Source organism: Lewinella sp. IMCC34183 (assembly GCF_003390915.1).
In the GTDB taxonomy this organism is placed as follows: Bacteria; Bacteroidota; Bacteroidia; order Chitinophagales; family Saprospiraceae; genus Neolewinella.
The window spans coordinates 287,681-344,807 of the sequence record NZ_QMEM01000001.1 but is presented as its reverse complement, the minus strand read 5'-3'; the positions used below and the strand labels follow the sequence as shown (position 1 = coordinate 344,807).

Here is a 57,127-nt window from a genome sequence, read left to right as displayed (position 1 = left end):
CCGCAACACGGTGTACAAGCAATTCGTCGGCGGCACCCACTTCGAGGATGCTAAGGAATCCATCGCCCAGCTCGCCAAGCGGGGGGTGCACAGCATTCTGGATTTTGGAGCGGAAGGCAAGGAAACCCAGGCCGGTATGGATGCCTCCCTCGACGAGGCCCTGCGCGCCACCGAATTCGGTGGGGAAACGGAAGCGGTCATCGGCTCCGTGGTCAAGCTGACCAGTCTGTTTCCCTTCGAAATACTTGAAAAGTACAACGATACGGTCATTGATTTCGAGAACCTTGCGGGGACCGACCTCGAGCGGGGCATGAAGCGACTCGATCGCGTCTGCCGGCTGGGGCGCGACCGCCGGTGCGAAGTCTATTTGGACGCCGAGGAGAGCTGGATTCAGTCGGCCATCGACCAGATTGCCGAAGTCATGATGGAACGCTACAACGGCGACGCCGCCATCGTATTCACGACGTGTCAATTTTACCGCCACGACCGCCTGGAGTACCTTAAATCACTGCACCAGCGGGCCCGCCGGAAGGGATACGTGCTGGCCCTCAAGCTCGTCCGGGGCGCCTACATGAACAAGGAGGCCAAGTACGCCGACAAGCGTGGGCTACCTACCCCCATCCAGCCGGACCTGGCCAGTACCCACCGCGACTTCAACGCGGCCGCCGCCTACTGCCTCGCCCACCGCGAGGAGATCGCCTACTGCGTAGCCAGCCACAACGAGGAAAGCATCACGCGCCAACTGACCACCATGCAGCAGGAGGGCGTGGCGCGGAATCACCCTAACATTCGCTTCTCCCAGCTGCTGGGCATGAGCGATAACCTCACCTTCAACCTGGCGGAAGGCGGCTACAACGTAAGTAAGTACATGGTCTACGGGCCGGTAAAGGAAGTACTGCCCTACCTCGTGCGACGCGCCCAGGAGAATACCTCGGTGACCGGGGAGGCGGGCCGCGAACTGCGAATGCTCGACGAGGAAGTCAGCCGGCGCGGGCTCTAGCGGGCCTGTCCGCCGTAATCGCGGCCCATCATTTCCCAGACGGTGATGAACAGGGCGGCCACGGTGGGGCCGATCACGAAACCACTGAGGCCGAAGAGGGCGATGCCCCCCAGGGTGGAAATGAGTACCAGGTAGTCCGGCATCTGCGTATCCCGGCCGACCAGCAGCGGGCGTAGCAGGTTGTCCACCAGGCCGATGATCAGGGAGCCCACCACTACGATGATGATGCCCGAGGCCACGTCGCCCTGGATGAACATGATGATGGCCGCCGGTACCCAGACGATGGCGCTGCCGCCCACGGGCAACAGGGCCAGTAACATCATGGCCACGCCCCAAAGGAGGGCCGCAGGGATACCGAGGATGGCAAAGAGGACCCCACCGATGGCCCCCTGTACGAAGGCCACGATCAGCGTACCCTTCAGGGTAGCGCGGGCCACCTGCGCGAAGCGCCGGAAGAGTACCCGCTCGCGCACGTTCCCCATGGGAATGGTCTGTACCAGCTTCCGCTCGATGGCCCAGCCATCGACCAGAAAGAAGTAGAGCAGGTAGATCACCAGGGTGAACTGAATGATGGTATTGAGAATACTGCTGCCGAAACCGATGGCCCAGTTGGCCAGGAACTGCCCGGCCTGGCCGATGGCCGTGGTGAGGCGGGTCTTGATATCGTCGAGGCTGACGCCGAAGTCTTCCAGCCCGGACGCCACCCGCGGGAGGCGCTCGTCGACCCAGTCGAGCACGATATTGGGGTTGAGGGTGCCATTTTCTATGCTACCGTAGAGGCTGATGGCCTGGTTGACCAGCGCCAGCCCCAGCAGCGCGAAGGGGACGATGACGAAGAGGACCACCAGCAGCGTGGTGATGCCCGCGGCCACCGAGTCGTGCCCCCGAAACTGGATCCGCAGGCGGCGGTACACGCCGAAGAAGATGATCGCCAGCACGGCTCCCCAGAAGCAGGTAAGCAGGAAGGGGGCGATGAGTCCGAAAAAAGCGATGGTCGTGAGCGCCACGACGATAAAGAACAAGTTGCGCTTGACCCGCCGTACAGTGGTACGGTCCCTTTCGATTGGCATATTTTGCAGTGGATTAGCGCGCGGCGACCTCGCCGCGTCTTCCGGCTCATAGTACCTGTTCGCCGGTCAGGTGTTCGGTCGGAGGGTGTGCCCCGGGGAATTATTCGCACGCTGGCGGGTACGGTCCGGGCCGCAAATTCGTTAGTCCCAGTATCACCCCCTTATTATGACCCTACGCCAACCCCGTTTTCTTCTGCTTAGTGGATTAGTGCTTGCCTGCCTGACGGCCGGTGCCCAGAAATATAGCAACGAATTTCTCAGTATTGGTGTCGGCGCCCGCGCCCACGGTATGGGGACGGCCGTAGTCGCTACCCAGCGCGACGTCTACGCCGCGGCCTGGAATCCGGCCGGCCTGGCGGCCCTGCCGCCCGACGCCGGCCTGGAGCTGGGTGCCATGCACGCGGAATGGTTCGGGGGGGTTGGCAACTTCGATTACCTGGGAGTTACCCTGCCGTTGTCCAGCAATAACCAGCGCCTGGGGCTAAGTATCATCCGCTTCGGCATCGACCAGATTCCTAATACTCTGTCGCTGTACGAGGCCGACGGGACCATCAATTTTGACAACGTCACCGAGTTTTCGGCGGCCGACTATGCCTTCCTCGGTTCCTACGCGCGGGCCTTTCCGCGTCCGAAGGGGATCCTTCGGGTGGGCGGCAACGTCAAGGTGGTACACCGGAGCATCGGCACTTTCGCCAGCAGCTGGGGTTTCGGGCTTGACCTGGGCGCCCAACTGGAGCGCAATGCCTGGACGTTCGCGCTGCTCGCCCGCGACGTTACCACCACCTTCAATGCCTGGTCCTTCTCGTTTACCGAAGCCGAGCGGGAGCAACTTGAGTTGACCAACAACGTGGTGCCCATCAACAGCGTGGAAACCACCAACCCCACGGTTATTCTGGCCGTTGCCCGGGACTTTCAGTTGACCTCGCAAATCGGCCTGACGGCTGAAGTCGACCTCATCGCCACCACGGATGGTAAGCGTAATACCCTCATCAGTGCCGATCCCGTAAGTCTCGATCCGGCCATTGGCCTGGAGGCCGACTACGGCGATTTCGTTTTTCTGCGCGCGGGCGTCAGCCAGCTGCAGCGCATCCGCGACTTTGGCGATACCGAGGCGATCAATTCCAGGCCCTCCCTGGGTCTGGGGCTCAAGGTGGGCCAGCTGCACGTTGACTATGCCTACACCGACCTGGGCGACGATTCCGGCCGCTCGACCTACAGCCACGTGGTGAGCCTTCGGCTGGGTATAAAGCCGCGGCAGGAATAAGAGCCTGCTTGGGGGGGAGCCTTAGTAGGAGGGCCGGACTGCAATTCTACTCGTAGGTGGGAGAAGCCACCGGGTAGCTGCTAGTCCCGGTTTCACGGGGTTGAGCGGAATCCTGCGCCCTTGCTCTGCCTTCGGTGGGCCTAGCGTTCAGTACCGCAGGGAGTAACAATCCGCAGCTGCCAGCCGAAATTCAGCCAGACGGGGAAGCTCTCGATGGCGGTCCGTAATCCACGTTCCAATTCCTCTTGCGAGGCAATCGGTTGGGCTGTGGGGTCCTGGCAAATGGATAGGTGCAGCGTATCGCACTGAAAACCTGTCACCTCCAGGATGATACCGAGCTGCTGGTAGGCGACCTGAAGGTGCAACAACTCTTGATAGAAGTCAGGGGGTAAGCTAAACACCATCAGGCCTGTTTTCATGACGAGCGGTACCACGAGCAATTCACGGTGCCGGTTACCGAACGTCCGCCAATGACGGATCGTGCCCATTATCGGTCCAGCATTTATGATATAGGGTTAAAGGGGGCGAAAGGGTTCAGAATGTCGCCATCACGGCAGTTCATTCCTTCCTGCATCAGGTCTGCCGCGTCACCCTGACTACTCGTACGTCGGTTTTCGACGATCGCAGCCCGCACTACCGACAGCGCCCGCTGGCGGGTAGGATACGGCCATAAGGTCGGGGCGGCAGGATAACTACCGGCCAAAAAAAACCGCACGTCCATCCGATGAGGATAAAAGTGCGGTCGGGGGGTGGAAGACCGGGTTCGAACCGGCGACCTCTGGAATCACAATCCAGCGCTCTAACCAACTGAGCTACAACCACCAGGTGGGCTCGCTTCTGCTAAAAGCCCCGCAAAGGTAAAAAGTTCCTCGCTATTCGGAAAGCTCCGGGCTAAATTTCTTGAGGGCTTTGGCCATTTGCTTTTGCAGGTCGCGGGCGGCGGCCCCCGGATCATCGGCGTACAGGATGCCCCGGCTGCTGTTGACCAGCAGTCCGCACTCCCGGGTCATACCGTGCCGGCAGACCCCTTCCAGGTCGCCTCCCTGCGCCCCGATGCCCGGTACCAGGAAGAAGTGCTGCGGTGCCACCTTGCGGAGTTCGGCGAAGCGGTCGGCCTGCGTTGCGCCACAGACGAACATCAACTGGTCCGGAAGCCCCCAGTGACTGGCGCGACGCATCACCTTGGCGAAGAGGGGGGCGCCGTTTTCCTGGGGGGTGTGTTGGAAGTCCTCGCTACCGGAATTGCTAGTCAGGGCCAGCAAAATGGTCCATTTGTCCGTCCGCTCCAGGAAGGGACCGACCGAGTCCTTGCCCATATAGGGGGCGACGGTGATCGCATCCGCCCCCAGCGTATCGAAGGCAAAAGAGGCGTAGTAACGACTGGTGTTTCCGATGTCGCCGCGCTTGGCGTCCGCGATGATGAAGTGCTCGTCTCCGATGTACGCGATGGTATCCCGCAGTATTTCCATCCCGTTGAGCCCTAGGGCCTCGTAGAAGGCGGTATTTGGCTTGTAGGCAACGCAGAATTCCCGGGTAGCATCGATGATGTCGCGGTTAAATTGCACCACGTCCCCCGCGTAACGGTCGGGAATGCGGTCGGGATCAGGATCCAGTCCGACGCAGAGAAAGGATTCTTTGGCGAAAATGGTACGTACCAGCACGTCCCGGGTCATAAGCGAGGGGTTGGGTCCGGCGAAGGTAATAAGATCACTTTATGAATGTATAGTCGAGTGGTTCGAAGGAAGGCTCCACCCGTCGGAAAACGTGTTGCGCCTGTACGCGAAAGCGTATGCAGACATCCGGATACGGCGACTGCGTCAACTGCGTAAACAATTCCTCGGGCACGGTATGGTAGGCGACGGTCGTGGGACCGCTGTGGTACGTAAGAAATAGTACCTGTGTATCCCGGTCGTAGCCGGCGTGCGATACCATCTCGCTGGTACCGCGAAAATTGTGTTGTTGCATGATCGAAGGGTTAGGCGTTACCTCTAACAGAATCTTAGTCAATGCCGTTCACAAAATCCGGCACTTCCAAAATAGTATTCTTAATTAATGATATTTCGTATTTATAAATTTGACAAATGCCCTTGTAGCAACAATTATTTTGCCAATGATCAAAATCGAGGGCAAAACACCCGATTTCGCCCGGGAAGATCGCCGGTGTAGATTACGCTCAGCTCGAAGCCACTGCGGGCGTTGGCGGGGCGGGCCAGGGGCCCGGCCTGCAGATCGTAACTCACCGCGGCCCTGACCTGCGGCCACTCCAGGCCGACACCGACCGTGACGGTACTCAGGAGCACCCCCGACCCATCGGCCTGATTGAGGTGAGCGAAACTGAGCAGACGAAGGGCTATTTCCCGCCACTCCCGTTGGGTATAGCGCAGGCTGCCCCCAAGCTGCGCGACCCGGCTCGGACCCTGGAACATCACGCGCGCCGCCGGCAGGAGGCTGAGGTAGCCCGTTCCGAGGGGAAGCTCCCCGCCGCCGTGCAGCACGTAGCGTCGGGCCAGCCGGTCGGTGGCTCCCGGCCGGGGGGAGATATTCGGTGCGTTAAGGTGGTAGGCCGCTAAACCGGCGTACGCTCCGCTGCGGTCGCCGAAGGTACCGAACCACGTTACGCCGGCGCCCACGTCCAGATACGTCCGCGCCCCGGCCGGATTTCCGGGTTCACCGGTGGGGGCTCCGCGGTCGAGGTAGGCCGCCTTGCTGGCCGGGTCGAAAAAGTACTGTTCCGAAAACCACAGCTTGTTGAAGTCAAACCCGCGCTGACCGAGCCCCACCTGTGTCCCGGCGCTGAGGAAGTGAGCCCCGCGCCCCGCCGGCCCGCGCAGGCTTCCCAACCGCTGCTGGTAGCTGCCGCTCACCAGCCCCTGACTGCGTACGTAATCGCTGCTTCCGCCCCGGTCGTGTTGCACCTGTACTCCGAAGCCGTAATAGTGATTGCGGCCGACGGGCCGCCGCCAGTCCGCACCCGCCAGCAGGCTGGTGAAGGATGCGTCGGGTCCCAAACCGGAGTAGCGTTCCTGGTAGTCCGCCGTTACCCGCACGCCCCCGTCTATCACCCCCGTCAGCGCCGGATTGGTCAACATTGGGGTGGCGGACAAGTGGTGAAACCCGGCATCCTGCGCCCGCGCCGTGGCGCTCAGGACAAGCAGGCAGCCGATCAGTACGTGAGTGATGCGAATGCAGTACATATCAGCGGATGAGGGTGGTTTGTCCGGCGGTGGTGGTCCGCAGTCCGTCTTCGAATTCCACGGTCAGCTTGTAGAGGTACACGCCTCCGTCCAGTTCCCGGCCCGCGGCGTCATTGCCATCCCAGCCGGCGTTCGCGTCGTTCACCGGAAAGTCTTCCGCCTCATACACCTGTCCGCCCCAGCGATCGAACACCGTAAAGCGGACTACCCGGGTACCCGGTCTTCCGTGTACGCGCAGCAGGTCATTGTGGCCGTCCCCGTCCGGCGTGAATCCGGTTGGCACGGCTAAGGCGCGGATCTTGCGAATGTTAATCCGCCGCTGGTCCTCGGCCGAGCACCCGAGTGAATCGATCACCGTCAGCGAATAGGTACCCTCGTATTCGGGACGTACCAGCGGATCGGGGCAGTCGATACAACTGAGTACGCCCGACTCGGGTGCCATCCACTGGTAGCGAAGCGGTGGGGCGCCCCCCACGATTTCAGGAGCGAAGCGCAGACTGTCTCCGTAGACCAGCTCGGTATCCGGTCCCAGGTCGACGGAAAAGGGGGGTGCACCCGGCAATACTACCTCGGCTTGCTGACTGCAGCCCAGGGCGTCACGGAGGTAAATCGTGTACGTGCCGCCGGTCAGGTTATCGAAGCGGTTGGCGTTCACGAAGGCTACCCCGTCGATGCTGTACAGCAGGGGAGGGACGCCACCGCCCGCCGTTACCACGATGCGGCCCGTCGACTCGCCGGGGCAGACAGGAGCGGTGACATCCACCGTGAAGGAGAGCTCGCCGGAACTGCGTAGTTCGAAGCTGCTGGTATCGCGGCATCCGCCGGCATCGGTGACGGTGAGGGTGTAGGTGCCGGTCGATAACGACTCGCGGGAGGCACCGGCCGCCCCGTCGCCCCAGCTGAAGGTATACGGCTCCCGACCCCCGGTAGCGATCACGGCGATCGCGCCCCCTTCACTGCCAAAACAGCCAATTTCGCTCACGATTCCCGTCACTTCCAGGGGTTTCGGTGCCTGCAGGGTCACGGTATCCATCAGGCGGCAACCGTTGGCGTCGGTCACGTCCAGCACGTAGGTGCCCTCCACCAGGCCGGTGATCACCGGACCCGGGACGAAGCCCTCCCACTGGCTGCTGTACGGAGGGCTGCCCCCGCTGATGACGGCACGCAATTCCCCGGTAGCGCTGCCGCCGCAGCCCGGGTCCTGGGTGACCAGCGCTACGGCGAGCGGTTCCAGTTCCTGGACCGTGAATACGCGCCGGCTACTACAGCCATTGGCGTCGGTTATGGTGACCGCGTGTTGCCCCGCCGGCACGGCGCCCGCGAACGCGCCATTGCTCTGGGCTACTCCGGGCGACCACTCGTAGGTGTACGGGGGAGCCCCGTTGCCGATGGATGTGTATACCTGTCCCGTAGCCGTACCAAAGCAAGCGGGGGGGACGATGCTGTCCACGGCAAAGGCCAGGGTGTCGGGCGCGGGCAGCACGTAATCGTAGATCCGGCTACAGCCACCCGCTTCGCTTACGGTGAGGGAGTATGTCCCCGGAGCTAAATTCGTGATATTCAGCGTGGTATCACCCGTATTCCAGTTGTAGCTTAAATTGTTGATGGCCGTATCCGGAGCCAGCGTGATGCTACCGTTGTCCGCGCCGGCGCATCCGCCCACCAGGTTATCGGCAAAGCCGAGTACCAACGAATCAAGCCCGAAACGCAACTGCGAGCTAGCCGTGCATCCGTCGGAGGAGGTGGCGGTAAGGGTGTAGGTCCCGGGTCGACCGGGACGGATCACCGGATTGCGGCAATCGGTACAGCTGAAGTCCGGACTCGCGGGGCTCCAGCGGTAGGTTATGCGGGGGCGGCGTACGAGCACCAGCGACCATTCCGTAAGCATCCCCCCGGCCGCATTGGTCGCGGCGTCGTCGATCTCCAACACCCAGTCCCCGTTCGTGTCGCTGCCGGTAAGCGCGTTCCAGCTGTCTCCTTCCGGGGTGAAGCACCGCTGTAAGCTACTCCCGGTAAGGGTGCCGCGGGCGGCGAGCACTACCCGGGTACCGTCCGGCGACCGGAGCCGAATCTCGGTCTGCCGCAAGTCGCCCACGGCGGTGTAGTCCACACACAAGTTGCCGAGGTCGTAGGTGATGTCGGAGATCACGGCCGGCACCTGATCGGTGATGGTCAGCGTGGAGGTATCGCTACCCGTCAGCATGCGGTCCTCGAAGGCCCGCCACCGCACCTGCGTGGCCGTATCGATGGACAGCGGAAGGTCGGGCACGAAGTCATTGCCGATGCACAGGGTAGTGTCCAGCAAGGGCACGGAGTCGGGTGCGGGGCACACAAAACAGTCCGCCGCGAACGGGGAGGCGATATCGATCCGCATCAGGGTATCGTAGGTACAGCCCAGGCTGTCCGTCACGCTCAGCCGTTGCTGGTGAAACCCGGGGTCACCGGCGCGGTACACGACGCTGTCGGCGCTGTGGTACGCCAGCTCGCCGTTGTCCGACCATTCGGCCGGGCCGATGGGTATGGTGAAGTTCTGTTGGGCGGGCAGGACGCCGGGACCGAAATTGATTGTCCAGCCGTAGATCGTCCCGTCATCGTCGGCGTAATTGTCGCGGGCGTTGAGTGTCCACCGTCCGTTGAGGTTGCACCCTACGAGGGACGCAAAATCCCCGTCCATGGGCAGGTAAGTCGTATCGAAGGGGAGTACGGGCCTTCCCTGGGGCGTCTGCCGGAGGGTACGGCCGACCTCGTAGACGTTTTGGGTAGCGTCGGCCGTCCAGCAGTAGGTTTCGGCGGGCTCGGGTGTGGTCACCTCCTTGGTACCGTAACCGAAGCGTACGTTGAGGGGAGCTACCGTGGTTTCCTCGTCGCTGAGCAGGGTGAGTCGGTTGCCGTCCGGGCAGGCTACCCACATGTCCAGGTCACCGAGGTAGCTGTGCTCGATGGTGACGCAGATCGACTCGATGCCGCTGCCGTCGGTGAGACGCTGTCCGGGCTCGAACGACTGGATATCGAGGGCCGAGCTGTAGATGGTATTGAGGTTGTCCGGGATGGAGATCGTTTCCGAGAAGCTTTCCGATTGCTCGTAGGTGATCGAGCGGGCGACGGGCCGCAGGCCGTACGGGTTCGTGCTATCCGGACGCGTGGTCAGCGACACGGCTTCGCCGGGACAGCGCACCAGGGGCGGCGGGGGCGCGGGTGCAAAGATGGGCGGGGGCGCCACGCGGACCCGCTGTCCGATCCGGTTGGTGTTCGTGCATCCCTCGGCGTCGGTGATGGTCAGGTTGATGTCGTAGCCGCCGGCCGCTTCGTAGGCATACGTTACGTTACGCCCGCGGAGCGTATCTCCGTTTCCGAAGGTCCACAGGAAGGATGAGCTCACGTCGGACTGGGGGTAGACGCTTCCGGCCTGGGGATACCTTCCGCGACCCGTCAGCGTGATCGGCTCCCCGGCGCACAGGTCGAGGTAGCCACTGGCGGAGGGTGGGGGAACGATAGCGGCCAGTTCGGCCACGATGGGCTGACAGGCCGTGACGCACGCCAGCCGGGCCACCCAGCCCGCGGCATCTCCGCTGCTGCGAAATTCGGCGGTTATACAGCCGCTCCGGTTAGCCGCCGAAGCCGCTATCACCGGGGTCTCGCCGTTCTGGGCGGCACTGAGTTCGGCGAGTACAGCGGCGTTGGTGGTGGTTCCGTCGTAGAGGGTCAGGGTCCCGGCGAGCTGCAATTGCTCGAAGGTGAGCTGCAGGTGGGTGCCCGCCCCTGACCCGTCGGAACAAAAGGTGATCACCTGCCGGGTACCCGAGGGACCGTGACCACCGGTGCGGCCGCCGCCGTCCGTGAACGTACCCTGGCAGGCCGTCACCGTACCCCCCGCCGTGATGGCGTAGTCCTGGGCGCGGGCCGTCCCGGCCGCGAGGAGCGACAGCAGGAAACAAAGAACGGGGAACAGGCGCGGGAGCATGGCGGTGGCGGTGGCTAAGCGGACCCGGTCCGCTATCTTTGGGGCAAAACGAAGGAACATATGCAAGTATTGGACGGAAAAGCACTCGCCCAGACCATCAAGGAAGAACTCAAGGCTGAGGTTGACGCTATTCGTCAGGCCGCCGGTAAGATTCCCCACCTGGCCGCCGTGCTCGTGGGCGACGATCCGGCCAGCCAGGTTTACGTGCGCAACAAGGTACGTAGTTGCGAAGAGGTAGGCTTCCGCAGTAGCCTGATCCGTCGGCCGGACACCATCACCCAGGAAGAGTTGCTGGAGGTGGTGGCCGAACTCAACGCCGACCCCGACGTGGACGGCTTCATCGTCCAGCTCCCCCTGCCCAAGCACCTGGACGAGGACGCCATCAACCTGGCAATCCATCCGCATAAGGACGTGGACGGCTTCACGCCCGTCAACATCGGCCGGATGACGCTCGGCCTCGAATCCTATCTCCCGGCTACCCCCAACGGCATCATGGTGATGCTGGAACGGTACGGGATCGAAACGAGTGGCAAGGAGGTGGTGGTCCTGGGCCGGTCGAATATCGTAGGTACGCCCATGACGATCCTGCTGAGCCGGAAAAGTAACCCCGGCAACGCCACCGTGACCCTCTGTCACAGCCGTACCAAAGACCTGGCCGCCCACTGCCGCCGGGCGGACATCCTGATTGCCGCAATCGGTATCCCGGAAATGGTGACGGCCGATATGGTCAAGGACGGTGCCGTGATCGTGGACGTAGGTATTAATCGCGTCGAAGACGCGTCGCGCAAGCGGGGTTACCGCCTGGCCGGTGACGTGGACTACGCGGGCGTCAAGGACAAGGTGAGCGCCATCACGCCCGTCCCGGGTGGGGTGGGCCCGATGACGATCGTCAGCCTGATGATGAATACCCTGAAGGCGAGTAAGTCAAAGTAGGGTGACTAGATGATACCCTGCTCGCCCAGGTAACGTTCCGCGTCGAGGGCGGCCATGCATCCCGTGCCGGCTGCGGTGATCGCCTGCCGGTATACGTGGTCGGCCGCGTCGCCGCTGACGAATACCCCTTCTACGTTCGTATGGGTGGTGTTGGGGCGGTGGCGGAGGTAGCCGGTCTCTTCCATGTCGAGCACGCCCTCGAAAATCTTGGTGTTAGGCGTGTGGCCGATCGCCACGAAAAAGCCCGCGATGGGGATGTCGCTCACTTCGTCCGTCACGTTATTCCGGACGCGCACGCCGGTAACTTCGGTATCGCCAAGGATTTCCTCGGTCTCCGTGTTCCAGTAGACCTTGATGTTTTCCTGCTTCGCCACGCGGTCCTGCATGATCTTGGAGGCTCGCATCTCGTCGCGGCGGACGAGCATATGCACGGTGGGGCACAGGTTGCTGAGGTAGAGGGCCTCCTCGCAGGCCGAGTCGCCGGCGCCCACGATGGCGACCTCCTTACCGCGGTAGAAGAAACCGTCGCAGACCGCACAGGCACTTACGCCGTTGTTATTGAGCCGCTGCTCGCTCTCGAGGCCGAGCCACTTGGCGCTGGCGCCGGTGGAGATGATGACGCTGTGGGCGCTTACCTCCTCGCCGCCCTCGGTAAATATCTTCTTCACCTCGCCGGAAAAGTCGACCCGGTCGATGAGCTCGTACTTGATCTCCGTGCCGAACCGCGCGGCCTGGTTCTTAAGGTCCTCCATCATCTGGGGGCCCATGATGCCTTCCGGGTAGCCGGGAAAATTCTCGACGTCGGTGGTGATCATGAGCTGACCACCGGGTTCCTTGCCCGTGTACAGGACGGGGTTGAGGTTCGCGCGGGCGGCGTAGATGGCGGCGGTGTATCCGGCGGGTCCGGAGCCAATAATTACAGTCTTCAGGGGTTCGTTACCCATTACGGCGGTTATTTGGGGGGCAAAAGTAAAGGATATACCTAACACCCCTGCGGCCGCACGGTTGTCTCCCTGCACCCGCGGCCGCGCCCCGCCCGCGGCTACTCGAAGAACTCGCGGAAGGACGGGATCTCCCGGTAGGCTCCCACGGGCAGGTCGCCCAGCTCAATGGTCATGATGCGCACCCGCTTGAGGGTCAGTACGCGGTACCCGAGGTACTCACACATGCGCCGGATCTGCCGGTTCATCCCCTCCGTCAGGACGATCCGGAAGCTGCGGTCGCCGAGCCGCTCCACGGTGCAGGGCCGGGTGCGCGTGCCCAGGATCGGTACGCCGGATCCCATGCGGCGGACAAAACGATCCGAAACGGGCTGGTCGACCGTCACGATGTATTCCTTTTCGTGGCCGTGCTCGGCGCGCAGCACGTCGTTGACCACGTCGCCGTCGTTGGTGAGCAGGAGCAGGCCGGTGGAGGCCTTGTCGAGGCGGCCGACCGGAAAGATGCGCTCGGGGTAGTTGATGAAATCGGTGATGTTGTCCGGGTCCCGCTGGTCGGTGGTGCAGGTGACGCCGGCGGGTTTATGGAAAGCCAGGTAGACCGCCGGGGGGCGCTCACCCAGGGGGGCGCCGTCGAGGGTGACTTGGTCGCCCTCCTCCACGCGGTTACCCTTGACGGCTACCTGCCCGTTGATACGGAGGCGCCCGGCCTCGATCCAGCGGTCGGCCTCGCGGCGGGAGCAGATGCCGGTGGCGGATACGTACTTGTTCAGGGAAACCGATGCTGCCATAGCGGTGAAAGTAGGGTGCCGGCCGAAAAGTGGACAGTGGTAGGCTGCTTGCGCGCGCCGCCTTATCTTTGCGGCCACAAACCACGACCGTTCTATGGCATCCCCCCTCGACTCTTTGGCTCCCGAAAGCCGCATCTGGATATATGGCGCCGAGCGTGCCCTGACCAAGGAGGAGACCGCGAAGGCGCGCACCGCCGCCCAGGGGTTCGTGGCCCAGTGGGTAAGCCACAATCGTGAGCTGGCGGCCGCGGCCGACGTACTCCACAACCGTTTTTTGGTCCTTGCGGTCGACGAGACGCAGGCCGAGGCGAGTGGCTGCTCCATCGACGGCAGCGTACACTTCGTCAAGGAACTCGGCGCTGAACTCGGTGTAGACTTCTTCAACCGGATGCGGTTCAGCTACCGCGACGAGCGCGGCAAGATCCAGACGGTCGGCCGGGAGGAATTCAAGTTGCTGTACTCCCAGGGGCAGCTTACAAACGACACCGTCGTATTCGACCCGCTGGTCAAGGAACTGGGCGAGCTGCGGCAGATATTCGAGCGGCCGCTCGAAGACAGCTGGCACAGCCGAATGGTTTAGTCCCCCTTAACGTACTGATAAAGAAGCTTTAATTCCGCACTCCCGCACAACGGACAGGGGAGCTTCAACGTCTTCTGGGTGTACTTATCCCACTTCCCCGAAGTGGCGGCAAATGACCCGACACCTACTCCTCATCGTATTGATGCTGACCGCCGGCACGCGCCTGGTCGGTCAGACCGTTACCGGTCGGATTCTCAATGAATTCGATGAGCCCGTTCCCTTTGCGAACGTGTACGTCAAGCAACTGGCCACCGGCACGATTTCCGACGACGAGGGCAGCTACACGGTCAACTTCCGTCTGGACGGAGAATACGACCTGGTGTTCTCCAGCCTGGGCTACGAGGCCCGCACCATTTCGCTGCGGGTGGGCACCGATACGCTGGTCTACGACGTCCGCCTGCTTACCTCCGGGGTCGAGCTCCAGGAGATCACCGTTTCCGCTTCCGGTCGCGACCCCGCCTACGGTATTGTGCGGGAGGCGAGCCGCCGCCGCGACGAACACCGGCGGGCGGTAGCGACCTACCGCACCGAAATTTACCTGAAGGCCGTGGAGGAAATCGATGCCGCCGCACCGAAACCGGAACCTTCTGCAGCCGTCGAGCCGGAGGGGCGCCCGGACCCCTTTGCGGAGCCCGCCGGTGCCGCCGAGCGGGCGTTGCTCGACGGATTGAATATGGTGGAGATGAAGGTGCGGCTCAACTATGCCTATCCCCGGCACTACAAAGAGGAGCGGCTGGCGTATTCCACCTACGGCGATTCGCGGGGCCTGTTCCTTCCGGTCTTCAGCGAGACCGATTTCGACTTCTACCGTAACCTGGTTGCCCTGCCCGGGATCGCGGCGGCACCGATCATCTCGCCCCTGTCGGGAACGGCGGTGCTTACCTATACCTTCGAGCTCGAGTCCAGCGACCTGGAGGACGGGCAGCTGGTGTACCGCATCCGCGTCACTCCGCGCAAGGTGGGCAACAGTACCGTCTCCGGTTACCTCTTCATCAATGCCGAAAGCTACACCATCAACCGCCTCGAATTTGATCTCCCGGAGGGGGGACTGCGGTTCTCTGACCGGTTCACGATCAACCAGCGGTACCGGCCCCTGCCCGACGGCGATTGGGTACTCGCGGAGCAGGTATTTACCTACGCGACCGAGCAGGGAAAGAAGAAAACCTACCGGGGCAGTACGACCCTGAGCTACTCGGGCTACGAACCGGACTACGTCTTCCCGGATCGCTTCTTCGGCAACGAGGTGGCCGTGACCACCGCCGCCGCCTACGCGAGGGACAGCAGCTACTGGAACCACGGCCGCACCGTGGCCCTTACCGCCGACGAGCAACGCATGGTGCACCTGCGCGACAGCATCCACGCCGTCACCAGCTCGGAAGCGTACCGCGACAGTATGGAAGCGTTGTACAACCGGGTAACCCTCCTCGAGCTGGCGCTGGATGGCGTCGAATTTCGCGACTACCGTAAAAAGCGCTCGTTGTACATCGGTCCGGTCACCGATCTGGTCGATTTTTCGCCCGTCGGCGGATGGCGGCTTGGCCCCTACGTTTCCCGCTACCGCCGGTACCCGAACGGGCAGGAATTCAACGTTTCGGGCTCCGTGGATATCGGGCTGGCCAACCTGGACGTGCAGGGCAAACTGGCTACCTGGTACCGCTACGACCCCTTCCACCTGGGCGACGTGTCGCTCTGGGCAGGTCGGGAATTCGAGGCCTTTAATCCCAACGATGCCTACCTCAACCAGCTCAAGGCGTCCAACTATTACCTGAAGGACAAGATTGAGATCGGACAGCAACGCGAGCTGGTGAACGGGCTCTACATCCGTACCAACCTCTCGCTGCGCGATCGGCGTCCCATCACTGGCTATGCGACCGGCTCGCTCATCGACGATATCGTGGTCGACGAGGAACCCACGGTGGATTTCGAGCGCTACCAAGCCCTGATCAGCGACTTGGCCCTCCGCTGGACGCCGGCCCAGCGCTACATGCGTGAGCCCAATCGGAAGGTCGTGCTGGGCAGTAAGTGGCCGACCTTCAGCCTGCTCTACCGACGGGGATGGCATGGTGCCCTGTCCAGCGACATCCGCTTCGACTACGTACAACTGGCCGCCGAGCAGAACCTTGGCTTCGGCGCGCTCGGTAACAGCAGCTACCGCGTGCAGGTGGGAACTTTCCTCAATACCGACGACCTGCGCTTCGTTGACATCCGGCGGTTCCGCGACAGCGACCCCGTGCTTTACTCTGATCCCCTCACGACCTTCCAGTCGCTCGATGCCGCCCTTGCCACCAGTGACCTGTTCTTCGAGCTCCACCACATCCACCACTTCAACGGGGCACTCGTGAACAACATTCCGCTGGTAAAGAAGACCGGTGTACGGACGGTAGCCGGCGGCGGTCTACTATACCTGCGGGAGAATAACTTCCGCTACCAGGAAGTCTTCGCGGGCCTGGAGCGGGTGTTTAAGATCGGCGCGCGCCGCCGCTTGCGGGTGGGAGTGTACGGGGTACTCGCCGATGATTCCGTGGGTGCGCCGTCGATGGATTATAAAGTCAGCTTCGACCTCATCGATATCTGGAAGAAGGACTGGCGGTTTTAAGCGACCTTCTGCCGGACCGGCATCACGATTACGAGTCCTGGACACCTTCCTGAAGGGGCAGTAACTGCGTATCGAAGGACATTCCAACCGACGAGGATTGGTTACCCGTGTATCCATATGGATGGCGTCGTCACCTGTAGTCGATTTTCAGTCCCGGTGATAGGACCATAGTTTGTAGTTGCACGACGCTATAGGCGTACGGAAACGTATATATTCGACTATAGACGAATAAAATACGAGTAATGAGTACTTGCGGTGGGAGTTTTGGGCCTTACCAAATGCACAACCATGAACCAGTTCCATAACCACGTCCAACTCGTCGGCCGCTGCGGCAACGACGTCGCCACGAAGCTACTCTCCGACGGCAGCCGTATTGCCCGTCTGCGGCTGTACCAGCCTGCTCCCCCCCGGTCGCCGGCTGCCGATGGAATGGTGCACCACCTTGTCGCCTGGGATGGTCTGGCCAGACAGATGGAAGCCCGGGTGCGCCGGGGCGATCAGCTGCTGGTGCACGGCCAGCTCCGGCACCGCAAGCGGCACCACGAGGGGGCGACGCTGATCGTAACGGAGGTACACGTGCGTCATTTCGCCCGCTTGCGTGGCGCGAACGCGGGTGCGGAGCCCATCGCTGAAGGACGGAAGCGTAGCGGGCAATGAACGTAGTCAACTTAATCGGTACCGTGGCGGTCGCACCCGTCTACCACTGCTCCGTAAACGCCTACGATCTTGTTCGCCTGCAGTTGATCACCCGCGATGGGCGGGGGGAGAGGCAACGCCACCACTGCCTGGCCTTTGGTCCGGCGGCACTTAGTCTGCACGCCCACCTTGCCCCGGGCAACCAGCTGCTGGTGCGGGGGGAGCTCCGGTACCGGTTCCGCGGGAGCGATGAAACCCGGGAGCGGGTGCCCTACGTGCTGGTCCGTGGCTTCAGTTTTCTGGATGGGCGGCGACTCAGGCGGTCCGCCGCAGCCGCTTTGCCCGCATCCGGGTGACCATGCTGACGAGCAGGCCGAGCATCATGGAGGTAGCACCGATCCAGAACAGATTGATGCCGGGGAACTCGATTGCCTGCAGGGTGATGTAGTCTGTACGGAAGCTGCGGGGGGCCACCGCCAGCGGAATGGACCGGGCGGCCTTCGGTTGTGCCTGCGCGACGCGCAGGGTGGCTTCGTTGGTTTCCGGATTCAGGCTGGTTAGGTGGGCGTAGAGCCCGAGTTCCGAAATTTCGTCGCGCACGCCGCTCGGTTGATTTCCCCGGATCAGGAAGATGGGTTGCATTTCGTACCCCTCGCACTCGAGGAGTGCGCTGACCCAAATGTCCCCGTCGTCCGGCTCGAAGTGGTCCACCCGCGGTTGGGAGATGAAGCGGTCAAAGGTGATCTGCCGGTCGCCGAGGCGGAAGGTGGTCCCCGGGGTCACCACGAACTCGCGGTAGTTGAGGTCCTCGTCCTGTACGAGTAGCTGCTCGAAGACGCTTTCGTCGATCTTGATGCGCAGGGACATGTCGTTGATCTGGGCGGGGAAGTGGTAGAGCAGTCCCTCCCGCAGCACCAATGCGACGTCCGCTACGGTATCGTGGTTGGCAATGCCGCCGGAGCGGTGGGCGTGTACCTGGGCGCCGATGCCGATATCGCCTGGCTCGGGGTCGTATTCCGGGTGATTCGGGTGGCGCGAGAAGTTCTCCAGCCCGATCGTGTAGGTATAGATGATGGAGCTGTTTCGCTGGGGGATAGCGACGGTATCGCGGAAACTGGTTTCCTCCCCACGGACCAGCGGCAGGACGCGGTACTGCAGACTGTCCTCCGTTTCCTGACGGATCTTGACGCTCTGCTCCTCGGGGGGCAGTCCCATGATAACGGTGAAGACGTCACGGTCCCAATAGTGTTTGGTGCTGGGATTAGTAATGGCGATTTTCTCGAAGCCCTTATCGTAGAGTACGTTGGGTTCAAGCTGGAAGCGTTCGACTACTTCTCCGTCCGGGTTCATCCGCTCGTATTCCATCTGGTAGCGGCGGTTCATCCCGTCGATCGTGTCGCCGGTGAAGGTTACGACGTAGTCCTCCATCCCCAGCGGGATGCCCTCGTAGAGTCGTACGGTGCTGCGCGCCAGTTGCTCGTCGTCGGTCAGGCCCTCCATGAGGAACTGGTTCTGAGAAATGATCCGCTTGTTGCCCGAGCTGGCCATTATACCCACCAGCATAATCCCGAATCCGATGTGGCTGACCACGCTACCCGCTACTTTAGGGTCCTTGCGGACGAAGAAGATCAGGTAGTCCAAGTTGGACCACACCGCGAACCAGCCGGCGAAGACCATGATCTTGTACGGAAGGGTGGGGGCGTCGATCCACTGCAGCGTCAGCAAGGTAAGGGCTGCGGCACCGATCAGCGCCGCTCCGCCGTGCACGGAAAAGTAGCGCAGGTGGTTGCTGAACTTGCGCTCCCGCCAGCGCAGGAACTGGGCCACGCCGCTGAGCAGGCCGACGAAGATGCCGATCCAGATCTGGAAGCGGTTGTGGTGGGCCTCCGGTTCGGTGAGGGTCAGGCCGTCGAATACCGGGTTGAAGAACTGTCGGACCTCATTGTACACCGGCAGACTGGTAGAGCCGGTAATAAGGACCGCGGACATGAACAGGGTAAGGCTGCCAATGAACATCCAGAATTCCCGGCTGCTCGTGGCTTCTTCCTCTTCCGGTACCGGTATGCTCCTCCACCGCCAGATGATCAACCCCAGACTGAGCGCGAAATAGAAGACCAGGAACAGCAGCAACTGCGTTTCCAGCCCCATCTCTGTAAAGGCGTGTACGCTCGTATCCCCGAGTACGCCGGAGCGGGTGAGGAAGGTGCTGTACACGATCAGCACGAAAGTGAACAGGTAGAAGAGGTAGGTCGCGCGGATGCCCTGGCCGGTGGCCCGGCTGATGAGGTTGGTGTGGATCCCCGCGACAAGCATGAGCCAGGGTACCAGGCTGGTGTTCTCGACCGGGTCCCACGCCCAGTAGCCACCGAAGTTGAGGGCTTCGTACGCCCAGGCGGCTCCCATCAGGATTCCGATACCAAGGATGCCGGCGCTGAACAGGCTCCATTTCAGCCCGGGCGTCAGCCATTCCTTGTGCCGACCCGTCCACAGGCCCGCCACCGCGTACGCAAAGGGAACCACCGTACTGGCAAAACCGAGAAACAGGGTAGGGGGGTGGATGGTCATCCAGTAATTCTGCAGGCTCGGGTTGAGTCCGTTACCGCGTAGGAGTTCGGTGTAGTCCGCCTGCTGAAAGATGGGAGCGTTCACGGTTTCCCGCAGCAGGAGCAGGGGGTTGGACCCCAGCTTCAGGAACCAGTCGCCGTACCCGAAGTGGACGCCGAGCAGCATGGAAACGATGACCACCTGCACCGAGCAGACCACGGCCATGACGGGCTTTTCCCACGAGCGGGCGGTGACCATCAGAACGTAACCCAGGATGACGTGCCAGAACATCCAGAGCAGAAAACTGCCCTCCTGTCCTTCCCAGAAAGCCGAGAAAATGTAGCGTTGCTGCAACTGCCCGTCGACGTGGGCCGTGACGTACTGGTACTCGTAGTACTGGTTGAGCATCGCGTAGAAGATGCAGCCGATCACGGTAAACACCGCCGCCCCGTGGGCGAGAAAACTCAGTTGCGCGAGGCGCTGCCAGCTACGGCTCCGCAGTACCTCGCCGCGGTACTGGGTGGCGAGAAAGTAGCTGACCATGCTCAGGGCGGCAGCGAAAAAAGCAAGCACGATGGCGAAGTGACCGACGTATCGGGGGCCCAGGTGCTCGTTCAGGTACTGTATTTCTTCCATGTAGGGGTTCAGCTCTCCGTCAGGTTCTTGATCATCTCCTCCTCGTCCTTGTACTTGCTCGGACACTTCATCTGAATGTCGCTGGCAATGAACTGGTGGTCCTTCATGCGGCCGGTGAGGACGATGCTTTCGCTCATCTCAAAGTCCTGGGGCTTTCCCATCAGGAGGACGACCTCGCGCTCCGCACCGGTAAGGTCTTCCAGGTAGAAGCTAAAGTAGTTGGGGTCCGTAAGGGGATCGTAGATTGTAGGCTTGTCCTTGACGTAGGTGCCTACGAGTTGGACCTTGTCGCCCGTTTCCGCCGCGCGGGCGAAATCGGCGTATTCAGAAGTGGCGTTGCCGGTCTGCAGCAGCAGGACCACGGCAATGACGACCAGCAGGACGGCGAGGAGGTAAGACTTCTTCATGGGGTGATGGCGACGTTAAGCGGTTGCGTACAGAGCAAACGCGAAGGTAGCCGGACCGTTGTGCCAGCGGGTCAGCCTACGGTAAAATGCGCCGCCGCGTAGCCTTTCGCCCGCCGGCCGACCCACCCCGGTCCACAACATTTACCCGCTTAGCGTATTTTGTTGCAAGCTATTGTAAACTAAGGACCTATGAACACTTCCTCCGCTACCGCAGTCCTTGCGTGCCTGTTGTTTGCCCTTGCACCCGCGCTCGCCGCCCAAAGCAGCGTCAAGGAGTTTCGGCTGGGGGGGACCGCCCGGATCATCAGTGAAGACTGCATCCGCCTGACCCCGGAGGAATACTACGCGTCCGGCTCGGCGTGGTTCCAGAACCCCATGGACCTGGAATATCCCTTCGAGCTGACCATCGACCTGGTGCTGGGAGACAACGACGACCTGGGGGCCGACGGCATCGTGTTCGTGTTTCACCCGACCATGCAGACCGGCTACCGGGGGGAGGGGATGGGCTTCGCGGGGTTGTACCCTTCGCTGGGCATCGAATTCGATACTTATCAGAACTACCACCTCGGCGATCCCGTTGGCGACCACGTAGCCATCATGCCACACGGACAGGTACACCACGCCCGCAGCCTGGCCGGGCCCGTAGAGGTGGGCAATCTCGAGAACGGGGCCAAGCGCCCGCTCACGATCGGCTGGCACCCCGGAGAGCAGGTCCTGAAGGTGACCCTGGACGGGAAGACCGTCGTGAGCTACACCGGCGACATCATCAACGAGATTTTCGGCGGCAACAGCAAGGTGTACTGGGGGGCAACCGCCGCCACCGCCCGTAAGCTCAATTACCAGGACATCTGCATCCGCAAGCTGGTATACGCCCTGGGCGACTAGCTTACTGCCGTTCGGCGACGCCGTCGCCGTCGGAGAACAGGCGGCCCTGCCCGGGCAGCCAGCCCTCCCCGAATATCTGGTCGCGGTCTTCCAGGAGTACGTTCGTAAACACAGCGTCCTCGATACCGGATTCGGTAAGGCAACCGGATACTACGGTCAGGTTTGACCACGGATGTCCGGCAGCATTCACATTGAGGTACTCACTGAAAACGGTAAACCGGCAGCCCCTTCCGACGATAAAACTGCGGTCAGCGCGCCGACCACCGGAAGGAACGGTTCCAAAACTTGCCGATAATGCTAGATCGTCGGATTGTTCTTTGAAATCAAAATACCGACCATCAATCACCGTACCCAGCGGCAGGGTGTCGCCCAACAGGCTGCTGCTTGTAAGAATGAGCGGGGAAAGGAAGAAGGTGCCGGTGACATCCGGTGGGTTCGCGCCTCCGTGGATCGGCATCCCGACTTCGACGAGACGGTCGAGTACCTCCGACGGTACGATCTGGCGGACCTCGGGGGTCAGGCCATCGCCGTCGAGTGCCACCCGGTCGGTTACCGGATCGCAGGAGACCAGCAGAAAGAATACGGCTACGATGGCGAGGGAAATCAGCGAATACGGCATGGAAGAAAATTTGAAGTTGCCGCTACGGCGCGGCAACGATGATGAACTAATTCCACCGTCCCATTCCAAGTAACCTGCTGCTGTATGTTATATTTTTTTGGCGCAACGCGCGGATGTTCCACGTATCCATAAGCCTGCACGCACCGCTGCTGTTTACCATAGCGGGCTACTACCTTTCCGCCGTTCTGGCGCTGTCCGCCCCTTACCCCGTTCCCTGGGGCGGCGGTTACCCAGGCTGGTCCGCTGCCCCGGTCCGTCAACAGCTTCTCTTCTGCCCGCCGATTCAACGATTGCTTTTTCTGGGCCCCAGTTATCGTGCTGTTTTTCGTGCGGATGCGCCCCGGTTTTTTGGTCGCTTATCGCGGGGGCGGGCGCTTTAGAGCCTACTTCCGGTACTACCTGACGCACGGCGGCGTCAGTTGCGTGGTGGCCCCGGCCCGGTATGCCGAAGTGGTACGTCGGACGCTACCGCAACGCGGAAACCGGGCCCGGACTGGTCAACTCCAAATCACCGGTATGGGTGATACCGGGGGAAGATTTCTTGCAGGCGGAGGTCTTCAGCAACTGGCTGTATGCGACACTGGCTTACCGCTGCAACGGTCGGTTGCGCCGGGTACGGTTTGGTCCGCAGGGGAAGGATTACCGCCGCGACTCCGTGTACATCTTCGTCAGGTAGCGGTAGCGGGGCTCGGCCTTGAAGGGTTCGGCCTTACTGTCGGCGTCAAGGATCATCACTTCCGGGGTCTCACCCTCACCGAGGGCCGGCCACTCCGGTAGGTCCTGGCCGTTGGGGTCCCCCGTCTTGACGAAGTTGGCGAGGTAAGTCACCATCGTCTTTGCTGCCTTGCGGTCCTTTTCCTCCCACTGGTACTGGTCGGATACGTCGAGGTTGCCGAGGAAGTACTCGATGTCGGTCGCGTGGGACGCACCGGGCATCTGCATGGGGTTTTCCGCGCCCTTCAGCGGCGGCCGGATCTCGTCGAAGCGGTAACGGTACACCGGCTGGTCGCTGAAGCGCCGCTGCAGGTCGGCCCACTTCCAGGTGCTGAGTACGATCCAGGTGTCGGAGGCCAGTTCGATCGCGGATCGGGTGGGGGTGTCGGCGTCGTAATATTGCAGCACTTCCTGGCTGTTGTCGGGGAACTGCTCGCCTACCATTTTCCGGAAGGCGTCGGCCGTTTCGGGAAAGCGGCCCCACGGCCGTTCGGTGCTGGTCCAGCCCACGAGCAGCGGTACCTGTGCCTGGGCGCGGTTCTCGAAGGTGATCATGGGGTCCTCGGTCAGGAAGCGGCCATCGATCACTACCGGCGGTCCACCAAGCTGGTTGTCGTTGAAGGCCTCGTAGACCTCCCGCGTGGAAGCCGCCCGGGCCTCGGCCAGCGAAGCGAATCCGGCTGCTTCGAAGAACTTCTCGCCCCACGCCTCACCGTCGCTGAGGGCGGTCACGGGACGCTGGGGATTGACGACGCTGCCGCTTTCGCCGACGGCTCCGGCCAGCAGATCGCGCGCCAGCGGGGAGACCATCTGCGCGCTCACCGACATGGAGCCGGCACTTTCGCCCGCGATGGTGATCTTGTCGGGATCGCCGCCGAAGGCCGCGATGTTATCCTTCACCCACTGGATGGCCGCGGCCTGGTCCATCAGGCCGTAGTTGCCCGAGCCGTTGTAATCCGATGCTGCGGTCAGCTCCGGGTGCGACAGAAAGCCGAAGACGTTGAGCCGGTAGTTGGGGGTCACGACCACCACGCCCTCCTGCGCCAGGCGCTCGCCGTCGTAGCGGCCTTCGTCGCCAGAACCGGCGCTGAAGCCGCCGCCGTAGAAGTACACGAGTACGGGCAGACCGGTCTGCTCACTTTTGGCCGGGGTCCATACGTTGAGATAGAGGCAGTCCTCGCTCACGCTTGGGGAGCGAAAGACCATGTCACTATACACGTACCGCTGTACCGGCCGCGGCCCGAATTCCTTGGCCATCCGGACGCCCTCCCAATCCTCTGCCGGTTGCGGCGGTTGCCAGCGCAGCTCGCCTACGGGCGGGGCGGCAAAGGGGATACCCAGGTAGGACTGCACGCCGGTGCGGGTGCTGTAGTTTCCCTCGAGCTTGCCGTTGGCGACTTCCGTCTGCGTGGCAAAGCCGAAATTGATATCCTGGGCGCTGCCGCGGGTGCTGAGTCCCGTGAACAGGAGTAGGGCAATCAGGTTGAAAAGTCTGTGTTGCATAGCGATCGTTTAAACTTCCCGTCAATATAGTGCGCATTCGGTACACCCGGTGGGACGGAATACCGATCGGTCGGATGACCCCACTCAATCCCCTAAACCAGAGCACCATGCGTTACGCTAGCCTACTGTTACTCACCTTTATTTGCCTTAACTCGATCGCCATGGCTCAGGACCGCATCACCGGATCACTCAATGTTACCCGCTCCGAAGTCCTGGCCCGCAACGGAATGGTGGCTACCAGCCACCCCTTGGCTACCCAGATCGGGCTACAAGTACTCAAGGACGGCGGTAACGCCATCGACGCGGCCATCGCCGCCAACGCGGCGCTGGGCCTCATGGAACCGACCGGCTGTGGCGTAGGGGGTGACCTCTTTGCCATCGTCTGGGATGCCAAGACGCAGCAGGTCTACGGCCTGAACGCCAGCGGCCGCTCCCCGCGGGGGATGACCCTCGCCATGCTCCAAGAGAAGAAGCTGGACGCCATTCCCTCGCTTGGCCCCCTCCCCGTAAGCGTACCCGGCGCCGTCGACGGCTGGTTCAGTCTCCACGAGCGCTTCGGGTCGGTACCCATGGCCGACCTCCTGGCCCCGGCCATCGCCTACGCCGAGGAGGGCTTTCCGCTCACGCAGCTCATCGCCTGGTACATGCAGCGCTCCGTGCCCATGTACATCGCCCGGGGCTTTCCCAACGTCCGGGAAACCTACCTGGGACAGAACGGCGGCGAGCTTCCCGGTGAGGGCGACATTTACCGTAACCCCTTCCTGGCGGAGACCTACCGCCGCCTGGCGGAGGGCGGGCGCGACGCCTTCTACCGGGGGGAAATCGCGTCTACGGTGGCCGAGTTCATCCAGTCGCAGGGCGGTTACCTCTCCGCCGAAGATTTCGCAAATCACGAATCGGAGTGGGTAGAGCCCGTATCCGTCAACTACCGCGGTTACGACGTGTGGGAGCTTCCACCCAACGGACAGGGCATCGCCGCCCTGCAGATGCTCGGGATCCTGGAAGGCTACGATTTCGATACTATCCCCTTCGGCAGCGCCGAGCACCTTCACCTCTTTACCGAGGCCAAAAAACTGGCCTTCGAGGACCGCGCGAAGTACTACGCCGATATGGACTTCGCCAATGTACCGGTCGATCAACTGATCTCCGAAACGTACGCAGCGGAGCGCCGCCAGCTGATGGGCGACCGGGCCACCGTGTACAAGGCGGGCGAGATCAGCGCGGGAGAAACGATCTACCTCACCACGGCCGACAAGGACGGCAACATGGTGTCCCTCATCCAGAGCAACTACCGGGGCATGGGGTCGGGGATGGTGCCCCCGGGGCTTGGCTTCATGCTTCAGGATCGCGGGGAACTCTTCTCGCTGGAAGAAGGGAAAGCCAACACTTACGCCCCGGGCAAGCGCCCCTTCCACACCATCATTCCCGCCTTCATCAGTAAGGACGGAAAGCCTTGGGTAAGTTTCGGGGTTATGGGGGGAGATTTCCAGCCGCAGGGGCACACCCAGATCGTGATGAACCTGATCGACTTCGGCATGAACCTGCAGGAGGCCGGCGATGCGCCCCGCTGGGACCACACCGGCGGGTCATCCCCCACGGGTAACGCGCGCAGCGAAGGACAGGTCAGGGTCGAGTCGGGCATTCCCTACGAAACCGTCCGGGGGCTGATCGACCGCGGACACTCTGTCGGGTTCACCCGCGACGGGTACGGCGGCTACCAGGCCATCCTTCGCGACCCGGGCAATGGCGTTTACCACGGTGCCTCGGAGAGCCGGAAGGACGGACAGGCGGCCGGTTACTAAACCTGAGGCGGCTTACCGCGTGAGGTACTGGCTCCGGTTCTTGTCCAGGTCGCGGAAGAACGGATCGGTCATGTCCTTCACGAAGCGGATGGCCTCGCCGGTCGACTTCATCTCGGGACCGAGCTGCTTGTCGACGTTCGGGAACTTGTTGAAGCTGAAGACCGGCACCTTGATCGCGTAGCCGCTGGGCTGGGGGTTGATGTCGAAGTCCTTCAGCTTATGGGTGCCCAGCATCACCTTGGTGGCGATATTCAGGTAGGGCACCTTGTAGGCCTTGGCAATGAAGGGCGTGGTCCGCGAGGCGCGGGGATTGGCCTCGATCACGTACACTTTCTCTTCGCCGGTTTCCTTGTCCGTCTTGATGGCAAACTGCACGTTCAGCAGGCCGCGGATCTTGAGCGCGAAGGCCAGCTTCTCGGCGTACTCGCGCATCTTATTTACGGCGTCGACGCTGAGGGAGTAGGTCGGTAGCACCGCGCTGGAGTCGCCCGAGTGGATACCGGCCGGCTCGATGTGCTCCATGATGCCCATGATATGAACTTCCTCCCCGTCGCAGATCGCGTCGATCTCGGCCTCCTTGGCGCGGTCGAGGAAGTGGTCGACGAGAACTTCGTCCTCCGGGGCCTTCTTGAAGATCGACAGCACGTGCCGCTCCAGTTCCGCGTCATTGATGACGATGCGCATGTCCTGGCCACCGAGCACGTAGCTGGGGCGTACCAGTACGGGGTACTTCACGCGGTTGGCGACTTCGAGGGCCTGATCGGCGTCCTTGGCGGTACCGAAGTCGGGGTAGGGGATGTCGAGGTCCTTGAGCAGGGACGAGAAGCGGCCGCGGTCCTCGGCGAGGTCCAGGGCGTCGTAGCTCGAGCCCACCAGTTGCACGCCGCGGTTGGTCAGCTCCTCGGCCAGCTTGAGGGCGGTCTGCCCGCCGAGCTGAACGATGATGCCGGCCGGCTTTTCCAATTCGATGATCTCCCAGAGGTGCTCCCAGAAGACGGGCTCGAAGTACAGCTTATCGGCGGTATCGAAGTCGGTAGATACCGTTTCGGGGTTACAATTGACCATGATGGCCTCGAAACCGGCTTCCTGTACCGCTTTAAGTCCGTGTACGCAACAGTAGTCAAATTCAATGCCCTGGCCGATCCGGTTGGGACCGGAGCCAAGCACGATGATCTTCTCCCGGTCCGACACTTCGCTTTCGTTCTCCCCGTCGAAGGTGGAGTAGAAATAGGGCGTGGTCGATTCGAACTCCGCGGCGCAGGTATCGACCATCTTGTAAACGCGCCGAATGCCGAGTTTGTAGCGCTGCTTGGTGACGGTCTCCTCGTCGACGCGCAGCAAGTAGGCGATCTGGATGTCGGAATAACCGACCTCCTTCAGTTCGCGGAAGAAGGGCTCGGGGATGTCCTCGGGCACGTTGTACTTCAGCAGTTCGGCGTCGTAGTCCACCAGCCGTTTGATCTGGTTGATGAACCAGGGGTCGATCTTGGTGAGCTTCTGGATGGTCTTGCGGGGCACGCCGAGGCGCAGGGCGTCCTTCAGGCGGAAGATGCGGTCCTCGCTGACGTTCTCGAGCCGGTCGAGGATGTCGTCGGTCTTGATCCACTCCTTGATGTCGGAGCCCAGGCCGGCGCGGCCGTTCTCCAGCGACTGGCAGGCCTTCTGCAGGGCCTCGAGGAAGTTGCGGCCGATGCCCATGACCTCACCCACCGACTTCATTTGCAGGCCGAGCTTGTGGTCGGCACCGGGAAACTTGTTGAAGTTCCACCGCGGGATCTTCACGATCACGTAGTCGAGGGTCGGCTCGAAAAAGGCCGAGGTCGTCTTCGTGATCTGATTCTTTAGCTCGTCCAGGCGGTAGCCCAGGGCGAGTTTTGCCGCGATCTTGGCGATCGGGTAGCCGGTGGCCTTCGAGGCGAGGGCCGAGGAGCGGCTCACCCGGGGGTTGATCTCGATCACGATGAGCTCCTCGGTCTCGGGATTCTGGCTGAACTGGATGTTGCAGCCGCCGGCGAAGTTGCCCATCGAGCGCATGGCGTGGATGGCCTGGTCGCGCATGTCCTGGTAGGCGGTGTCGGAGAGCGTCATGGCCGGGGCCACGGTGATGGAGTCGCCGGTGTGGATGCCCATCGGGTCGAAGTTCTCGACCGTACAGATGATGACCACGTTGTCCGCGCTGTCGCGGAGCAGCTCCAGCTCGAATTCCTTCCACCCCAGTACGGCCTTATCGATCAGCACTTCGTGGGTGGGGCTGGCGTCGAGGCCCCGGCGCAGCATCTCGGGGTATTCGTCCTCGTTGAAGCAGAAGCCGCCGCCGAAGCCCCCCAGCGTGTAGCTGGGCCGGATGACGAGCGGGAAGCCGATCTCCTGGGCGGCCTCCATGCCCTCCAGGAAGGAGTTGGCGATCATGGCGGGGGCGCACTTCAGCCCGATCTCTTCCATGTGCTTGCGGAAGGCTTCCCGGTTCTCGGCAAGCTCGATGGCTTCGAGGTCCACGCCGATCAGGCGAACGTTGTACTTGTCCCATAGGCCCACCTCGCCGCACTCGATGGCCAGGTTGAGGGCCGACTGTCCGCCCATCGTGGGCAGAACCGCGTCGATCTGTGGCTGCTCCTTGAGTACCTGCTCGACGTGCTCGATATCGAGGGGCAGCAGGTAGACGTGGTCGGCCGTCATCGGATCGGTCATGATCGTGGCCGGGTTGGGGTTGAGGATCGTCACCTCGATCCCTTCCTCCCTCAGGCTTCTGCTGGCTTGCGTTCCTGAATAATCGAATTCACAGGCCTGGCCGATGATGATCGGTCCGGAGCCGATGATGAGCACGGATTTGATACTAGTGTCCTTTGGCATGGGGGAGGGGGTAGGTCAAAATTCCGGCAAAGATAACACGACCCGGCCCATTTACGGCGACGGAGCGCGGGTGCAATGTGCTCCACCGGGGCAATTTCATCTGGCGTTGGCCACTGTAGAACCCGTGGCTTGTTACTTCCGGGGGGCGTTGCTACCTTTGTCCTCCGAAACCGATCACCTCCGGAGGAATGGCAGAGTGGTTGAATGCACCGGTCTTGAAAACCGACGTACCGCAAGGTACCGGGGGTTCGAATCCCTCTTCCTCCGCCACTTTTCACCGCACCTGTGCTCCGCCGCCTGATAAAAAAGGCCCCGCAGGATACCGGCCGCATATCGGCACTATCCTGTCGGGGCTAAGAAAACGGGGCCGGCCTTAACACCTAATGGCCGGTCTGAAACTGTGTTTGCGTAGTGTCTAAGTTTTTGGTGGTGCTATTCCCTGCCAGACCGTATGCGGATTCGCCTGTAGCCCAGTTGTTCGACGATCAGGTTCCACAGCGTCTCATAGGGGACGAGCTCCATGTAGTAATCGAGCCGGGACTCGTTGAGTGGGTATTTCTGTAATTGTTCCACGTAGCGTCGCGTGTGCCGCTCTACCGCCGTGCGGTGGAATTGCTGGGTGGACAGCTGCGCCAGCGCCTTGAGAAAGATGCGCACCCGGCGGTATTCCGGGCCACGAAGGTGGCGGGTGGCGTACTTGCCGATCGACTCGATGCTGTGGGTCGACTTGGTGTGCCGGCGATTGATCACGTGATCCACGATCTCGATGATCAGCAGGTGAATGTTGCGGTGGCTCTTTTCGCCCGCGGCAAAGTCGAAGGAGTTGATGAACCGGGATATCCGGAATCGTTCGACCGTGGAATCCTCCGCGTCCGGGACGATCTGGCCCAGCCGTATCAGCAGGTAGAGGTACGCCTCCATGATCCGGAAGGTCTCGTTGTAGTAGGATAGCAGGTCCGACGTCAGGGTGTCGGGGTCGATGCTGCGGTAGCTGGCGTAGGCCTCCTGAAACCGTCCGGCCCGCAGGGCTAGTAGCAGCAGCAGTTCGTGGACCTTCAGATAATTATAATCGTCTGGGGAGGTCTTGGCAAGTAGCCGGCGGGCAAATTCGGTACCCCGTTGGTAATCGTTGAGTTGGGTGTAGGCCACCGTGAGGTTGGCTTCGAACACCTGGTACATCGTAGGCAGCGCACCTTCTTTTTGATCCAGGTAGGCGATGGCCCGTTCCGCTACGCCGATGACCCGCTCGTAATCGTTGACTGCCAGATACTTGTTTAATTGCAACAAGAAAACAATATAGGATACGATAGCCCGGTCGTGCCGTTCGATAAGGGGGGCACTGCGTTCGTATCCGGCGCTTGCCGCGGATACGATCGTTTCGGCGTCCGCATGGGTGTTGCGCAGGAAGGTCACCTGATTCAGGTCGGCTACCGCATCTTCAAAGTCCCGGGTCAGGCGACGGTAAGTGGAGGATTGCTCCGCGAAATATTCGTACCTGCTACGGTCGAAGCGGCGGTTGGCGTACTGCCGGCGCAGCATCACCGCGGTGCGGTAGGCCGCCTCGACCATATCGTGACTGACCGCAATACGGTGGGCCTCCTCGAGGTAGGGCAGCAGGACCCGGCTGCGAATGGAAGTGCGAAGTTGCTGACCGATAGCGATCAGTTTCCACACGTAAGCTAGGGTGCGCTGTCGCCGATCGGCGGAACGGTCCGAGACGTGAATCGCGGTCAGGGCGTTGACGAGCTTAATTTTGAGCCGGTGCTTGACCTTGCGAAAGGCCGGCGTGCCGGGGCGGAGCGCCAGGGCTTCGGCAGCCCCTTCGCGGGTAGGTTCCTCCGCGTTTTGTAAATACGTGAAGAGTGTCTGTAAACTGGTGTCGTGGGTGTCTTGGCAGGTACATAGGGTGTAGTCCTTGCCCAGAAGCCCGACGAGCTCGGATAAGTCATTCATTAGGTAAGGAAAAAGCGCTGTGGGAAGATTCTAGCCTCTCCCCCCGACAGTCAAAAAGATAATCGGAGAAAACCGGTAAAGCAGCCCGCCAAAAGGCGGGAAGGGTCTTTCGTTCCTGGGTTCGGTGTAGGTACGTCGGTTTCCCCTGGGGGGGATTCACATACGCCTTTTTCGTATTTGAAACCAGGAAACACCGGTTCGTCTATCTGCGCATTTCCAACCTAAGTGAGTTCCTTTTGCTCCGATATCTGCAACGGGTACGCTCGTTCGTGTACCGATCACCCAAGTGGGGGCCCGACCGGTCTTCGTGGGAACCGCGTTGACCAACGTTAAATTTATCGGTGCCTGGCGTTTGGGCGCATGCTAGGCCAGCTGCCCGTCAATCCAGTCGGCGACATCGCTGAGAATCGCCTCCCGCTCGGGTTCGTGGTGCAGCTCGTGGTAAGCCCCCGCGTAGCTGCGAAAGGAAACGCCGGGGGAGCGGGCGGCAAAGGCGGCACTCTCCGCGTGGGAGGTGATGGCATCGCCGGTACCGTGGATGAGCAGGGCGGGCACGGGCAGCGGCCCCGCGTAGGCGCGTAGCGCCGCTGCGCGCTCGAGCAGGTCGATGCCCGTCTGGCTGCTCAGCCGGTCGTGGACAAAGGGGTCCGCGCGGTAGTCCTCTACCACGCTGGGATTCCGGCTCAGTTTAGTGGCATCTACCTGATTGCTTAGCGTGAAGGTGGGGTAGATGCGGCGCATCAGTTTTCCGACCGCGACGACCACCGGGTTCGGACGAAAGGCTTCGGCGATGTGCGGCGCGCTGAGGATAGCTCCGCGGATGGTTGGTTTCCGGTGAATGAGGTACTGGAGCAGCAGCTGCCCGCCCATGCTGTGCCCGTAAAGAAATACCGGTACGCCGGGGTAGCGTCGCTCGCACTGCACGCGCAGCTGGGCGACGCCGTCGAGGTAATTGCGGTAGTCGGCGGTATAGCCCTTGCGTCCCTCGCTGCGGCCGAACCCCTGCCGGTCGTAGCCGACGACCGCGAAGCCGCGTCGGTTGAAGAAGTCCGCTAGCCCGTCGTACCGCCGGCAGTGCTCCCCTAGGCCGTGGATCACCCCGAGTACCGCGCGCGGCGCGTCCTGCCGCCAGTCTACCGCGTATAGCCTGAGCCCCTGTTCGTTTTTCCAGCTGAATTCTTCGGTCATACGGGTAAGGTAAACCCTGGCGCAGACTCCCACATCGGATGTCCTCGACATCCGATGTGGGAGTCTGCGCACAATAGCGCAACTAACTGAATATCAAAAATTTAATTAAATATGTCAAAGGAAAGGGAACAAACCATCGCTGAAGATGCCGGCTGCCCCCGGGTTAATCCGCTCTTTCCACATCCGATGTGCGGCCACGGGGTTAGCTACCTTTGCCACCATGAAAGACTACCCCAGAATCGTTTTTATGGGCACGCCCGACTTTGCCGTGCCGAGCCTGGAGGGCCTCGTCAAAGCTGGCTACCCGGTCGTGGGCGTAATCACCTCTACCGACAAGCTCGGCGGCCGGGGGGGGAAGCAATTGCTGGAATCCGCGGTCAAGCTCGCCGCCGTGCGCCTAAGCATCCCGGTACTGCAGCCGAAGAACCTCAAGGACCCCGGTTTCCACGCCGACCTCCGTGCTCTCCGCGCCGACCTGCAAATCGTAGTCGCTTTCCGGATGCTGCCCGAGGCGGTGTGGGACATGCCCGCCCTGGGCACCTTTAACCTGCACGGTTCCTTGCTTCCCAAGTACCGTGGAGCCGCCCCCATCAACTGGGCCGTGATAAACGGAGAGACCGAAACGGGTGCCACCACTTTCTTTATCCGCCACGAAATCGATACCGGCGACGTGCTCCTCCGTACCCGCCTCCCAATCGGGAAAAACGACACGGCCGGTGACGTCCACGACCGCATGATGGAGCAGGGCGCGCAGCTGGTCGTCGATACCGTGGCGCTCATCGTGTCCGGGGAGTATACCCTGGAGCAGCAGGACGATGCCCTGGCCACCCCCGCCCCGAAACTGAACCGGGAAAACTGCCGGATCGACTTCGACCGACCCGTGCGGGAGGTCCACGACTTCGTGCGTGGCCTCAGTCCCTGGCCCGCCGCCTGGACGCTGCTCGAGGGCAAGCAACTCAAACTGATCCGATCCTCGGTCGAGGGTGGGGGCCCCAACGAGCCGGTCGGATCCATGGTCACAGACAACAAGACCTTCCTGAAGGTTGCCTGCCACGACGGTTACCTGCAGGTCCACGATCTGCAGCTCGCCGGCCGGCGGCGCATGGAGACGGAAGAATTTCTGCGGGGCACTTCGCTTCCAATCCCGACCGTCCTGGGATAGACTGCCTGGAGGACACCCGTGACCCGGTTCGAGCCGCGTTTGTCGCGACAAGTTTACTACCTTGGTTGGGCCAACCCCAACCGTATGAAACTGATTTTCCCCCTCCTGTTTGCTGCTGCCTTTCTGCCGGCGCAGGAACTCTACTTCGCCGATGCGCCCGCCCTCACGCCGGATGGATCTACCCTCATTTTTAGTTACCATACCGACCTGTGGCGCGTGCCCGCGGAGGGCGGAACGGCACTCCGGATCACCGCCCTGGAGGGCAACGAAAGTTACGCCAGCGTCAGTCCCGACGGCAAGTGGCTGGCCTTCAGTTCCGATCAGTACGGGAACCGCGACGTGTTCATTATGCCACTGGCGGGTGGCGAGATCACCCAGCTCACCTTCCACGAAGCCGACGATACGGTTGAGGGCTGGTCGTGGGACAGCGGGACGCTCTACTTTACGTCCGGGCGCTACAACCGCATGTCTACTTACACGGTACCGGTTACGGGCGGTACGCCCCGCCGCCTTTTCGGCAGTAATTACTTCAACAACGTACACAACGCGGTCGAGCACCCGGACGGGAGGGTGTTCTTTAACGAGAGCTGGGAAAGCAGCCTCTTCGTACACCGTAAGCGGTACCGGGGGCCGTATAACCCGGACATCAAAAGCTACGCAAGTGCTGACGATTCTTACATCAGGCACACGGACTGGGAAGGCAAGGACATGCTACCGGTCATCGACCGCGAGGGCAACGTCTACTTTATCAGCGACCGGGACAACGACGAGTACAACCTCTACGCCCTGACCGACGGTGCCCCCCGCCGCCTGTTCACCGCCGGGAGCTCGCTATTTTCTCCGACGGTAAGTGCGGACGGCAGCCGCCTGGCTTACGTCAAGGATTATCAACTCTATACCTATTCCGTAGCGGACCAACGGGAAAAACGCGTGCCGGTCGTCGTCAACGACTTCGTTGGTCTGGCCAAAACCCAGGATTTTTCCACCGAGGGGGAGATCACTGCATTTGACGTTGCGCCCGACGGCAAAAAGCTGGCATTTGTCTCCCGCGGGGAGCTTTTCGTGTCGGATATGGAGGGCAAGTTCATCCAACAGCTCATGACCGGCGACGGCCGGGTGGGGGAGGTGCACTGGCTCCGCGACAGCAAGACCTTGCTGTTCAATCAGACCGTTGACGGATACCAGAACTGGTTCAGCCTGCCGGGCGACGGCAGCGGTACACCCGTCCAGCATACGGATGAGACGCGCAATAACCGGGGCCTGGTGATCAGCCACGACACCAGCCGGGCCGTCTACCTGAGCGGCCGGGACGAGCTCCGGATGCTCGACCTGAAATCCTTTGCTTCAACCACCATTCTCCAGGACGAATTATGGGCCATTCAGAACACCCTGCCGCGGTGGTCGCCGGATGACGCCTACATCGCCGTGAACGTGCGCCGCGATTTTGAGATGGACATTATGATCCACGACGTTGCCGCCAATGAGAACGTTAACCTGACCGAAACCGGCGTTTCCGAATGGGGTCCCTACTGGTCCCCGGACGGCCGCTACCTCTACTTCAACTCGGCGCGCCACCAGCCCGCCTATCCGCGCGGCGGGGGAGATATGAACGTTTACCGCATCCCCCTGCGTCGCTACGGCGAGCCGTTCCGCGCGCAGCGCTTTGCCGGCTTGTTCGAGAAGGATACGACGAGCAAGGACTCCGTTACCATCATCGAGCGCGACGGGATTATGGAACGCATGGAGCAGATCGGGGTAAGCTTCGGATCACAGGCCGGGGTGGCAGTCGTACAAGAGGGCGACAAGCAGATCGTCCTTTACGGTGGCGATCAGGAGGGGGGTAAATCCCAATTGTTCAAAACCGTGCTTGAACCCTTCGAGGAGCCCAAAACCGAATCGATCGAGGCACAGGGCATAGGCAGCGCCGACGACCTTGTCGTTGCCGACGGCAAGTATTACCTCCTGGGGCGCGGCCGGGTAATGAAGCTCGATCTCGGTAAGAACAAGGCCGAAGCCATCGAACTGAAGCATACGTTCCGCCGCGCCCTGCGGCCCGAGTTCGAACAGATGTACTACGAGACGTGGGCCAACCTGGAGGAAAACTTCTACGACGCCGACTTCCACCAGGTGGACTGGGGGGAACTGCGCGACCACTACGCGAGGTACCTCCCCTACGTCACCACCCGGGCCGACCTGCGCCGCCTGACCAACGACCTGCTCGGCGAGCTTAATACGTCCCACTTCGGGTTCTACTCGAGCGGTGAGGAGGAGGAAACTACCTTCGGGTCCCGCACCCTTGACCTGGGCCTGGAATTTGACCCCGCTGACCCCTACCGGGTTTCCGTAGTGCTGCCGGACGGCCCGGCCGACTATTACGGTACCGATATCCGTCCCGGGGACCGGCTGGTCGCGATCGAAGGGGTGGCCGTAGACCCCGCCCGAAACCGGGAATATTACCTGGCCCAGCCGAGCGTGGATGAGGAGGTATCGGTCACGTTCGAGCGGAGCGGCACCCGCCGGCAGGTGCGCCTTCATCCGCAATCGTACAACGCCGTCAATACCAGCCGGTACGACGCCTGGATTGAGGCGAATCAGCAAGCCGTGGATACCGCCACCAATCGCCAGGTCGCCTACGTGCATATGAAAAATATGGGCGGTGGTTCCCTTGACGACTTTCTAGATGAAATGGTCTCGGAGGGTTACCAACGCGAGGGCGGGCTTATCCTCGACCTCCGGTACAACACCGGAGGCAACGTCCACGATGCCGTACTCCAGTTTCTGAGCCAGCGGCCTTACCTGCAGTGGAAGTACCGCTCCGGTGCCCTCACCGTGCAGCCCAATTTCACGCCGGACGCCAAGCCCATTGTACTACTCATCAACGAGCAGAGCCTCAGCGACGCCGAGATGACCGCCGAAGGCTTCCAGACCCTCGGCCTCGGCGTGACGGTCGGCATGCCCACCTACCGCTGGATCATCTTCACGTCGGGCGGGCGCCTCGTAGACGGATCCTCCTACCGACTCCCGAGCTGGGGCTGCTACACCCTGGAAGGACAAAACCTCGAAAAGACCGGCGTGGAGCCTGACATCCGGGTAGATAATACCATGCTGGATCGCCTCCACGGACGCGATCCGCAGCTGCAACGCGCTATACAGGAAGTTATCCGTGCCAGAAAGAAATGATCAGGGACGGATCACGACTAAGCCTTCCTGCAGGGGATCGAGGTGCTCGATGAGCACCTCGAAGAAAGCATCGCCTTCCTGCAAGTAGAAATTGAGGAAACTGTCGTAACGCTCCTGCATCCCGTTGTCGGGGAAAAGCTTGTCGCGCAGGCCGCGGATCTGGTTCATGCTGGTTTCGAAGCGCTGTTTTTCGGTGCGACGCAGGCGACCTTCCAGGTTCTCTACCGACTTGGCCTGCCGGGCGTGCTCGCCGAGAACGGCCTTCGCCAGCGTGGGATCGATCTCCTCGGCCTTCTTTGCGATGCCCTGGAATAGGGCTTCGAGCTGCTCGAGCTCGTCGGCCAGGCTCAGTTCGTTTTCCGACTGTTCCGCTACGTAGTCGCGGATAATCAGGTCGGACTCATGGAATAGTTTGCGGTAGTCGAGGTCCAGTTTCTCCAGCTTTTTCTGGTTTCCCTTATCGATCCACAGGACCGAGTTGCGCCGGATGAGCATCGGAAAGTTGATACCGAACTCCTTGAATTGCTCTTTGCGTTCCAGCCAGTAGGCGAGTTCACCACCACCGCCGATGTAGGCCAGGTTCGGGAAGATCAGTTCCTCGAAGAGAGGCCGCATCACCACGTTCGGGCTGAAGCGCTCGGGGTGCTCTTCCAGTTCCTTCCGAAGCTCCTGCTGCGTAAACGTTTTGTCCGTGTCCAGGACCCGGAAGCCATCACCGTCTCGCACGAGCCGGTCGCGCCGGTTAGGCGTCAGGTAGAAGAGGTTGATCTCGCGGGCGTGGGCCTGCCCGCTGTATCCGATACCTTCCAGCTTCTTTTGCGCCTGCTCGATAAGCGGCTGACTTACCGACTCGAAGATCTCACGTTCCATGATCGGGCGGAAGGCGGCTTTGAACGCCGGCCGGCTCATGTCGACCGTGACGAGCCCATGGGGGCCGAACAGTTCGTGGACCAGCGCTACCGTGGCCGCGCCGTAGTGGTCGTGCTGGCGGAAGGACCGCTCGATCTTGTCGTAGATAGTTACCGCGGTTTCCCGGTCGCCCAGAATATCCTTCAGCTGCGCCAGGGCGTCGCCCAGGGTGTCGGTGGTGTAGGCCGATACCGGACCGCCCTGCTTATCCTCCCACTCGATCCGATTGCCATAGACCTGCAGGTGATTGACCTCTTCAAAATCGTGGTCCTCACCGCCGCAGATGAAGACCGGCACGATTCGCTTGTCGGGGTACCGCTCGTTGAGCTGCCGCGCCAGATTGATCGCCGAGCATATCTTGAGCACGAAGTAGAGCGGGCCGAAAAACAGCGAGGGCTGGTGGGCGGTGATCACGGTGTAGGCGTTGCGCGACCGCAGGTGCTGTACCGCCCCGGAAACTGCATCAAATTCAGGCAAGTCGGCGAATTGCCGCTCCAGCTCGCCGACGAGTAATTCGCGGTCGGTGTCGTCGGCGTCCTTGTCCTGCATCACCTGCGCGAACGCATCCAGGGTGACGGGGTATTTCCGAAAGGGGACGAGGTCCTCGCTGCCGGTGGCGTAGGCCACGTCGCGCTTCGAAAACTGGGGTATCTCAGTAAATGGAATCCGATCTATTTTCATGGCTAAGGGTACAAGATTTGCCGCTAAAGGTTTGCCGTACCTTTGGGCATGCGTTTGATCTGGCGGTTCCTCCGGTACCCGGTATACCTACTCCTGTTCTACTTTGCCGGCATTCTGGTCTACGGCACCCTCACCGACTGGAAACCCACCGGGGACGACCCGCTGGCACCCGTTAGCGGAGGCAGCCCCACGCTGGACACCATCAAGGATCCCTCGATCACCCTGCTTACCTGGAATGTAGGCTACGGCGGTCTCGGGGCCGAGGATTACTTCTTCTACAACCGGGGCGACTTCTTCTGGACCGATCTGGGCCGCGCCCGCAGTCCGCGCACCAATGTGGAACGTTACGTCGCCGGCCAGCGGCTGACGGTCGCCAACACCGAGAGTGACATTTTTTTGCTGCAGGAAGTGGACCGCCATAGCCGCCGCAGCTACTACACCGACCAGGTGGATACGGTCGTCGCGGCCCGCCCGGAGTATTCCGCCTACTATGCCCCCAACTTCCGCAGTCGTCGGGTGCCGATCCCCCTGCTACAGCCCTGGGATCACTACGGGGAGGTAGAGAGCGGCCTGGTATCGCTCGCCGGGTTTCCGGCCTCCTCCGCGGAGCGGCTCCAATTGCCGGGCGAGCACCCCTGGCCCACCCGGCTCTTTCAACTCGACCGCTGCGCCCTCCGGCAGGTCTTCCCGACTGCCTGGGGCAAGGAACTGGTGGTCTACAACATCCACCTGTCCGCCTACGACGCCGACGGTAGCCTGCGGCGGCAGCAGATGGACTTTCTTCGTGAGCGGGTGCTGGCCGACTACGGCGCGGGACGCTACGTCATCGTCGGGGGCGACTGGAACCAGGTGCCCCCTGGCTTCAACTGGTTCTCCCTGAACCCCACCGTCGAGGAGGCGCAGTTGCCTCCCGCGATCGCCTTCGACTACTTCCCGCCCGGTTGGGCCTGGGGCTACGATCCCGGTGACGCGACCGTCAGAACCTCCGATACAACTTACGACGCCCACCGGAGTCGGCGCAGCGTGATCGACTACTACCTGTGCAGTCCGGACGTGCGCCTCCACCTCGTCCGCGCGATCAACCAGGATTTTCGCTTCAGCGACCACCAACCGGTGTACCTTGAAGCCGAACTGATGCGGAATTAAACTGTTATGGCCCCCATGAACTACACCCGCCACTTTATCTTCCTGCTTGCCCTTGGTTTCTACGCCTGCGGTGGCTCCGATATTGATCCCACTACCGCAACGGTTGATGCAACCGACCAGGAAACCAACCCCGCCGCCGAAGGCTTCGACGCGGAAGGTTCCGACGCACGCGCCATCGCCATCGCCGATAGCGTCGTCGCCCGCCACGGCGGCCGGCAGGCCTACGACGATGCCCGCTACATCAGCTGGAATTTCTTCGGGGCCCGCGACCTTGTATGGGACAAGGAAGAGGAGCGGGTACGCATCGAGGTGCCGAAGGACGAACTCATCTACCTGCTTGACTACAGCGGCGGCGACGAGCTGACCGGGGCCGTACGCAAAGAGGGCACGGAAATGACCGACCCCGACAGCATTCAGATCTACCTCCAGTCGGCCAACTCCATGTTCATCAACGACAGCTATTGGCTGGTACAACCCTTCAAGCTGAAGGATAGCGGCGTCACCCTGAAGTACGTAGGTGAAGAAACCGACCCCCAGAAAAGCCGCCCCTCCGAAGTGATCGAACTCACCTTCAAGGAAGTGGGTGATACCCCGGGCAACCGCTACCGTATTTTCGTCGATAAGGAAAACTACCGGTTCAATACCTGGCAGTTCTTCCGGGCGGCCGCCGACTCGACCGCTTCCCTGGAAACGCCCTGGAATGGCTACCAGCAGTACGACGGTATCTGGCTCTCCGGCGACCGGGGCGGGCGCTTCCAGCTCGGTAACATCGCGGTCACCGACGAGATGGACGACGCCGTGTTTACCCAGTTTTAGGGTGCGGAAACCCCGCGATCAAAACCCGATCCGTTTGCGCTGAATGGATAGCTCGCGGGGGTCGAGCTTGAGGTGCTCGATATCGGCCTTGGCAATGCGGGCACTGGAGCTGCGCTTACTGCTTTTAGTAACGGATGCCTGACGGAGATCGTGGCGGCGAATGATGTCATCGACCAGCTGCCGGACCGTGCGTGCGTTTCCGAAGTAGGGGTCGCGGTACTTGTGCAAAAACACGAGGTATTCCTTCAGGTGCTGTCGGGCCGGCGCGGATATCTGTGCCCTCTGCCGGCGCAGCATGCGGTCCGCGATCTCCATCAGCTGCTCGGGGCTGTAGTCGTCGAAACGCAGGGTTTTATCGAAGCGGCTGCTCAGGCCCGGGTTCGCCTTTAAGAAGCTGTCCATGTTGTCGGGATAACCGGCTACGCAGACGAAAAACTCCCCCCGCTGGTCCTCCATGCGCTTCAGCAGGGTCTGGATGGCCTCGTCCCCGAAGTCGCCCCGCTGACCCGTACTGTGCTGGGTGAGAGCGTAGGCCTCGTCGATGAAGAGGACGCCGCCGATCGCCTCTTCGATCACTTTGGCCGTCTTTTCCGCCGTCTGCCCCACGTAACCGGCGACCAGACCCTGGCGGTCGGTCTCCACGATGTGGCCGCGCTCGAGGATCCCCAGGGCGTTGTACAGGGTGGCCAGGATGCGCGCGACCGTGGTTTTCCCCGTACCGGGGTTGCCCACCAGCACCGTATGCAGGTGAAATGCATTGAGTACGTCACGGCCCGTTTTGCGGTAGTACCGCACCAGGCTGACGAGTTCATGAAGTTGGGACTTAACACTCTCCAGGCCTACGAGCGTATCGAGCTCGGCCAGCGTGGTTTCGAGGAGTTTCTCGTTCACCGGTATGGCCGGCCGCGCCCGTTCGACCAGGGTCTGGATATTCATGACGTCGTCCACCTCGATGGTACTGAGGTACTCGTCGGAGAGGGAGTCACCGGTGTCGTCCTTGCGCATGATGCGCAGCGCCATCTGCACCTTGGCCTTCTCGATGAGGTCGTGCACGTAGCGGGCATTGCCGAAACTGCGGTCGCGACCGCGGTAAGCCTTGGTAATGGTGGCGTCGACCAGTGCCTTCGCTTCGCCGGTAAAGACAACGCCCTGTTTGCGGGCCGCGTAATCGGCGATCTGGCTGAGTTCCTGGGGTAGGAAGTTGCGAAATTCGAAGTAGTGCTTGAACCGCGACTTGAGTCCGGTATTGCTCTCCAGGAACCGGTTCATCTCGTCGGTATATCCGGCCACGATGACGGCCAGGTCGCCTACGCCATTGGACATTTCCTTCACCAGGATCTCGATCACCTCCCGCCCAAAGTCCTTCCCGTCGTCGTTGTTGCGGGCCAGCGAGTACGCCTCGTCGATGAAGAGTACGCCCCCCCGGGCGCTTTCGATCACCTCCCGCGTCTTCGGGGCGGTTTGTCCGATGTATTCCCCGACGAGGTCAACGCGGTCGGCGATCACGGTGTGTCCGCTGGTGAGCAGGCCCATCTTTTTGTACAGCTTGCCCATCATGCGGGCCACGGTCGTCTTGCCCGTACCGGGGTTGCCGCTGAACACGGCGTGAACATCGATGCCCGTATCCATCTCGAATCCACGCTTCTGCCGCAGCTGCAGGAACTGGATATATACGGCGTGATCGCGGACCTGCTGCTTCACCTCCTGCAGTCCGATCAGGTCGTTCAGGTCGGTGAGGATGTGCTCGAAGTCTTCCTCGTCCTCTTCCTCCTCCGTCAGGGTTACGGGGTGGTCGATGCCCGGTAGGTACACCGCGGGCCGGCCGGTGAGTACCTCGTCGCTTACTTCGAAGGGGACGGAAGCCAGGAGGCAATCCAGAAAGACGATGTCCGCCGAGTACCGGTCGGCCTGCCACAAATTGGGGCTGGCCGATCCCCAGCCCACGGACATGTGAATTACCTCCTGCTGTGGGTTCACCTGTACGAGGCGGCTTACCTGCCCCTTGAGGTCCCGCGCCTGGTTGTGGAATTTGGAGAACAGCTCCAACTGCCAACTGCAGTTAGGCTGCAGGTTCCGGAATTCCAGCTCGAGGTACACGTAGCGCGTACCCTGTACGGAGAATTGCCGCAGGTAGGTCCGGTCATCGGCCGAAAGGTCGTCGTAGGGGCCCTCATAGAGTTTGACCGAGGTAAGCTTCAGGTACTGGTCCGCGATACGCCCGAGCGGGGCGAGTTCCAGTTCATCGTCCTCTACGCGGCTCCGCTCGGGTTCGATGAGATAGAAGTACTTGGTACCCACTTTCTGGCCGTCGATGTAGGCCTCCCAGCAGTAGGTTCCCGCTTTCCAGATGCTGCCCTTCTTGGGGTTGCCCCAACCCTCGCGTATGTAGACAAGCGGGTCGAACCGGCTTACTTCCTTATCTACCGTCAGGGAACAAAGCTCGGTGCGGGCCAGGTCGTCCGCACTGAAACAGCGCAACGTCACTTGTAACGTCCAGTCGGAGACGTCGAAGCGTTTGTTGTGCAGCGACAGCTCGGCGTAGACATAGGAGGTTTCGTAGCGGTCGAAGACCTGGCGGTACTTCTTCACGTTGTCCCACAGGTACTCCGTGGAATTGTAGACTTTAAGCTCCCGTACCTTGTAGGGTGGGGCGGTCGCCGTTTTTTTCTTGCTGTCGGGCATGGTTAAGGTAAAGTAAGCGTTAAGGATGCAATTGCGCGGGTTTGCCCGGTATTAATTGAGTCGATTAGTCGTCGGTCGGCAACTTACCGTAAGTATGCTTGGGTTATCTTACGACTGGATCACCAATCGCTACCCGCATGAACTCCAAGGCCCTCACCGAAATGAGGTGGCGCCGCTACGACGGCCGCCGCATCGAGTTGCCCATTGCCGAGGCGGTGGAAGAAACCCTGCGCCGGGAGATTGCCGCCGGTCACCGCCTCAAGGTCTGTATCGGGACCGACAGCCAGGTGCGCGGCAAGACCATCGAGTTCGCTACCGTCATCGTTTTCCTGCGGGAAAAGCGGGGCGGCTTCATGTACATCGCCAACTACAAAAGCGAGATCCGCATGAGCCTGCGGGAACGCATGATCCTCGAGGTAGGCCGCTCAGTAGAGATCGCCTATGCCCTGTGCGGTGTTCTGGATATGCACGACGTCGAGCTGGAAGTGCACGCCGACATCAATACCGATCCCCATTTCCAGAGCAACGTAGCCCTCAAGGAAGCCATGGGCTATATCCTCGGTATGGGCTTCGTGTTCAAGGCCAAGCCGGACGCCTTCGCCTCCTCCGCCTGTGCCGACAAGGTGTGCTGACCCCCGGGGGTAGATTGTTGTATCTTTCGCGGCAAACCGACCCTCCGATGCACGTTTCGCCGCTCACGCTATTCATACTCCTGCTCCTGTCCGTTCCCGTCCTGGCCCAATCCGATTACGCAGCGGTAGCCACGGAAGCCACCAACCTGGATGCCCGGGTAATTGAATGGCGTCGGCACCTGCACCAGTACCCCGAGCTCAGTAACCGCGAAACGGAAACCGCCGCCTACGTTGCCGATCACCTGCGCGGCCTGGGGCTGGAGGTAGAAACCGGCGTCGCCCACACCGGCGTCATCGGCATCCTCAAGGGCGGCCGTCCCGGCAAGACGATCGCGTTGCGGGCCGACATGGACGCGCTGCCCGTTACGGAGCGCGTCGACCTCCCCTTCGCCTCTAAGGCCGTCGGCGAGTACCGCGGCGAGGAAGTCGGTGTCATGCACGCCTGTGGCCACGACACCCACGTAGCCATGCTGATGGGCGCGGCTGAAGTACTGAGCCAGCGCCGCGAGGAACTGGCGGGTACAGTGATCTTCATTTTTCAGCCCGCCGAGGAAGGTGCTCCCGAGGGCGAGGAAGGGGGGGCGGGCCTCATGGTCAAGGAGGGCGTGCTGAAAAAACACGGCGTCGACGCCGCCTTCGGCATCCACATCAACTCCGAAACCCCGGTAGGGCAGATCAACTACCGCCCCGGTGGCCTGATGGCGGCCAGCAACAGCTTTTCAATACGGGTGAAGGGCAAACAGGCCCACGGCAGCACCCCCTGGCTGGGGGTCGACCCCATCACCTCAGCTGCGCAGATCGTCACCGGACTGCAGCTGATCGTTGCGCGGCAGACTCCCCTGACCAAGGAGGCCGCCGTGATCAGCGTAGGAAAGATTGAGGGCGGCGTGCGCAGCAATATTATCCCCGAGGAAGTCACCCTGATCGGTACCATCCGGACCCTCGACGAGGAGATGAAGCAGGAGATCTTCCGGCGCATCGAGCAGACTGCCACCCACATCGCCGAGAGCTCGGGCGCCACCGCCGAGGTCACTATCGACGCGGGTTACCCCGTTACCTACAACGATCCGGGCATGACCGAGCGCATGTTGCCGACCCTCCAGGCAACGGTAGGGGCCGAAAACGTCAACCTCGTCGACGCCATCACGGGCGCCGAGGATTTCTCTTTCTTCGCCCTGGAGGTCCCTTCGCTCTTCGTCTTTCTGGGAGGCATGTCTCCCGACATGGACCCGGCCCAGGCACCCGGGCACCATACCCCCGATTTCTTCATTGACGAACGGGGTCTTAAACACGGCGTGCAGCTGTATACCAACGTAGCCCTTGACTACCTGGGGGGAAACAATGGCCAGTAGCTTTCCCGCCCGGCGGCTGTTTCTTGCGCTCGCGTGGTGCGTCCTGTTCACCGCACCGGTAGCGGGGCAGTTTGACAGCTCCTACGTCGAAACATTCGTCAGCAAGACCCGCGTCAACGGCGGTCTCCGCTACCGCGATAACTCCGCTACCTTTCTGGTGGGCGACAGACAGACCCTGAAGCTCTCCAACCAGGGACTGGCGGTGCGCCTCGGTGGCCGCTACAAGTGGCTGGGCTACACCTTCAGTATTCCGGTCAGCGATCTGGGTACCGATTCGTCGCTGGGCAAGGCCCGCTCGCTCGGACTTAACCTACAGCTTTACCGCGACAAGTTCTACCTCGACGCCAATGGCCGGCGTACCACCGGCTTCGAGCAGGAGCGAGTCGGTCGACCCACCGTGTTCCGCGACGATATCCGCTTCTATAATTTTCTCATCTTCGGATTTCGCGTGCTGAATAGCAAGCACTTCAGCCTTGGATCCTCCTTTCGCCAGCGCAGCCGTCAGCTCAAATCCACCGGGTCGCTCCTGCTGGCCGGTGCCGTCAGCCGGCAGCTGCTGCAGGCCGATAGCCTACGGATTCCCTTTCGCAGCGAGGGAGAGATCGACGTGGACCGGTTTGCCCAGACCAAGGTGGGGGCGGGCCTCGGGTATGCGCATACCTTCGTGTGGGGACCGGGCTTTTTCGTTACGCCGCTCGTCGTTGTCGGTCCGGAACTACGACTCATCAACTACGACCCTCGTTTCCAGGACCGGGAGATCGAGCGCACCCGCGTAAGTGTCCGCGTACGGGGCCGGCTGGCGTTCGGCTACAACGGGCGCCACAACTACGCCGCCATCACGGCCGCCTACCTGCCCAGCATCGATAATACCGATAATTTCGACGTCCACGTAGACGAATCCCGCATTGAACTGGCCGTGGGCCACCGCTTCAACGTGCCCGACTAACTGCATTTCACATGACCCTTTTTGCCTACGGCTTTGCCGTGATCCTGATTGCCGCGGGGGCGTACCATTTCATTAACCCGGCTTTCTATTATCCCATTATTCCCGCCTGGATGCCCCGGGTGGCCGCCAACCTGGCGGGCGGCGCGGCCGAGATCGTGCTCGGGGCGGCGATACTCTGGCCCGCCACCCGTACCTGGGGGCTCTACGGGGCGGCGGGCCTCATGGTCTTGTTCCTGCCCATCCACGTCGCCGACCTGCTCCGCGAACGTCCGGTGATCGGCCCGCGTCCGGTCGCCTGGATCCGGCTGCTGATGCAGTTCGCCCTCATTGCCTGGCTCGTCTGGGAGGCCCGGCGCAGCTGAGGCGGCGGCGGCGCGCGGGTGCGGTGGATGCGTAAGCAGCGGCGTGAACCGGGACGCTCCGAAAGTGTACCCATAGAACACTAATATGCAAACGAGCGCAGTTCTGCATCTAAGGAGGTAGATCGTCAACCCAACTGATATGAACACGACACTGAGCGAAAGCGAGCGCCGCGGCGACCGCACCGGTAAGATCACCGCCGTTCTCGGCACGGTACTGATCGTAGTGCTGCTGATCTGGCCTATTTTCTTCTTCCAGAACCCGCCCCCCGGACAACCCGGTATCCTCGTGAATCTGGGCTTCGTCGACATGGGACAGGGGGATGAGAACGCCGCCGCCCCGTCGGAACCGGAGGTCACCGAGGTTGCTCCCGCTCCCCCCGCACCTGCGGACCCGCCGCCCCCGCCACCGCCCGCCGTGGACCCGAAACCCAAGCCGCAGCAGCGCGACGTGGTCGTCACCGAAGACCCCGCCGAGGTCGCCCTGCGCAAGCAGAAGGCCCGTGAGGAAGCCGCACGGCAGGCCGAGGCCCGGCGTGTGCAGCAAGAAGCGGACGCCGAACGTCGCCGCCAGCAGCAGGAGGCCGAGGCCGAACGCCGCCGCCAACAACAGATCGAAGCCGAACGCCGCCGCCAGCAGGAAGCCGCCGAGGCCGCCCGCCGGGCCGAAGTCGAGGCCGAACGCCGCCGGCAGGCCGAAGCCGATGCCCTGAAGGGACAACTCGGAGGAGCATTCGGACAGGGCGGTGGCAAGGGCAACACCGGTAACAGCGGCAACCAGGGCGTCGACGACGGCGACCCCAATTCTGACCGCCTCAGCGGAATGTCCACCAGCGACGGTCGCGTAAGCGGCGGACTCGGTGGCCGTGGCGTAAAGGCCAGCCCCCCGGTACAGGAAAACAGCCAGGTCTCCGGCACGGTAGTGATCGAGGTGTGCGTCAATCCTGACGGACAGATTACCCGTGCGGTCTACACCCAGAACGGCAGCAGTACCGCCGATCCCAAGCTGGTGGCCGCCGCCACCACCAATGCCAAGCGCTGGCGCTTCGATGCCAACCCCATGGCACCCGCCGAACAATGCGGTCGCATCAGCTACAACTTCCGCGTCCAGTAACTTCCGCGTCCGTTTCGTCAGGTATAATCGTATGATCCGCCTTTTCTGCGTCGCGGCCGGCGTGGTATTTATGATCACCGGTTGCAACGGCTTGCTCAGCCTGCGTTTCGGTACTCACCGGCTCCGCAACTTTACCCTGGTCGAAGCCGAGGGTGGGGTAGGGGACGCCGACTACTTACAGCTGACCGGCGCGCGGGCGGACCCCGCGGCGCGGCACACGGATACCCGGGCGGCATATCCTCCGATCAATCTGTGGCCCGTGCTTACTCCTACCGACATCGGCGACTTCCGGAAGGGTGTACTGACCACCGGGCACGTGGTGGCCTGGTGGCAGGGGGACGGACCCGACGCCCTGCCCGAAGTCATCCGGGGAACCGTGGAACGACCCGGCATCGCCGTCCCCCCGACCTTCGGGGACGGCCGGCTGGTGCTGGAACCGCCCGTGACTTACCTTCACCTCAACAACGAGCCCACCCCCTGGTACTGGCAGCTGACCCTCTTCGTTGGCGGACTGGTGCTGGCGATCGGCACCGAAGCCCTCACGTACCGGCGGCGGGCGGGTACCCGGAATTACAACCCCTGAACTATGAACTACCAATCCTTCCCCTTCCTCCTGTTTGTGTTGCTTACAGCGGCCAGTTGCCAGAAGGACACCGAGCCCGTCAGCCCCATCAACCAACTGAGCCGGTTCGACGGCTGGCAGATCGTGACCGTAGAGAGCAATATTGCCGCGGCAGCCGACTCAACGGTGGCCGCGCTCCCCGACTCGACGGTAGCGCAATCGGGGAGAACCCGCGAGGAAATCCGCGAAAGCCTCAATCCGGCAATTCGCGGACTGACCGGGGTGGATGACTGTGAGCGTGATGACGCCCTTTTCTTCGAGTCGGGAGTCGTTGCCTACGGCGTAGCGGGAACCGCGTGCGACAGCACCAGCCTGCCGCACGTACTGACTCCGTTTAACCGCATGCGCTACGCTACGGATATCGACGTAACTACCCTGACGATCATCAGCCAGGATGAGACGGAGCGCACCCCGTACAACGTCGAGCGAATAAACGGCGAGGAACTGGTGATCCAACGCCAACGCAGGATGGCGGAGAACCTGCTGGTCCCCGCCTACCCGTATAATATAACGTATTTCTTCCGCGCCCGGTAGGCTGACGGACTGCGCTAGTTCGCGACCTTCTCGCTGCCAATGGTGGAGGCGATGTACTGGCGGTTGAGGCGTGCGATGTGCTCCACGCTGATGCCCTTCGGGCACTCGGCTTCGCAGGCGGTGATGTTGCTGCACTGTCCGAATCCTTCGACGTCGTGCTGGTGGACCATCCGCTGTACGCGCGTCTCGGCCTCTACCTTGCCCTGGGGGACCTGGGCCAGGTGGCTGACCTTGGCACCGAGGAAAAGCATGGCGGAAGCATTGGGACAGGCGGCTACGCAGGCGCCGCAGCCGATACAGGTAGCGGCATCGAAGGCGTGGCTGGCCTGGTCCTTTTCGATGGGGATGGCGTTGCCGTCCTGCGCCTGACCGGTATCGATACTGATGTAGCCACCGGCCTGAATGATCCGGTCGAAGGCGTCGCGGTTGACCACGAGGTCCTTGACGATCGGAAATGCACGGGAGCGCCACGGCTCGATAGTGATCGTTTCCCCGTCGCGAAAGTTGCGCATGTGGAGCTGGCAGGCCGTAGTCTGCTGCATCGGTCCGTGCGGGTAGCCGTTGATGACCAGCGAGCAGGTGCCGCAGATACCTTCCCGGCAGTCGTGCTCGAAGGCGATGGGATCCTCCTTCTGGCTGATCAGCTTTTCGTTGAGGACGTCAAGCATTTCCAGAAAGGACATGTGGTCGTTCACGCCGTCGAGGGGGTACTCTACGAACTGGCCCTTGGGGTACTTGCCCCCCTGGCGCCAGATCCGGAGTTTCAATTTCATATTTTCCATGGCGGGGTTATTTGTAGGACCTGGTCTTCAGTTCCACGTTCTCGAATATCAGTTCTTCCTTGTGCAGGATGGGGTCGGTGTCGTCCCACTCCCACGCGCTCACGTAGGCGAACTCGTCGTCGCGGCGCAGGGCCTCACCGTCCTCGGTCTGGTACTCCTCGCGGAAGTGACCGCCACAGCTCTCGGCCCGGTCCAGGGCGTCGAGCATCATGAGCTCGCCCAGTTCGAGGAAGTCGGCGACGCGCAGGGCTTTTTCCAGCTCCGGATTGTACTCCTTGATCTGTCCGGGTACGTATACGTCGCGCCAGAACTCCTCGCGCAGTTCCCGGATCATGCGGCGGCCCTTCTGCAGGCCTTCGGCGTTGCGGGCCATGCCGCAGTATTCCCACATGATCTTGCCGAGCTCGCGGTGGAAGGTCTCGGGCGATTTGGACCCGTTGATCCCCATGAGGCGGTTTACGCGCTCCTGAGCCTTGGCCTCTGCTTCCATGAAGGCCGGCCCGTCGGGGTCTACCTGAGGGTTGCGGATTTCCTGTGACAGGAAGGTACCGATGGTGTAGGGGAGCACGAAGTACCCGTCGGCCAGGCCCTGCATCAGGGCCGAGGCGCCGAGACGGTTGGCGCCGTGGTCGCTGAAGTTGGCCTCACCGATGGCAAACAGACCGGGGATGTTGGTCTGCAGGTTGTAGTCCACCCACAGGCCGCCCATGGTGTAGTGCACGGCGGGGTAGATCTTCATCGGCATGACGTAGGGGTCTTCGCCGGTGATCTTTTCGTACATCTCGAAGAGGTTACCGTACTTCTCCTCGATGACCGCTACGCCGAGTTCGCGGATGCGGTTCTTGTCAGCGTTGTGCTCGTTCTGACTGTGCGCCTTTGACTTTCCGTAGCGGGTGATAGCGGCGTCGAAGTCCAGGTACACGGCCAGGCCGGTGGGACTGACGCCGAGTCCTTCGTCGCAGGCGGTTTTCGCGGCGCGGCTGGCCACGTCGCGGGGGACCAGGTTACCGAAGGCGGGGTAGCGCCGTTCCAGGTAGTAATCGCGATCGCCCTCGGCTATGTCGAGGCCGGTCTTGCGGCCCTCGCGGATGGCGGCGGCATCGTCCTGACTCTTGGGTACCCAGACGCGGCCGTCGTTGCGCAGCGATTCCGACATGAGGGTCAGTTTTGACTGGTACTCTCCCGAAACGGGGATGCAGGTCGGGTGAATCTGCGTGAAGCAGGGGTTGGCCATGTAGGCACCCTGCTTAACGGCGCGCCAGGCGGCGGAGCCGTTGGAGTTCATGGCGTTGGTCGACAGGTAGAAAACGTTGCCGTACCCGCCGGTACCCAGCACCACCGCGTGGGCGGCGTGGCGCTCGGTTTCGCCGGTCAATAGGTTGCGGGCGATGATGCCGCGGGCCTTGCCGTCCTCCATGACCAGGTCGATCATTTCGTGACGGTTGAAGAGCTCGACGTTGCCGAGGCTGATCTGCCGGCTGAGCGACTGGTAGGCACCCAGCAGGAGCTGCTGGCCGGTCTGTCCGCGGGCGTAGAACGTCCGGGACACCTGTACGCCCCCGAAGGAGCGGTTGGCGAGCAGTCCGCCGTAGTCGCGGGCAAACGGGACGCCCTGGGCAACAGCCTGGTCGATGATGTTGACGCTCACTTCGGCGAGGCGGTGCACATTGGCCTCGCGGCTGCGGTAGTCGCCTCCCTTGATGGTGTCGTAGAACAGGCGGTAGACGCTGTCTCCGTCGTTCTGGTAGTTCTTGGCGGCGTTGATCCCGCCCTGGGCGGCGATGGAGTGGGCGCGTCGCGGGCTGTCGTGAAAGGTGAAGACCTTCACCTTATAGCCGAGCTCGCCGAAGGTGGCGGCTGCGGCCCCGCCCGCCAGGCCGGTACCTACGATGATTACCTCCAGCCGCCGCTTGTTGTTGGGTGCCACGAGGGGCATCGAAGAGCGGTACTGCTTCCACTTTTCGGATAATTCGCCGGGGGGGACTTGGGATTGGAAGGGCATAATCGTTGGGTTGGAGGGTTACTGCTGACGGAGAAACATGATTACCGGGATCGCGGCGAAGCCCAGGGGAATAAGCACGCTGTACACATAGCCTACGGCCTTGATGAGCGGCGTGTATTTCTTGTGGTTCAGGCCGAGGGTTTGCCAGGCGGACTGAAAGCCGTGCCAGAGGTGGAAGGCGATGAAAATCATGGCCACCACGTAAAAGATCACGAAGCCGATGTTCTGGTAAACGGCGGCTACGAGGGTATAGAGGTCCTTCACCGGCTCCTCATCGTACACGACCATTTCGGTGTTTCCGAGCTTCATCTGAAGCCAGAACTGCGCCATGTGGATCACGATGAAGATCAGGATCACGGTGCCGAGGGATCCCATATAGATCGATGACTTGCTGGCGCCCGCGGTACGGTCGACCTTGACGGCGTAGCGCTGATCGCCGCGGGCCTTGCGGTTGTTGTAGGCCAGTAAGAGACCCTGGATCGCGTGGATCAGGATGAAGGCGTACAGTCCGTAGCTCAGGAACTTGATGACCGGGTTATGGGTCATGAAGTAGGCGTACTCATTAAAGGTTTGCCCCTGATCCTGGGCCAGGATCAACTGAAGGTTGCCCAGAAGGTGAACCAGCAGAAAGGAGATCAGAAACAGGCCGGTGAGCGACATGATCACCTTCTTTCCGATACTGGAAGTGAGGAATTTGGCGAACCAGGAGGTCATATATTATTCCGTTTTTACGTAGGGCGGCAAAACTAACTGTAAATAATCAGAACGCCCATTCGGTTGCCCCAGGCCGGGGCCCGGGCAGCTTGTTTAGATTTTGTATAAACAAAAATGCCCCCCGGTCGGTGGACCGGGGGGCAGGTAGTATCGGTTTACCGCTGCTTAGGCGGTGGCCAGTTGGGCTTCGATTTTCTGCGAAAGGGCTTCCTTCGTGGCGAAGCCGACGTGCTTGTCGACTACCTCTCCATCCTTAAGGATCAGGATGGTGGGAATATTACGCACGCCGTAGCGCTGGGTCAGTTCGGCGTTCTCATCGACGTCGACCTTGGCGATCAAGGCCTTACCGTCGTATTCCTTGGAGAGTTCCTCAACAACGGGGCCGATCATCTTACAGGGGCCACACCATTCTGCCCAAAAGTCTACGAGGGCGATACCTTTCTTTTCGAGTACTTCTTGCTTGAAGTTGTTATCGGTTAGTTCAAAAGCCATTTTGCTTCAATTTATGTTATACGTGCAAAACGCACGACAATTAAACGCAGTAAGCTCTCCATGGTTGAGTCCCCCGGGCCCGTACCCCCCCCGCCTACCGCTTCCGGGCGATCCCTGCACCCGCGCCCCGCCGCCCTGCTGCCCCTGGTGGGCATGACGTTGCTAAGCCTCGCCCTGCGCCGGTTGCTCCCCGCTTCGGTGATCGAAAACTGGTTCAGCCGGGGCTGGTTCCCGGGTGTGCGGTGGGTGTGGGATAATACCCTGGGGTGGTTACCCTTTCCCGTTTTTTATCTCTTCTGGGTGGGAGTAGCCGCGTGGCTTGGGTATGAAGTCATCCGGTTCCGTCGGATACGCACCGGGCCGCGGCCGGCGCGGATGCGGTACGCCCTGTCGGGCTTTGCGGGCCGGCTAACCATACTGGTACTTTCCTTGCTGCTCTTTTTTCTGTGGTCGTGGGGGTTCAACTACGGTCGGGTTCCGGTGGAAACCCAACTTGGGTTCCTGCCCTATTCTCCCGAGCTCGATGAATTACAAGACCGCGTATACACGATGGCGGGGCGGCTCTCGGAGCTGCGCGCCGAGGTGACGGACGACACGCTCGCCCTGACGGATGTAGACTTTCCTGCCGACGCGGAAGCTGCCGTGCGGCCCCTCGTTGCGGCGGCCCTGCGGCGGCGGGGATACCCCACGCCCGGCAGGCCCCGGGGATGGGAACTTTTGCCGCGCGGTATCCTCCTGCGGCTCGGCACGGCCGGGGTCTACTGGCCGTGGGCGGCCCAGGGAAACATTGACGCCGGTCTCCATCCGTTGCAAAAACCCGCCGTCCTGGCCCACGAGTTGGCCCACGCGTACGGCTTCGGCGACGAGGGGACCTGCTCGTTCTGGTCTTACCTGTCGGCCGAGGAAGCCGCCGACCCCGCCCTGCGCTACGCCCTCGTGTTGGCGTACTGGCGGCAGATTGCCGGACAGTTGCGGTACGCCGACCCGGAAGGGTATCTGGCGTGGCGGGCGTCGGTACTCGACCCCGGTATCCGCAACGATCTGCAGGCCATCTACGATAACGGTGCACGCTATACGGACCTGGCTCCTGCCCTCCGGGATGCCACCTACACGGTCTACCTGCAGGCCCAGGGTATTCACGAGGGATTACTGAATTACGGGCGGGTGGTCCAGCTGGTGGAGGGGTACCGCCGGGGGGCTACTCCGGAATCGTAATCCGTACCTCGGTGCGGCGCTCCCCGGCCCGGCCCGGCAGGCGCGGGGGGGCATCGGCTCCGTAGAATCCCTTGCCGCCCGCCACGATACGGCCGGAATCCACCCCGAATTGGGCGAGTTGCACCGCGACCCGGATGGCCCGGTCGGTACTGCTTTCGTAGGCGAGCAGCGCGTCGCCCTCCAAGCTTTCGGCGTGACCTACGATGGTATACTCGGCCTGGGGATAGTTGCGCAGTGTGCCGCCGAGCCGCCGCAGTACCCGCTGACCGACGACACTCACGGTCCGACTCCCTTCTCCCTCGAACAGGAGATCACCCGCCAGCGTGAGGTTAATGGTGGCAGGGCCGGCACGTTCGAGCACGTATCCGGTGTCGGTGGAGGCGAGCATGAGTTGGCGCACCTCCTCCAGTACCTGGTCGGCCGTGAGTACCGCGTTAGCATGGGGGTCGACCGGAGAAGTACCCCGGACCGCCCCGGGCTGCTGGCTGCGCATCTCGTCGATGCTGCTGAGGCTCTGTTCCCGGGCTTCAAGACTGCGTTCCCGCTGCTGCAGGCGCATCTCCCGTTGATTGAGTTCGGCGGTGCGGTCCAGAAGATCCTGCTGTTGTTCTGCGGTGCTGCTGCTTCCGCCCTCCAGTAGGTTACTACGCTGCTCAAGCAGGGCTTCGTAGCGTGCCCGTACATCCGTCAGTTGTGCGGTGAGCGACTGGTTTGCTGCGGTGAGCGATTCACTCTGCTGCACGGCCTGTCGCCGTCCCCGGACGAGCTGGGCGAGGGAGTCACGGTCGACCTGGCTGCGGACGCCGGCCAGGCTGTCCTGCTCCACTACCTGGCGCCGGTAAGCGTCGCGTTCTTCGACCAGGGTGTCGAACTGGGCCTTGGGGACGCAGGCGGTGAGGGATAGCAGGGTCAGGGCGGTAAAAACGGGGAGTCGGCTCATGGCGGTTAGTTTCTGTCGAGGGCAACGGTGAATCCCTGGATCTGGTAACGCGACTTTAGGTCGGATGCGTAATTCTGTGCGCTGGGCTGGTCGGGAAAGGGGCCGAGGATCACTTTGTACGTGGCATCACCGGGGGTAGAGCCTGCGATCTTGTGCAGAAGGATATCGTCGAAGTAGCGCCCCTGCAGTTCGGCTACCTTATCGAGTGCGCTCTCGAGGGAGCGGTAGCTGCCTACCTGTACCCCGAAGCGACCGGCCTCCGGCTCGTCGAGGGCGATGCGGTACAGGCCCGGCCCGAAGGTCTTGGCCCGCTGCGCCCGCCGGGGAGCCGCCGACCGGGGAGCGGAGGGCCGCGGTGGGGTAGGGGTGGCGGCAGGTTCGGGAGACGGCGATGGCCGGGGCGGGGGGGCGGCCGCGGTCAGGTCCGGAGCGGGGGCGGGATCGGTAGGCGGGGGGACGGAGCGGGTCGCCGCGGCGGGCGTCGTCGGGGGAGACGTACTCTCCGATGCGGCTGGGCGACGGGTTTCGGAATCGGTCGTCCGCACCGGGCGCTGATCGGGCGTGCTGAGCAGGGTAAGTTCTACCGGCACGGTGCGCTGGCCCAGCATCCCCAGTTCTCCGGCGGCGCGCTCGCTGACCTCGATGATGCGGCCCCTGATGAAGGGACCCTTGTCGATGATCCGTACCGTGACGGACTGTCCGTTCTCTTCGTTGGTGACCCTCACGGTACTGTTGAACGGATAGGCCTTGTGCGCCGCGACCAACTCCCGCTGATCGTAGATCACGCCGTAGGCCGTTTCGGCTCCGTTGTACTCGGCCGAGTAGTAGCTCGCCAGACCACTCTGCTTGTCGCCCACCAGTTGGGCGGAGATCCCGGCAGACCACAGCAAAAGGAGGGGGAGAAGGAATTTCATGGTGGTGGATTAAAGCGGAAACGGAAAGCGATGTTTTAAATAAGCTCTTCGAGCCGGAAAGTTAGCTCATAGAGCCGCCCCTCCCGGTAAACGCGCAACCGTATCTTTTTACCCACCCGGCCCTGCAGTTTGCGGATGATGCCCTCCAGGGATAGCAGATTAGTGGATATGCCGTTGATAGCGCGCAGGCGATCGCGTACCTGTACCCCGGCCCGCTCGGCGGGGCTGCCGGGTACCACGTTGCTGACGCTATACATCCGCAGGTTGTCTCCTCCGGCCAACAGGCTAAGGCCCGAACGATCAAACCGAAATTTCTGCTTCCAGCGTCTCCCCTCGGCGCGGAGGTATACGGCCTCGCGTGGATAGTCGATCACCACCCGGAAACGCTTCAGCAGCTGGGTGCCGATGAGGCCGTCGCGGTCGTTGGACCACAGGAGTCCGGCCGTATCCACCTCATGAAAGTAGGTGACGACGCCGGTGAGCATGCGGTCGCCCACTTCCACGGTCCGGCTGCGGCCCACGCTGCCGTTGAGGGTGCCTCCCAGGCCGCTGGCGATATAGGTCGGAATGGTCTGCTCGGGCAGGTCAGGCTGTTCCGCGCCCACGAAGCTGTGCAGCAACAGGCTCAGACCGGCACCCGTATCCATCAGCAAACGGCGGTCAGTGGTGCTGTCGCGCAGGACGCCGATCCCGGTGAGCAGGTAGGGGCGGTTGCGGACGAAGGTGGCGGGAACCTTGGTGAGGGACCGCGGGTGGCGGTAGCGGGTTGGATCGTGGAGCACGAGAAGCTGCTTGCGGAAATCGATCTCCAGCACGAAACGCATCAGGAAATCGGCACCCAGAATGCCATGAATGTTGGTCCCCGTGATCCGCTCGAAGTTGAAGTAATTCTCCTGCAGGACCAGGATACTCCGGTTGCGCGCCAGCAGGCGGTCGGCGAGCCGCAGGTTGACGCCCGTGGCCAGGTGGGCCAACAGCTCGTTGTCGATATCGGCGCCGCGCACCTGGAACGACCGCCGGTAATTGACGTCCAGGAGATCGGTGACGCGGCGGTCCAGCAAGACGGTGTTCTCCGCTCCCGTGTCGACGATGAAGCGCAAGGGGATAGTGTTGTTAAGGAGCACCGAGATGACAATAAAGTCATTTTCCAGGTCGAACGGAATCTCGATGAGGTTACGGTTGCCCAGAACCTTCATGTCCAGCCGCTGTCCGTTCGTCACCCACGAGCACGCCAATCCCAATAAAAGTAGGACGCGGACGCGGGTGCAACGTGTTATCATTTGTTTTAAGGGGCTGTGGAAAATGAAATTGTTTGGGTAACTTAGTTAAACAATAAGCAGCGAATGGAGTTTTTCGCCGTTACAAGGACTACCTACAAGCGTGGCCAGGGCCCTGCTCCGGCAAAGCCGATTTGACGGGTTTGGTTTTCGTTTCGCGCGGATTCCGCTGAATTTCCTTCTTTTTTGCCGGACGTACCGGCCTTCGTTTCGATCATGCAACACTCACGGCCGGTTGGCCTCCCTTTTCGCTGTCCCTCCGGACCTATGTCCGGGAACCTGTCCCCCGCACCCGCCGGAAAGGCCGTTGCTGTGACCCCTCCGTACACAACTACCGATCATTATATCAACTAATCGTATGAAGCTCAATCTTTACCACCTTACTCGTGGTTTTCTTCCCTTCGTGCTCGTACTGTTCGCGTCGTCGGCCGCCCTGGCGCAGACGACCGTTTCCGGTACGATCACGGATGGCGAAAACGGCGACCCCCTAATCGGCGCCAGCGTGCTCGTGACGGGTACTTCCACCGGAACCGTTACCGACTTCGACGGCAACTTCAGCGTCAACGTCCCCGCCGGCGCTGAAAGCCTCACC

47 protein-coding genes and 2 tRNA genes (2 of these 49 cut by a window edge) are annotated in these 57,127 nt (G+C 61.8%); 24 read left to right on the top strand and 25 right to left on the bottom strand.

Annotated features, from left to right (window positions below; translation table 11 throughout):
* Positions 1 to 1,000, top strand: partial view of a proline dehydrogenase family protein gene (locus DQG19_RS01455; protein ID WP_116124446.1) — the 3' portion only. The gene continues 254 nt to the left of window position 1, outside the view; the window shows 1,000 of its 1,254 coding nt (coding positions 255–1,254); its start codon lies beyond the left edge, outside the window; the stop codon is at positions 998 to 1,000.
* On the opposite strand, the gene DQG19_RS01450 is transcribed toward DQG19_RS01455, so the two are convergent.
* A complete protein-coding gene (locus tag DQG19_RS01450; RefSeq protein ID WP_116124445.1) occupies positions 997 to 2,070 on the bottom strand; it encodes an AI-2E family transporter in 1,074 nt (357 codons plus the stop codon). The genes DQG19_RS01455 and DQG19_RS01450 overlap by 4 nt on opposite strands.
* A gap of 166 nt (positions 2,071 to 2,236) precedes the next feature.
* Between DQG19_RS01450 and DQG19_RS01445 the strand changes: the two genes are divergently transcribed.
* A complete protein-coding gene (locus tag DQG19_RS01445) occupies positions 2,237 to 3,334 on the top strand; it encodes a hypothetical protein (RefSeq protein WP_232826411.1) in 1,098 nt (365 codons plus the stop codon).
* A gap of 140 nt (positions 3,335 to 3,474) precedes the next feature.
* Here DQG19_RS01445 and DQG19_RS01440 read toward each other — a convergent pair whose 3' ends face one another.
* The 6 genes from DQG19_RS01440 to DQG19_RS01410 form a co-directional block, all read right to left on the bottom strand.
* Entirely contained in the window at positions 3,475 to 3,753 is a 279-nt protein-coding gene (locus tag DQG19_RS01440) for a hypothetical protein (RefSeq protein WP_157974257.1), read from the bottom strand.
* Positions 3,754 to 4,081: 328 nt separating this feature from the next.
* Positions 4,082 to 4,157: transfer RNA gene (locus tag DQG19_RS01430), tRNA-His, on the bottom strand.
* A 49-nt stretch (positions 4,158 to 4,206) separates the two neighbouring features.
* Complete coding sequence (gene pyrF, locus DQG19_RS01425) at positions 4,207 to 5,007, bottom strand: orotidine-5'-phosphate decarboxylase (protein WP_116124442.1); 801 nt, start codon at positions 5,005 to 5,007, stop codon at positions 4,207 to 4,209.
* A 34-nt stretch (positions 5,008 to 5,041) separates the two neighbouring features.
* Positions 5,042 to 5,299: a KTSC domain-containing protein gene (locus DQG19_RS01420; RefSeq protein ID WP_157974256.1), complete on the bottom strand. Its 258-nt coding sequence runs from the start codon at positions 5,297 to 5,299 to the stop codon at positions 5,042 to 5,044.
* Between the two features lie 149 nt (positions 5,300 to 5,448).
* Positions 5,449 to 6,528: a PorP/SprF family type IX secretion system membrane protein gene (locus DQG19_RS01415; protein WP_116124440.1), complete on the bottom strand. Its 1,080-nt coding sequence runs from the start codon at positions 6,526 to 6,528 to the stop codon at positions 5,449 to 5,451.
* A gap of 1 nt (position 6,529) precedes the next feature.
* Positions 6,530 to 10,489 carry a proprotein convertase P-domain-containing protein gene (locus DQG19_RS01410; RefSeq protein WP_198661623.1) on the bottom strand — a complete coding sequence of 1,320 codons (3,960 nt, stop codon included), beginning with the start codon at positions 10,487 to 10,489 and terminating at the stop codon, positions 6,530 to 6,532.
* 60 nt (positions 10,490 to 10,549) lie between these two features.
* Here DQG19_RS01410 and folD point away from each other — a divergent pair, with 60 nt between their 5' ends.
* Positions 10,550 to 11,422, top strand: a complete 873-nt coding sequence (gene folD, locus DQG19_RS01405) for a bifunctional methylenetetrahydrofolate dehydrogenase/methenyltetrahydrofolate cyclohydrolase FolD (RefSeq protein WP_116124438.1) — start codon at positions 10,550 to 10,552, stop codon at positions 11,420 to 11,422.
* Between the two features lie 5 nt (positions 11,423 to 11,427).
* Here the strand turns inward: folD and trxB are convergent, their stop codons facing one another.
* A complete protein-coding gene (gene trxB, locus DQG19_RS01400; RefSeq protein ID WP_116124437.1) occupies positions 11,428 to 12,366 on the bottom strand; it encodes a thioredoxin-disulfide reductase in 939 nt (312 codons plus the stop codon).
* A gap of 98 nt (positions 12,367 to 12,464) precedes the next feature.
* Entirely contained in the window at positions 12,465 to 13,151 is a 687-nt protein-coding gene (locus DQG19_RS01395; protein WP_116124436.1) for a pseudouridine synthase, read from the bottom strand.
* A 94-nt stretch (positions 13,152 to 13,245) separates the two neighbouring features.
* Between DQG19_RS01395 and DQG19_RS01390 the strand changes: the two genes are divergently transcribed.
* The 4 genes from DQG19_RS01390 to DQG19_RS01375 all read left to right on the top strand — a co-directional run bounded on the left by DQG19_RS01390 (position 13,246) and on the right by DQG19_RS01375 (position 17,319).
* Positions 13,246 to 13,731, top strand: a complete 486-nt coding sequence (locus DQG19_RS01390) for a hypothetical protein (RefSeq protein WP_116124435.1) — start codon at positions 13,246 to 13,248, stop codon at positions 13,729 to 13,731.
* Positions 13,732 to 13,843: 112 nt separating this feature from the next.
* A complete protein-coding gene (locus DQG19_RS01385; protein WP_116124434.1) occupies positions 13,844 to 16,327 on the top strand; it encodes a DUF5686 and carboxypeptidase regulatory-like domain-containing protein in 2,484 nt (827 codons plus the stop codon).
* Between the two features lie 288 nt (positions 16,328 to 16,615).
* Positions 16,616 to 16,984: a single-stranded DNA-binding protein gene (locus DQG19_RS01380; protein ID WP_116124433.1), complete on the top strand. Its 369-nt coding sequence runs from the start codon at positions 16,616 to 16,618 to the stop codon at positions 16,982 to 16,984.
* Positions 16,981 to 17,319, top strand: a complete 339-nt coding sequence (locus DQG19_RS01375; protein WP_116124432.1) for a single-stranded DNA-binding protein — start codon at positions 16,981 to 16,983, stop codon at positions 17,317 to 17,319. Before DQG19_RS01380 ends, DQG19_RS01375 begins: the two co-directional genes overlap by 4 nt.
* Here DQG19_RS01375 and ccsA read toward each other — a convergent pair.
* Both ccsA and DQG19_RS01365 read right to left on the bottom strand, forming a co-directional pair.
* Positions 17,279 to 20,143: a cytochrome c biogenesis protein CcsA gene (gene ccsA, locus DQG19_RS01370; protein WP_116124431.1), complete on the bottom strand. Its 2,865-nt coding sequence runs from the start codon at positions 20,141 to 20,143 to the stop codon at positions 17,279 to 17,281. The genes DQG19_RS01375 and ccsA overlap by 41 nt on opposite strands.
* An 8-nt stretch (positions 20,144 to 20,151) precedes the next feature.
* Positions 20,152 to 20,550, bottom strand: a complete 399-nt coding sequence (locus DQG19_RS01365) for a cytochrome c maturation protein CcmE (protein WP_116124430.1) — start codon at positions 20,548 to 20,550, stop codon at positions 20,152 to 20,154.
* Positions 20,551 to 20,739: 189 nt separating this feature from the next.
* Between DQG19_RS01365 and DQG19_RS01360 the strand changes: the two genes are divergently transcribed.
* On the top strand, positions 20,740 to 21,435 hold the full coding sequence (locus DQG19_RS01360; RefSeq protein ID WP_116124429.1) for an L-type lectin-domain containing protein: 696 nt from the start codon (positions 20,740 to 20,742) through the stop codon (positions 21,433 to 21,435).
* Between the two features lies 1 nt (position 21,436).
* Here DQG19_RS01360 and DQG19_RS01355 read toward each other — a convergent pair whose 3' ends face one another.
* A complete protein-coding gene (locus DQG19_RS01355; protein WP_116124428.1) occupies positions 21,437 to 22,054 on the bottom strand; it encodes a hypothetical protein in 618 nt (205 codons plus the stop codon).
* A 442-nt stretch (positions 22,055 to 22,496) separates the two neighbouring features.
* On the opposite strand from DQG19_RS01355, the gene DQG19_RS01350 reads away from it, so the two are divergent.
* The gene (locus DQG19_RS01350) at positions 22,497 to 22,730 is read left to right on the top strand and encodes a hypothetical protein (protein WP_116124427.1); all 234 of its coding nucleotides are present in this window, start codon (positions 22,497 to 22,499) and stop codon (positions 22,728 to 22,730) included.
* Here DQG19_RS01350 and DQG19_RS01345 read toward each other — a convergent pair.
* Positions 22,694 to 24,271: a carboxylesterase/lipase family protein gene (locus DQG19_RS01345; protein WP_116124426.1), complete on the bottom strand. Its 1,578-nt coding sequence runs from the start codon at positions 24,269 to 24,271 to the stop codon at positions 22,694 to 22,696. The genes DQG19_RS01350 and DQG19_RS01345 overlap by 37 nt on opposite strands.
* Positions 24,272 to 24,378: 107 nt before the next feature.
* On the opposite strand from DQG19_RS01345, the gene ggt reads away from it, so the two are divergent.
* A complete protein-coding gene (gene ggt, locus DQG19_RS01340) occupies positions 24,379 to 26,073 on the top strand; it encodes a gamma-glutamyltransferase (RefSeq protein ID WP_116125155.1) in 1,695 nt (564 codons plus the stop codon).
* 12 nt (positions 26,074 to 26,085) lie between these two features.
* Here ggt and carB read toward each other — a convergent pair whose 3' ends face one another.
* Complete coding sequence (carB, locus tag DQG19_RS01335; protein WP_116124425.1) at positions 26,086 to 28,923, bottom strand: carbamoyl-phosphate synthase large subunit; 2,838 nt, start codon at positions 28,921 to 28,923, stop codon at positions 26,086 to 26,088.
* A 182-nt stretch (positions 28,924 to 29,105) separates the two neighbouring features.
* On the opposite strand from carB, the gene DQG19_RS01330 reads away from it, so the two are divergent.
* A tRNA-Ser gene (locus tag DQG19_RS01330) sits at positions 29,106 to 29,193 on the top strand.
* A gap of 162 nt (positions 29,194 to 29,355) precedes the next feature.
* Here the strand turns inward: DQG19_RS01330 and DQG19_RS01325 are convergent.
* A complete protein-coding gene (locus tag DQG19_RS01325) occupies positions 29,356 to 30,876 on the bottom strand; it encodes a hypothetical protein (protein ID WP_116124424.1) in 1,521 nt (506 codons plus the stop codon).
* Positions 30,877 to 31,239: 363 nt separating this feature from the next.
* On the bottom strand, positions 31,240 to 32,064 hold the full coding sequence (locus DQG19_RS01320) for an alpha/beta hydrolase (RefSeq protein ID WP_116124423.1): 825 nt from the start codon (positions 32,062 to 32,064) through the stop codon (positions 31,240 to 31,242).
* Positions 32,065 to 32,284: 220 nt separating this feature from the next.
* On the opposite strand from DQG19_RS01320, the gene fmt reads away from it, so the two are divergent.
* Together fmt and DQG19_RS01310 are read left to right on the top strand one after the other, a co-directional pair.
* On the top strand, positions 32,285 to 33,226 hold the full coding sequence (fmt, locus tag DQG19_RS01315) for a methionyl-tRNA formyltransferase (RefSeq protein ID WP_232826410.1): 942 nt from the start codon (positions 32,285 to 32,287) through the stop codon (positions 33,224 to 33,226).
* An 84-nt stretch (positions 33,227 to 33,310) separates the two neighbouring features.
* Positions 33,311 to 36,406, top strand: a complete 3,096-nt coding sequence (locus DQG19_RS01310) for a S41 family peptidase (RefSeq protein ID WP_116124422.1) — start codon at positions 33,311 to 33,313, stop codon at positions 36,404 to 36,406.
* Here DQG19_RS01310 and bshC read toward each other — a convergent pair whose 3' ends face one another.
* A complete protein-coding gene (gene bshC, locus DQG19_RS01305; protein ID WP_116124421.1) occupies positions 36,407 to 37,996 on the bottom strand; it encodes a bacillithiol biosynthesis cysteine-adding enzyme BshC in 1,590 nt (529 codons plus the stop codon).
* A 48-nt stretch (positions 37,997 to 38,044) separates the two neighbouring features.
* Between bshC and DQG19_RS01300 the strand changes: the two genes are divergently transcribed.
* Together DQG19_RS01300 and DQG19_RS01295 are read left to right on the top strand one after the other, a co-directional pair.
* Entirely contained in the window at positions 38,045 to 39,142 is a 1,098-nt protein-coding gene (locus tag DQG19_RS01300) for an endonuclease/exonuclease/phosphatase family protein (protein ID WP_116124420.1), read from the top strand.
* Positions 39,143 to 39,157: 15 nt separating this feature from the next.
* Positions 39,158 to 39,958, top strand: coding sequence for a hypothetical protein (locus DQG19_RS01295; RefSeq protein WP_198661622.1), 801 nt, complete (start codon positions 39,158 to 39,160; stop codon positions 39,956 to 39,958).
* Between the two features lie 18 nt (positions 39,959 to 39,976).
* Here DQG19_RS01295 and DQG19_RS01290 read toward each other — a convergent pair whose 3' ends face one another.
* Positions 39,977 to 42,640 carry an AAA family ATPase gene (locus DQG19_RS01290; RefSeq protein ID WP_116124419.1) on the bottom strand — a complete coding sequence of 888 codons (2,664 nt, stop codon included), beginning with the start codon at positions 42,638 to 42,640 and terminating at the stop codon, positions 39,977 to 39,979.
* 161 nt (positions 42,641 to 42,801) lie between these two features.
* On the opposite strand from DQG19_RS01290, the gene DQG19_RS01285 reads away from it, so the two are divergent.
* From DQG19_RS01285 to DQG19_RS01255, 7 genes are all read left to right on the top strand, one after another.
* On the top strand, positions 42,802 to 43,272 hold the full coding sequence (locus DQG19_RS01285; RefSeq protein ID WP_116125152.1) for a ribonuclease H-like YkuK family protein: 471 nt from the start codon (positions 42,802 to 42,804) through the stop codon (positions 43,270 to 43,272).
* Positions 43,273 to 43,319: 47 nt separating this feature from the next.
* Positions 43,320 to 44,624, top strand: a complete 1,305-nt coding sequence (locus tag DQG19_RS01280; RefSeq protein ID WP_116124418.1) for an amidohydrolase — start codon at positions 43,320 to 43,322, stop codon at positions 44,622 to 44,624.
* Positions 44,614 to 45,570, top strand: coding sequence for a DUF4421 family protein (locus DQG19_RS01275; protein WP_116124417.1), 957 nt, complete (start codon positions 44,614 to 44,616; stop codon positions 45,568 to 45,570). The genes DQG19_RS01280 and DQG19_RS01275 overlap by 11 nt, the downstream gene beginning before the upstream one ends.
* Before the next feature lie 11 nt (positions 45,571 to 45,581).
* Complete coding sequence (locus DQG19_RS01270) at positions 45,582 to 45,932, top strand: MauE/DoxX family redox-associated membrane protein (RefSeq protein ID WP_116124416.1); 351 nt, start codon at positions 45,582 to 45,584, stop codon at positions 45,930 to 45,932.
* Between the two features lie 139 nt (positions 45,933 to 46,071).
* Entirely contained in the window at positions 46,072 to 47,043 is a 972-nt protein-coding gene (locus DQG19_RS01265) for a cell envelope integrity protein TolA (protein ID WP_116124415.1), read from the top strand.
* Between the two features lie 31 nt (positions 47,044 to 47,074).
* A complete protein-coding gene (locus tag DQG19_RS01260) occupies positions 47,075 to 47,626 on the top strand; it encodes a hypothetical protein (protein WP_116124414.1) in 552 nt (183 codons plus the stop codon).
* A 3-nt stretch (positions 47,627 to 47,629) separates the two neighbouring features.
* Entirely contained in the window at positions 47,630 to 48,199 is a 570-nt protein-coding gene (locus tag DQG19_RS01255; RefSeq protein WP_116124413.1) for a hypothetical protein, read from the top strand.
* Between the two features lie 14 nt (positions 48,200 to 48,213).
* Here DQG19_RS01255 and DQG19_RS01250 read toward each other — a convergent pair whose 3' ends face one another.
* From DQG19_RS01250 to trxA, 4 genes are all read right to left on the bottom strand, one after another.
* Entirely contained in the window at positions 48,214 to 48,981 is a 768-nt protein-coding gene (locus DQG19_RS01250; RefSeq protein ID WP_410503610.1) for a succinate dehydrogenase/fumarate reductase iron-sulfur subunit, read from the bottom strand.
* 7 nt (positions 48,982 to 48,988) lie between these two features.
* A complete protein-coding gene (locus tag DQG19_RS01245) occupies positions 48,989 to 50,983 on the bottom strand; it encodes a fumarate reductase/succinate dehydrogenase flavoprotein subunit (RefSeq protein WP_116124412.1) in 1,995 nt (664 codons plus the stop codon).
* Positions 50,984 to 51,001: 18 nt separating this feature from the next.
* Positions 51,002 to 51,697, bottom strand: a complete 696-nt coding sequence (locus tag DQG19_RS01240) for a succinate dehydrogenase cytochrome b subunit (protein WP_116124411.1) — start codon at positions 51,695 to 51,697, stop codon at positions 51,002 to 51,004.
* A gap of 165 nt (positions 51,698 to 51,862) precedes the next feature.
* Entirely contained in the window at positions 51,863 to 52,189 is a 327-nt protein-coding gene (gene trxA / locus DQG19_RS01235) for a thioredoxin (protein ID WP_116124410.1), read from the bottom strand.
* Positions 52,190 to 52,249: 60 nt separating this feature from the next.
* On the opposite strand from trxA, the gene DQG19_RS01230 reads away from it, so the two are divergent.
* On the top strand, positions 52,250 to 53,404 hold the full coding sequence (locus DQG19_RS01230) for a DUF3810 family protein (RefSeq protein ID WP_116124409.1): 1,155 nt from the start codon (positions 52,250 to 52,252) through the stop codon (positions 53,402 to 53,404).
* Here DQG19_RS01230 and DQG19_RS01225 read toward each other — a convergent pair.
* From DQG19_RS01225 to DQG19_RS01215, 3 genes are read right to left on the bottom strand one after another with little or no spacing between them, the layout of a single operon-like run.
* A complete protein-coding gene (locus tag DQG19_RS01225) occupies positions 53,388 to 54,344 on the bottom strand; it encodes a hypothetical protein (protein ID WP_116124408.1) in 957 nt (318 codons plus the stop codon). The two genes, DQG19_RS01230 and DQG19_RS01225, sit on opposite strands and share 17 nt — an antisense overlap.
* Positions 54,345 to 54,349: 5 nt before the next feature.
* A complete protein-coding gene (locus DQG19_RS01220) occupies positions 54,350 to 55,258 on the bottom strand; it encodes a septal ring lytic transglycosylase RlpA family protein (protein ID WP_116124407.1) in 909 nt (302 codons plus the stop codon).
* Between the two features lie 35 nt (positions 55,259 to 55,293).
* Positions 55,294 to 56,538: a PDZ domain-containing protein gene (locus tag DQG19_RS01215; protein ID WP_116124406.1), complete on the bottom strand. Its 1,245-nt coding sequence runs from the start codon at positions 56,536 to 56,538 to the stop codon at positions 55,294 to 55,296.
* Positions 56,539 to 56,893: 355 nt separating this feature from the next.
* Between DQG19_RS01215 and DQG19_RS01210 the strand changes: the two genes are divergently transcribed.
* Positions 56,894 to 57,127 carry the beginning of a SusC/RagA family TonB-linked outer membrane protein gene (locus DQG19_RS01210; RefSeq protein WP_116124405.1) on the top strand. 2,865 nt of this gene lie beyond the right edge of the window, so 234 of the gene's 3,099 nt are visible here — the first part of the coding sequence; its start codon is at positions 56,894 to 56,896; the stop codon falls past the right edge of the window.

Bases quoted from the DNA above. Each gene is read 5' to 3' on its own strand.
- DQG19_RS01450 (WP_116124445.1), bottom strand. From the start codon at position 2,070: ATGCCAATCGAAAGGGACCGTACCACTGTACGGCGGGTCAAGCGCAAC.
- DQG19_RS01445 (WP_232826411.1), top strand. From the start codon at position 2,237: ATGACCCTACGCCAACCCCGTTTTCTTCTGCTTAGTGGATTAGTGCTT.
- DQG19_RS01440 (WP_157974257.1), bottom strand. From the start codon at position 3,753: ATGAAAACAGGCCTGATGGTGTTTAGCTTACCCCCTGACTTCTATCAA.
- pyrF (WP_116124442.1), bottom strand. From the start codon at position 5,007: ATGACCCGGGACGTGCTGGTACGTACCATTTTCGCCAAAGAATCCTTT.
- DQG19_RS01420 (WP_157974256.1), bottom strand. From the start codon at position 5,299: ATGCAACAACACAATTTTCGCGGTACCAGCGAGATGGTATCGCACGCC.
- DQG19_RS01415 (WP_116124440.1), bottom strand. From the start codon at position 6,528: ATGTACTGCATTCGCATCACTCACGTACTGATCGGCTGCCTGCTTGTC.
- DQG19_RS01410 (WP_198661623.1), bottom strand. From the start codon at position 10,489: ATGCTCCCGCGCCTGTTCCCCGTTCTTTGTTTCCTGCTGTCGCTCCTC.
- folD (WP_116124438.1), top strand. From the start codon at position 10,550: ATGCAAGTATTGGACGGAAAAGCACTCGCCCAGACCATCAAGGAAGAA.
- trxB (WP_116124437.1), bottom strand. From the start codon at position 12,366: ATGGGTAACGAACCCCTGAAGACTGTAATTATTGGCTCCGGACCCGCC.
- DQG19_RS01395 (WP_116124436.1), bottom strand. From the start codon at position 13,151: ATGGCAGCATCGGTTTCCCTGAACAAGTACGTATCCGCCACCGGCATC.
- DQG19_RS01390 (WP_116124435.1), top strand. From the start codon at position 13,246: ATGGCATCCCCCCTCGACTCTTTGGCTCCCGAAAGCCGCATCTGGATA.
- DQG19_RS01385 (WP_116124434.1), top strand. From the start codon at position 13,844: ATGACCCGACACCTACTCCTCATCGTATTGATGCTGACCGCCGGCACG.
- DQG19_RS01380 (WP_116124433.1), top strand. From the start codon at position 16,616: ATGAACCAGTTCCATAACCACGTCCAACTCGTCGGCCGCTGCGGCAAC.
- DQG19_RS01375 (WP_116124432.1), top strand. From the start codon at position 16,981: ATGAACGTAGTCAACTTAATCGGTACCGTGGCGGTCGCACCCGTCTAC.
- ccsA (WP_116124431.1), bottom strand. From the start codon at position 20,143: ATGGAAGAAATACAGTACCTGAACGAGCACCTGGGCCCCCGATACGTC.
- DQG19_RS01365 (WP_116124430.1), bottom strand. From the start codon at position 20,550: ATGAAGAAGTCTTACCTCCTCGCCGTCCTGCTGGTCGTCATTGCCGTG.
- DQG19_RS01360 (WP_116124429.1), top strand. From the start codon at position 20,740: ATGAACACTTCCTCCGCTACCGCAGTCCTTGCGTGCCTGTTGTTTGCC.
- DQG19_RS01355 (WP_116124428.1), bottom strand. From the start codon at position 22,054: ATGCCGTATTCGCTGATTTCCCTCGCCATCGTAGCCGTATTCTTTCTG.
- DQG19_RS01350 (WP_116124427.1), top strand. From the start codon at position 22,497: ATGCCGAAGTGGTACGTCGGACGCTACCGCAACGCGGAAACCGGGCCC.
- DQG19_RS01345 (WP_116124426.1), bottom strand. From the start codon at position 24,271: ATGCAACACAGACTTTTCAACCTGATTGCCCTACTCCTGTTCACGGGA.
- ggt (WP_116125155.1), top strand. From the start codon at position 24,379: ATGCGTTACGCTAGCCTACTGTTACTCACCTTTATTTGCCTTAACTCG.
- carB (WP_116124425.1), bottom strand. From the start codon at position 28,923: ATGCCAAAGGACACTAGTATCAAATCCGTGCTCATCATCGGCTCCGGA.
- DQG19_RS01325 (WP_116124424.1), bottom strand. From the start codon at position 30,876: ATGAATGACTTATCCGAGCTCGTCGGGCTTCTGGGCAAGGACTACACC.
- DQG19_RS01320 (WP_116124423.1), bottom strand. From the start codon at position 32,064: ATGACCGAAGAATTCAGCTGGAAAAACGAACAGGGGCTCAGGCTATAC.
- fmt (WP_232826410.1), top strand. From the start codon at position 32,285: ATGAAAGACTACCCCAGAATCGTTTTTATGGGCACGCCCGACTTTGCC.
- DQG19_RS01310 (WP_116124422.1), top strand. From the start codon at position 33,311: ATGAAACTGATTTTCCCCCTCCTGTTTGCTGCTGCCTTTCTGCCGGCG.
- bshC (WP_116124421.1), bottom strand. From the start codon at position 37,996: ATGAAAATAGATCGGATTCCATTTACTGAGATACCCCAGTTTTCGAAG.
- DQG19_RS01300 (WP_116124420.1), top strand. From the start codon at position 38,045: ATGCGTTTGATCTGGCGGTTCCTCCGGTACCCGGTATACCTACTCCTG.
- DQG19_RS01295 (WP_198661622.1), top strand. From the start codon at position 39,158: ATGAACTACACCCGCCACTTTATCTTCCTGCTTGCCCTTGGTTTCTAC.
- DQG19_RS01290 (WP_116124419.1), bottom strand. From the start codon at position 42,640: ATGCCCGACAGCAAGAAAAAAACGGCGACCGCCCCACCCTACAAGGTA.
- DQG19_RS01285 (WP_116125152.1), top strand. From the start codon at position 42,802: ATGAGGTGGCGCCGCTACGACGGCCGCCGCATCGAGTTGCCCATTGCC.
- DQG19_RS01280 (WP_116124418.1), top strand. From the start codon at position 43,320: ATGCACGTTTCGCCGCTCACGCTATTCATACTCCTGCTCCTGTCCGTT.
- DQG19_RS01275 (WP_116124417.1), top strand. From the start codon at position 44,614: ATGGCCAGTAGCTTTCCCGCCCGGCGGCTGTTTCTTGCGCTCGCGTGG.
- DQG19_RS01270 (WP_116124416.1), top strand. From the start codon at position 45,582: ATGACCCTTTTTGCCTACGGCTTTGCCGTGATCCTGATTGCCGCGGGG.
- DQG19_RS01265 (WP_116124415.1), top strand. From the start codon at position 46,072: ATGAACACGACACTGAGCGAAAGCGAGCGCCGCGGCGACCGCACCGGT.
- DQG19_RS01260 (WP_116124414.1), top strand. From the start codon at position 47,075: ATGATCCGCCTTTTCTGCGTCGCGGCCGGCGTGGTATTTATGATCACC.
- DQG19_RS01255 (WP_116124413.1), top strand. From the start codon at position 47,630: ATGAACTACCAATCCTTCCCCTTCCTCCTGTTTGTGTTGCTTACAGCG.
- DQG19_RS01250 (WP_410503610.1), bottom strand. From the start codon at position 48,981: ATGGAAAATATGAAATTGAAACTCCGGATCTGGCGCCAGGGGGGCAAG.
- DQG19_RS01245 (WP_116124412.1), bottom strand. From the start codon at position 50,983: ATGCCCTTCCAATCCCAAGTCCCCCCCGGCGAATTATCCGAAAAGTGG.
- DQG19_RS01240 (WP_116124411.1), bottom strand. From the start codon at position 51,697: ATGACCTCCTGGTTCGCCAAATTCCTCACTTCCAGTATCGGAAAGAAG.
- trxA (WP_116124410.1), bottom strand. From the start codon at position 52,189: ATGGCTTTTGAACTAACCGATAACAACTTCAAGCAAGAAGTACTCGAA.
- DQG19_RS01230 (WP_116124409.1), top strand. From the start codon at position 52,250: ATGGTTGAGTCCCCCGGGCCCGTACCCCCCCCGCCTACCGCTTCCGGG.
- DQG19_RS01225 (WP_116124408.1), bottom strand. From the start codon at position 54,344: ATGAGCCGACTCCCCGTTTTTACCGCCCTGACCCTGCTATCCCTCACC.
- DQG19_RS01220 (WP_116124407.1), bottom strand. From the start codon at position 55,258: ATGAAATTCCTTCTCCCCCTCCTTTTGCTGTGGTCTGCCGGGATCTCC.
- DQG19_RS01215 (WP_116124406.1), bottom strand. From the start codon at position 56,538: ATGATAACACGTTGCACCCGCGTCCGCGTCCTACTTTTATTGGGATTG.